At 44.3% G+C, this 57,671-nt stretch carries 56 protein-coding genes and 1 pseudogene; 34 read left to right on the top strand and 23 right to left on the bottom strand.

Annotated elements, in window-relative coordinates:
• Positions 1-34 precede the first annotated feature (34 nt).
• Positions 35-1,014 (bottom strand): annotated as a pseudogene (locus L4C34_RS17370) (IS110 family RNA-guided transposase).
• A 145-nt stretch (positions 1,015-1,159) separates the two neighbouring features.
• Between L4C34_RS17370 and L4C34_RS17365 the strand changes: the two are divergent.
• The 3 genes from L4C34_RS17365 (at position 1,160) to L4C34_RS17355 (ending at position 2,912) form a co-directional block, all read left to right on the top strand.
• Positions 1,160-1,576, top strand: a complete 417-nt coding sequence (locus L4C34_RS17365; protein WP_428790603.1) for a hypothetical protein — start codon at positions 1,160-1,162, stop codon at positions 1,574-1,576.
• 381 nt (positions 1,577-1,957) lie between these two features.
• Positions 1,958-2,374: a hypothetical protein gene (locus L4C34_RS17360; protein ID WP_428790602.1), complete on the top strand. Its 417-nt coding sequence runs from the start codon at positions 1,958-1,960 to the stop codon at positions 2,372-2,374.
• A gap of 130 nt (positions 2,375-2,504) precedes the next feature.
• A complete protein-coding gene (locus L4C34_RS17355; RefSeq protein ID WP_428790601.1) occupies positions 2,505-2,912 on the top strand; it encodes a DUF7793 family protein in 408 nt (135 codons plus the stop codon).
• Positions 2,913-3,490: 578 nt separating this feature from the next.
• Here L4C34_RS17355 and L4C34_RS17350 read toward each other — a convergent pair.
• A complete protein-coding gene (locus L4C34_RS17350; protein WP_428790600.1) occupies positions 3,491-4,609 on the bottom strand; it encodes a tetratricopeptide repeat protein in 1,119 nt (372 codons plus the stop codon).
• Between the two features lie 245 nt (positions 4,610-4,854).
• The gene (locus tag L4C34_RS17345; RefSeq protein WP_428790599.1) at positions 4,855-5,661 is read right to left on the bottom strand and encodes an SDR family NAD(P)-dependent oxidoreductase; all 807 of its coding nucleotides are present in this window, start codon (positions 5,659-5,661) and stop codon (positions 4,855-4,857) included.
• Between the two features lie 337 nt (positions 5,662-5,998).
• Here L4C34_RS17345 and L4C34_RS17340 point away from each other — a divergent pair, with 337 nt between their 5' ends.
• The gene (locus L4C34_RS17340) at positions 5,999-6,745 is read left to right on the top strand and encodes a hypothetical protein (RefSeq protein ID WP_428790598.1); all 747 of its coding nucleotides are present in this window, start codon (positions 5,999-6,001) and stop codon (positions 6,743-6,745) included.
• A gap of 24 nt (positions 6,746-6,769) precedes the next feature.
• Here L4C34_RS17340 and L4C34_RS17335 read toward each other — a convergent pair whose 3' ends face one another.
• The 3 genes from L4C34_RS17335 to L4C34_RS17325 form a co-directional block, all read right to left on the bottom strand.
• Positions 6,770-7,753: an NmrA family NAD(P)-binding protein gene (locus tag L4C34_RS17335; protein WP_428790597.1), complete on the bottom strand. Its 984-nt coding sequence runs from the start codon at positions 7,751-7,753 to the stop codon at positions 6,770-6,772.
• Between the two features lie 16 nt (positions 7,754-7,769).
• Entirely contained in the window at positions 7,770-8,018 is a 249-nt protein-coding gene (locus L4C34_RS17330) for a hypothetical protein (RefSeq protein WP_428790596.1), read from the bottom strand.
• Between the two features lie 106 nt (positions 8,019-8,124).
• Positions 8,125-8,874, bottom strand: a complete 750-nt coding sequence (locus L4C34_RS17325) for an MBL fold metallo-hydrolase (protein ID WP_428790595.1) — start codon at positions 8,872-8,874, stop codon at positions 8,125-8,127.
• 352 nt (positions 8,875-9,226) lie between these two features.
• Here L4C34_RS17325 and L4C34_RS17320 point away from each other — a divergent pair, with 352 nt between their 5' ends.
• The gene (locus tag L4C34_RS17320) at positions 9,227-10,090 is read left to right on the top strand and encodes an AEC family transporter (RefSeq protein ID WP_428790594.1); all 864 of its coding nucleotides are present in this window, start codon (positions 9,227-9,229) and stop codon (positions 10,088-10,090) included.
• A gap of 86 nt (positions 10,091-10,176) precedes the next feature.
• On the opposite strand, the gene L4C34_RS17315 is transcribed toward L4C34_RS17320, so the two are convergent.
• A protein-coding gene (locus L4C34_RS17315) for an IS1 family transposase (RefSeq protein ID WP_428790593.1) occupies positions 10,177-10,886 on the bottom strand; the annotation gives its coding sequence in 2 pieces (ribosomal slippage) (positions 10,177-10,625 and positions 10,625-10,886; 711 coding nt in all).
• A 268-nt stretch (positions 10,887-11,154) separates the two neighbouring features.
• Positions 11,155-12,402: a fibrinogen-like YCDxxxxGGGW domain-containing protein gene (locus tag L4C34_RS17310; RefSeq protein WP_428790592.1), complete on the bottom strand. Its 1,248-nt coding sequence runs from the start codon at positions 12,400-12,402 to the stop codon at positions 11,155-11,157.
• Positions 12,403-12,691: 289 nt separating this feature from the next.
• Between L4C34_RS17310 and L4C34_RS17305 the strand changes: the two genes are divergently transcribed.
• Entirely contained in the window at positions 12,692-12,868 is a 177-nt protein-coding gene (locus L4C34_RS17305) for a hypothetical protein (RefSeq protein WP_428790591.1), read from the top strand.
• Here L4C34_RS17305 and L4C34_RS17300 read toward each other — a convergent pair.
• Positions 12,849-13,889 carry an alpha/beta hydrolase family protein gene (locus L4C34_RS17300; RefSeq protein WP_428790590.1) on the bottom strand — a complete coding sequence of 347 codons (1,041 nt, stop codon included), beginning with the start codon at positions 13,887-13,889 and terminating at the stop codon, positions 12,849-12,851. The two genes, L4C34_RS17305 and L4C34_RS17300, sit on opposite strands and share 20 nt — an antisense overlap.
• Positions 13,890-13,927: 38 nt before the next feature.
• The gene (locus tag L4C34_RS17295) at positions 13,928-14,680 is read right to left on the bottom strand and encodes an SDR family oxidoreductase (protein WP_428790589.1); all 753 of its coding nucleotides are present in this window, start codon (positions 14,678-14,680) and stop codon (positions 13,928-13,930) included.
• A 206-nt stretch (positions 14,681-14,886) separates the two neighbouring features.
• Here L4C34_RS17295 and L4C34_RS17290 point away from each other — a divergent pair, with 206 nt between their 5' ends.
• The 5 genes from L4C34_RS17290 (at position 14,887) to L4C34_RS17270 (ending at position 20,540) form a co-directional block, all read left to right on the top strand.
• Positions 14,887-16,431: an alkaline phosphatase family protein gene (locus L4C34_RS17290; RefSeq protein ID WP_428790588.1), complete on the top strand. Its 1,545-nt coding sequence runs from the start codon at positions 14,887-14,889 to the stop codon at positions 16,429-16,431.
• 188 nt (positions 16,432-16,619) lie between these two features.
• On the top strand, positions 16,620-18,032 hold the full coding sequence (locus L4C34_RS17285) for a 4Fe-4S binding protein (RefSeq protein WP_428790587.1): 1,413 nt from the start codon (positions 16,620-16,622) through the stop codon (positions 18,030-18,032).
• Positions 18,033-18,062: 30 nt separating this feature from the next.
• A complete protein-coding gene (locus tag L4C34_RS17280) occupies positions 18,063-18,560 on the top strand; it encodes an iron transporter (protein WP_428790586.1) in 498 nt (165 codons plus the stop codon).
• Positions 18,557-19,078 (top strand): iron transporter, encoded by a 522-nt coding sequence (locus tag L4C34_RS17275; RefSeq protein ID WP_428790585.1) that lies wholly within the window; start codon positions 18,557-18,559, stop codon positions 19,076-19,078. Before L4C34_RS17280 ends, L4C34_RS17275 begins: the two co-directional genes overlap by 4 nt.
• Positions 19,065-20,540: an alkaline phosphatase family protein gene (locus tag L4C34_RS17270; protein WP_428790584.1), complete on the top strand. Its 1,476-nt coding sequence runs from the start codon at positions 19,065-19,067 to the stop codon at positions 20,538-20,540. The genes L4C34_RS17275 and L4C34_RS17270 overlap by 14 nt, the downstream gene beginning before the upstream one ends.
• Before the next feature lie 32 nt (positions 20,541-20,572).
• Here the strand turns inward: L4C34_RS17270 and L4C34_RS17265 are convergent, their stop codons facing one another.
• Positions 20,573-22,918 carry an ATP-binding protein gene (locus L4C34_RS17265; protein ID WP_428790583.1) on the bottom strand — a complete coding sequence of 782 codons (2,346 nt, stop codon included), beginning with the start codon at positions 22,916-22,918 and terminating at the stop codon, positions 20,573-20,575.
• Positions 22,905-23,984 (bottom strand): cytochrome-c peroxidase, encoded by a 1,080-nt coding sequence (locus tag L4C34_RS17260; protein WP_428790582.1) that lies wholly within the window; start codon positions 23,982-23,984, stop codon positions 22,905-22,907. Before L4C34_RS17260 ends, L4C34_RS17265 begins: the two co-directional genes overlap by 14 nt.
• A 452-nt stretch (positions 23,985-24,436) precedes the next feature.
• Here L4C34_RS17260 and L4C34_RS17255 point away from each other — a divergent pair, with 452 nt between their 5' ends.
• The 3 genes from L4C34_RS17255 to L4C34_RS17245 all read left to right on the top strand — a co-directional run bounded on the left by L4C34_RS17255 (position 24,437) and on the right by L4C34_RS17245 (position 27,955).
• Positions 24,437-25,615: an SGNH/GDSL hydrolase family protein gene (locus L4C34_RS17255; RefSeq protein ID WP_428790581.1), complete on the top strand. Its 1,179-nt coding sequence runs from the start codon at positions 24,437-24,439 to the stop codon at positions 25,613-25,615.
• A 485-nt stretch (positions 25,616-26,100) separates the two neighbouring features.
• Positions 26,101-27,360, top strand: coding sequence for a hypothetical protein (locus L4C34_RS17250; RefSeq protein WP_428790580.1), 1,260 nt, complete (start codon positions 26,101-26,103; stop codon positions 27,358-27,360).
• Between the two features lie 250 nt (positions 27,361-27,610).
• A complete protein-coding gene (locus tag L4C34_RS17245; protein ID WP_428790579.1) occupies positions 27,611-27,955 on the top strand; it encodes a DMT family transporter in 345 nt (114 codons plus the stop codon).
• A gap of 235 nt (positions 27,956-28,190) precedes the next feature.
• Here L4C34_RS17245 and L4C34_RS17240 read toward each other — a convergent pair whose 3' ends face one another.
• On the bottom strand, positions 28,191-29,582 hold the full coding sequence (locus L4C34_RS17240; protein ID WP_428790578.1) for a diguanylate cyclase domain-containing protein: 1,392 nt from the start codon (positions 29,580-29,582) through the stop codon (positions 28,191-28,193).
• Between the two features lie 304 nt (positions 29,583-29,886).
• A complete protein-coding gene (locus L4C34_RS17235; RefSeq protein WP_428790577.1) occupies positions 29,887-31,122 on the bottom strand; it encodes an amino acid permease in 1,236 nt (411 codons plus the stop codon).
• Positions 31,123-31,355: 233 nt separating this feature from the next.
• Between L4C34_RS17235 and L4C34_RS17230 the strand changes: the two genes are divergently transcribed.
• Positions 31,356-31,874, top strand: a complete 519-nt coding sequence (locus L4C34_RS17230) for a cell envelope integrity TolA family protein (protein ID WP_428790576.1) — start codon at positions 31,356-31,358, stop codon at positions 31,872-31,874.
• A gap of 186 nt (positions 31,875-32,060) precedes the next feature.
• Positions 32,061-32,474 carry a hypothetical protein gene (locus L4C34_RS17225; RefSeq protein WP_428790575.1) on the top strand — a complete coding sequence of 138 codons (414 nt, stop codon included), beginning with the start codon at positions 32,061-32,063 and terminating at the stop codon, positions 32,472-32,474.
• Between the two features lie 234 nt (positions 32,475-32,708).
• On the opposite strand, the gene L4C34_RS17220 is transcribed toward L4C34_RS17225, so the two are convergent.
• The 4 genes from L4C34_RS17220 to L4C34_RS17205 all read right to left on the bottom strand — a co-directional run bounded on the left by L4C34_RS17220 (position 32,709) and on the right by L4C34_RS17205 (position 36,812).
• On the bottom strand, positions 32,709-33,833 hold the full coding sequence (locus tag L4C34_RS17220) for a M14 family metallopeptidase (protein ID WP_428790574.1): 1,125 nt from the start codon (positions 33,831-33,833) through the stop codon (positions 32,709-32,711).
• Between the two features lie 224 nt (positions 33,834-34,057).
• A complete protein-coding gene (locus L4C34_RS17215) occupies positions 34,058-35,065 on the bottom strand; it encodes a substrate-binding domain-containing protein (protein WP_428790573.1) in 1,008 nt (335 codons plus the stop codon).
• 375 nt (positions 35,066-35,440) lie between these two features.
• A complete protein-coding gene (locus L4C34_RS17210) occupies positions 35,441-35,794 on the bottom strand; it encodes a DOPA 4,5-dioxygenase family protein (protein ID WP_428790572.1) in 354 nt (117 codons plus the stop codon).
• A 31-nt stretch (positions 35,795-35,825) separates the two neighbouring features.
• Positions 35,826-36,812, bottom strand: a complete 987-nt coding sequence (locus tag L4C34_RS17205) for a bile acid:sodium symporter family protein (protein WP_428790571.1) — start codon at positions 36,810-36,812, stop codon at positions 35,826-35,828.
• A 79-nt stretch (positions 36,813-36,891) separates the two neighbouring features.
• Between L4C34_RS17205 and L4C34_RS17200 the strand changes: the two genes are divergently transcribed.
• Complete coding sequence (locus L4C34_RS17200) at positions 36,892-37,698, top strand: AraC family transcriptional regulator (protein WP_428790570.1); 807 nt, start codon at positions 36,892-36,894, stop codon at positions 37,696-37,698.
• A 113-nt stretch (positions 37,699-37,811) separates the two neighbouring features.
• Here the strand turns inward: L4C34_RS17200 and L4C34_RS17195 are convergent, their stop codons facing one another.
• Positions 37,812-38,585: a class I SAM-dependent methyltransferase gene (locus L4C34_RS17195; protein ID WP_428790569.1), complete on the bottom strand. Its 774-nt coding sequence runs from the start codon at positions 38,583-38,585 to the stop codon at positions 37,812-37,814.
• Between the two features lie 148 nt (positions 38,586-38,733).
• On the opposite strand from L4C34_RS17195, the gene L4C34_RS17190 reads away from it, so the two are divergent.
• Both L4C34_RS17190 and L4C34_RS17185 read left to right on the top strand, forming a co-directional pair.
• Positions 38,734-39,144, top strand: a complete 411-nt coding sequence (locus L4C34_RS17190) for a hypothetical protein (protein WP_428790568.1) — start codon at positions 38,734-38,736, stop codon at positions 39,142-39,144.
• Positions 39,145-39,208: 64 nt separating this feature from the next.
• Entirely contained in the window at positions 39,209-39,961 is a 753-nt protein-coding gene (locus L4C34_RS17185) for a substrate-binding periplasmic protein (protein WP_428790567.1), read from the top strand.
• Positions 39,962-40,096: 135 nt separating this feature from the next.
• Here L4C34_RS17185 and L4C34_RS17180 read toward each other — a convergent pair whose 3' ends face one another.
• On the bottom strand, positions 40,097-40,243 hold the full coding sequence (locus tag L4C34_RS17180) for a hypothetical protein (protein WP_428790566.1): 147 nt from the start codon (positions 40,241-40,243) through the stop codon (positions 40,097-40,099).
• Between the two features lie 236 nt (positions 40,244-40,479).
• On the opposite strand from L4C34_RS17180, the gene L4C34_RS17175 reads away from it, so the two are divergent.
• The 6 genes from L4C34_RS17175 to pepT all read left to right on the top strand — a co-directional run bounded on the left by L4C34_RS17175 (position 40,480) and on the right by pepT (position 46,644).
• Positions 40,480-41,523: a DUF3187 family protein gene (locus tag L4C34_RS17175; protein ID WP_428790565.1), complete on the top strand. Its 1,044-nt coding sequence runs from the start codon at positions 40,480-40,482 to the stop codon at positions 41,521-41,523.
• 91 nt (positions 41,524-41,614) lie between these two features.
• A complete protein-coding gene (locus L4C34_RS17170) occupies positions 41,615-42,373 on the top strand; it encodes a PilZ domain-containing protein (protein ID WP_428790564.1) in 759 nt (252 codons plus the stop codon).
• Between the two features lie 160 nt (positions 42,374-42,533).
• Positions 42,534-42,836, top strand: coding sequence for a PTS fructose transporter subunit IIB (locus L4C34_RS17165; RefSeq protein WP_428790563.1), 303 nt, complete (start codon positions 42,534-42,536; stop codon positions 42,834-42,836).
• A complete protein-coding gene (locus L4C34_RS17160; RefSeq protein ID WP_428790562.1) occupies positions 42,758-43,612 on the top strand; it encodes a PTS sugar transporter subunit IIA in 855 nt (284 codons plus the stop codon). Before L4C34_RS17165 ends, L4C34_RS17160 begins: the two co-directional genes overlap by 79 nt.
• A 239-nt stretch (positions 43,613-43,851) precedes the next feature.
• Positions 43,852-45,402, top strand: a complete 1,551-nt coding sequence (locus L4C34_RS17155; RefSeq protein ID WP_428790561.1) for an AbgT family transporter — start codon at positions 43,852-43,854, stop codon at positions 45,400-45,402.
• A gap of 12 nt (positions 45,403-45,414) precedes the next feature.
• Positions 45,415-46,644, top strand: coding sequence for a peptidase T (pepT, locus tag L4C34_RS17150; RefSeq protein ID WP_428790560.1), 1,230 nt, complete (start codon positions 45,415-45,417; stop codon positions 46,642-46,644).
• A gap of 159 nt (positions 46,645-46,803) precedes the next feature.
• Here the strand turns inward: pepT and L4C34_RS17145 are convergent, their stop codons facing one another.
• The gene (locus tag L4C34_RS17145; protein ID WP_428790559.1) at positions 46,804-47,649 is read right to left on the bottom strand and encodes a helix-turn-helix domain-containing protein; all 846 of its coding nucleotides are present in this window, start codon (positions 47,647-47,649) and stop codon (positions 46,804-46,806) included.
• 311 nt (positions 47,650-47,960) lie between these two features.
• Here L4C34_RS17145 and L4C34_RS17140 point away from each other — a divergent pair, with 311 nt between their 5' ends.
• The 6 genes from L4C34_RS17140 (at position 47,961) to L4C34_RS17115 (ending at position 54,122) form a co-directional block, all read left to right on the top strand.
• A complete protein-coding gene (locus L4C34_RS17140) occupies positions 47,961-49,862 on the top strand; it encodes a PTS fructose transporter subunit IIABC (protein ID WP_428790558.1) in 1,902 nt (633 codons plus the stop codon).
• 173 nt (positions 49,863-50,035) lie between these two features.
• Positions 50,036-51,235 (top strand): mannose-6-phosphate isomerase, class I, encoded by a 1,200-nt coding sequence (gene manA, locus L4C34_RS17135; protein ID WP_428790557.1) that lies wholly within the window; start codon positions 50,036-50,038, stop codon positions 51,233-51,235.
• A gap of 24 nt (positions 51,236-51,259) precedes the next feature.
• Positions 51,260-52,159 (top strand): ROK family protein, encoded by a 900-nt coding sequence (locus L4C34_RS17130; RefSeq protein WP_428790556.1) that lies wholly within the window; start codon positions 51,260-51,262, stop codon positions 52,157-52,159.
• 167 nt (positions 52,160-52,326) lie between these two features.
• Complete coding sequence (locus L4C34_RS17125; protein ID WP_428790555.1) at positions 52,327-52,599, top strand: helix-turn-helix domain-containing protein; 273 nt, start codon at positions 52,327-52,329, stop codon at positions 52,597-52,599.
• Positions 52,600-52,794: 195 nt separating this feature from the next.
• Positions 52,795-53,484 carry a sulfite exporter TauE/SafE family protein gene (locus L4C34_RS17120; RefSeq protein ID WP_428790616.1) on the top strand — a complete coding sequence of 230 codons (690 nt, stop codon included), beginning with the start codon at positions 52,795-52,797 and terminating at the stop codon, positions 53,482-53,484.
• Positions 53,485-53,693: 209 nt separating this feature from the next.
• On the top strand, positions 53,694-54,122 hold the full coding sequence (locus tag L4C34_RS17115; RefSeq protein WP_428790554.1) for a YccF domain-containing protein: 429 nt from the start codon (positions 53,694-53,696) through the stop codon (positions 54,120-54,122).
• Between the two features lie 98 nt (positions 54,123-54,220).
• Here L4C34_RS17115 and L4C34_RS17110 read toward each other — a convergent pair whose 3' ends face one another.
• The gene (locus L4C34_RS17110; protein ID WP_428790553.1) at positions 54,221-54,691 is read right to left on the bottom strand and encodes a DUF1203 domain-containing protein; all 471 of its coding nucleotides are present in this window, start codon (positions 54,689-54,691) and stop codon (positions 54,221-54,223) included.
• A 158-nt stretch (positions 54,692-54,849) separates the two neighbouring features.
• Between L4C34_RS17110 and L4C34_RS17105 the strand changes: the two genes are divergently transcribed.
• On the top strand, positions 54,850-55,632 hold the full coding sequence (locus L4C34_RS17105) for a substrate-binding periplasmic protein (RefSeq protein ID WP_428790552.1): 783 nt from the start codon (positions 54,850-54,852) through the stop codon (positions 55,630-55,632).
• Positions 55,633-55,771: 139 nt separating this feature from the next.
• Here the strand turns inward: L4C34_RS17105 and L4C34_RS17100 are convergent, their stop codons facing one another.
• Entirely contained in the window at positions 55,772-56,470 is a 699-nt protein-coding gene (locus L4C34_RS17100; RefSeq protein WP_428790551.1) for a substrate-binding periplasmic protein, read from the bottom strand.
• A 460-nt stretch (positions 56,471-56,930) separates the two neighbouring features.
• Here L4C34_RS17100 and L4C34_RS17095 point away from each other — a divergent pair, with 460 nt between their 5' ends.
• Entirely contained in the window at positions 56,931-57,428 is a 498-nt protein-coding gene (locus L4C34_RS17095; protein ID WP_428790550.1) for a GNAT family N-acetyltransferase, read from the top strand.
• Between the two features lie 30 nt (positions 57,429-57,458).
• Positions 57,459-57,671, top strand: a 213-nt coding sequence (locus L4C34_RS17090; RefSeq protein ID WP_428790549.1) for a transposase, incomplete at its 3' end; no start/stop codon positions are given.

Below are 57,671 nucleotides of genomic sequence, written 5' to 3'. Positions count from 1 at the left end.
TTGTGTCATCTTTTATTCTCTTTGCAAATTCTGATTATGCTCTTACTTCAAMGCACTGTTTATTAACGARAATAKCCCACGCTATACGTGCGATCTTGTTAGCGAGAGCCACCACTGCAACGTTAAATGGTTTGCGTTTCTTAAGTTCAACAAGCCATGAACCAAAGTATTTTTCGACCGATTTATCTCGCCAGAGTATTGACCTAGCAGCATGGATAAACAGAGTTCGTAGCTCTTTATTTCCTCGCTTTGATATCCCGAGTAATGTCGTTTTACCGCCCGTAGAATATTGGACAGGAAYAAGCCCTATCCATGCTGCAAAGTGTCGTCCATTCTTGAAGTCATGCGGATCACCCACCGAAGATAGGCAAGCACTCGCGATCACTGGACCAATACCAGGGACACTTTGCAAGTGCGTCATTTGCTCATTGTCTGCAAGAATTCTTTCGACCTTTTCGGCTTGGGTGTTTATACGAACATTGAGGTACTGATAGTGCTCGTGTAGTTCACTGAGTTCAAAAATYATCAAAGGCGGAAGGTGTTGATTTTTATCCACTAACCATTGGAACAAGTTTTTCATGCTGGCGTGTCCTTTTGGCAAGCTGATCCCGAATTCTAGGAGAATAGAGCCGATTCGATTCATACAAGCAGTCCGCTCTCTAATATATCCACAGCGAATTTTTCGAATAGTACAAATCACTTGAGCTGATTCAGTTTTGGCTGATGTAAACCTCATCGTAGGTCGAGAAGCCGCTTCAGCAATAGCATCGGCATCAATGAAGTCGTTTTTATTTGTTTTAACGTAAGGTTTCACGTATTGAGGAGGGATCAACTTAGCTGTGTGACCATATTCAGCACACTTTCTAGCTAGCCAATGGGAGCCGCCACATGATTCCATTGCGATAATTACAGGCTCATGGAAAGATAAAAATTCGAGGAGCTTTGGCGAGTAAACTTCTTCTTAAACAATTGATGCCCAGACTGGTCGTGACCAAAACTAGTGGTACAGGTCATCGGGACCTTTATTGAGCGAGAGTATTACGCTTAAGTCAACGGATTGGCGCCATGACCTACATACCAGCCAAGTTCTACTCTGTAGGTTAAAGCTGTCTATACTAGTTAAATTACTACGAGAGTACTTTTCATCTAGGAGAAAAATATGACAAAGAGAAATATCCACGGACTGTGGAGTATGGACTTCGAAGATAGAATTCTTCATAGCAAACTACACGGAGCCGCAAATGAAGAAGCTTGCTTAGTCTGGCGTGAGCAATTACAAGACAAGCTGTTATCTTCACCTGAAGGAGACAAAACACCTTGGGTTAGTATAATCGATACCAGTGGTGATTGGGACGGTTTCACTGTCGAGTCTTGGCCAGTTATCAATGACACAGTCGTTTGGCAAGCTGAACATAATTGCGCCTTAATTGTTGTTGTTATCACTAAGGAGTTGCATAATTTCACGCACCAAAAGTATGTTAGTCATCATGAGATTATAACAGCTGCCAATAGCCACGAAGAAGCCTACCAAATCTGTATTGATAAACTTGCAGAAGTAACCAGTCGCAACACTTGATTGTTGATTTATATAATCATTTATCTTTCCTGTTCAAAGGCACCTCCATATATTTTCCCTAAATAGCTGAATTTCCAGTTATGACGCCAAGTGGTTGAGTTAGGTCGTGACTCCAATTAGTTGAACTGATAGTAATATTCTCGTTCTATGAAAGTCCCGATCACCTTATCGAGCATAGCTTTTGACTTAGGGAAGCCTAATGGTTTTTGGGGAGGGTTACGACAGTGATTTTGCCCCAAACGTACTTACGTTTATTTCTTGGATTTGAAGGTAGGGTGGATTTTCCCCTAATCAGATGTCATTTAAAAAGTTTCCCTTCGTGTACGGACTTCGGACGTTAGCTATACTGGTATGAGTCAGTTTTTATAGAGCGAGGCAAGAATGACAGAAAGAAACGTTCATGGCGAATGGCGATTGAGTTTTGAAAATAGAATACTTCTTACCCAAGTCTCTGGATCAACTAACTCAGAAGCAGTTAAAGCATGGTTGAAAGAAGCTATAGATCTCGTTGATTCTTCACATTTTGGATTGGAGTCAGCATGGGCTGTGTTAGTGGATGCTAGTGACTGGGGAATGTCTCCAGGGGACTCTTGGGAGGCTCATAATATAATGGTAGTTGAACTAGAAGAAAATAACTGTCAGATCTTTGCGGTCGTTTTCTCAAAGAAGATACACGAATTTTCGTTAGAACAAGGGTTTCAAGATAAAGGAATGGTGCAACTCTTTCACAATTACGATGAGGCTTATCAAGCCTGCCTAGATAAGCTATCTGAAGTTGAATACCAGATAAAGAAGTAGTTGCCCAAAGTAATCTAGCCCAATACGATCGTCGACTCTTTAGTCGCTGTATCTTAATGGTTACGCATGACGCGAGCTCTTCTATACTGTAGATATCCTCAAATTCTCTCTGACACTGAATACTTTGCCAATGAAAAGAAACGCGCACGGGACTTACAATATAAAATCGGCTCTTTTTGAAGAAAACATAATGGTCATTGAGTTTTTTGACCAATGGAATATTGAAACAGCTCGCGAGTGCGTAGAAGAATGCTTGTCTACAGCAAGAAGTCGGTTTCCTAGCCAGAAGTGGTGTAGTTTAGTTGACTATAGGCATTGGGGACTATGTACTCCTGAAGTAATGGAGTATTTTAACGAAATGGTTCCACAGTTCGCCCAATCACATCTAACCTATCAAGCAGTGCTACCCAACAATCAGATTCAAAGTATGATTGTTGATGGTTATAGTGAAATTGTTCAAGACACGGTCACAACAAAATACTTTCAGAGTGAGCAGGAAGCTTTGTCTTGGTTGAGGAAAAAAAGAGAAAATCAATAATACTGCTGAGAGCCACCAGATACCGTTTGCTCTTTTTATTTTTTGCTTCGGCTTGTAATATCAATGCAGTCCAACATTGACCTAGAAAACCTTCCAGCGCAATATGTTCTGGTCAACGCCAACTGTTCACTTTTCTAAAGGGGTTTTCAAACTCAGCGGGCGATAACATCCGTTTTGCCATATTTCTCTTAAAAACGATCAAACTTTAGCTGAAGGCATGACCAAAACAGTCATTTTTAGCGCGTGTTAGTAAAATCAAACTAGCACGCTTAGTTCATGAATAAGCATAAAAGTGATCAGACTTTTGTGTACTTTTCTGGCTCTATGGAAATGGTATTTCACCTAAAAACGATCAAACTCTAGCTGAAGGAATGGCTAAAACTACCAGTTTTAAGGGTAAAAGCGATCAAACAATAATACAGGCGAGCGGTGAGCTGACGATGGAGTGTAGTCGAAATTTAAAAGGAAAGGGATTGATTAATCAATAAACTAGAGCCTAGAGCCTAGAGCCTAGAGACAGTGGTGAGTGTAGACATAGCTTCTCCACCATCCCCATTGCAGCGTAGCTGTTATGTTCCTCAGGTGATGTCAGGTTGGTTGGAACCAAGTTCTTGATCGGGGTCTTCTGTGCTAGCCTCGGGGGATTGTCCTATTTCTTCGCCACTTTCTAAAAAGGGCACGGATCGATTATAAAGTCGGTTAAGAGCTTTGATGATTGAATGCGTGCTGATTGCTTTGGCTTCTATCTTTTTTATCATGGGCTTAGTGATTTTCTGTAAGCCGACAATGATATCGACACTAATCTCCGCAGAGACTTCATCTCTCAGTATTTTAGCGGGCTCGTTATGGAAGTGAGCTGCTATAAATAACCAAATGTAGGCAATTGCGGTACCATTTGATGTATAAAGGTTCTTCCAAGCTTCCCCGGCAGCCAGCATCGCTGTGACATCACCTTTTTCAGCTGCGCGTTCTAACCAATACACACCTTTGTCATGATTTGGCTCAGTGCCGATTCCTTTCAAATAGCACTGACCGAGTTTGATTCTGCCAGCATTGCTTTTCAGTTGGGCAGCTTGTTCATACCAATTGATAGCTTGACGGAAGTTTTTCCCGTTGTTCTTTGGTGAGGAGAACCAATCTCCCAAAAAGATAATCGCATCGATATTTTTCTCCTGTGCGGCCTCCTGGATTAGCTTGATTGCTTTGGGAATATTTTTGCTAGCGCCGCGCCCATGAAAATAAGCAAGCCCAACTTGGAATATCGATGGTACGTCCCCTTCTTTGGCCTTGATATTTAACTGCCAGAAGCGAGACGATTCTTTCGCAACCATATCATTGGGCATTCGCTTGCTTAGCCTTACAACCCCGTGCATTCCGGCAATGTTGTCGAGCTCCGCCGCCTTGAGATACCAATGTAATGCTTCTTTGATAGCTTTCCGATTGGCGTTTTTAAGGCTTGTTCTTTCTGCTTCCTTAGCGAAATATAAGATGGTTGGTAGGTCACCGTGGGAGGCTTTCTTTAGTCGGTCTTCATACTCCGTTTTTTTACTTTCTTCGAGTGCTTTGAGGTAGGCAATTTCCCGGCGTTTTTTCTCTTGCTCCTCTCGCTTTGTTCGTGCTGCCAACATCAGCATCCACATGAACGCCAAAATAAATAGTAAACCCGTTACCCCTACAGCTATCCCTAATATATTCATTTACACTTATTCGTTCATATTGTCGGCATTTCCATGCGGAGTTTTAATGTTTCGATCAATTTCTAAGTTTACTACCAAGCATAGTTTAGACTCATGGAGGGGGTAACTGTATTTGCCATAGAGCTCACAGCAGTGAGCCCTTAGGGTTGACGGTGTAGCCGGTCGTGACTCCAACCCGTTGATATATGGTACAATCACATGTTTGGGGAATAACCATGATCACACTTTAATGTCTTCCGGTTGAATCACTTTTTCATCGCTTTTTCCATCATCTTACCGCCAAACTTGACCGCTCCCAATACGCTGGAGAAATGCTTGGTCATGAAGAACATGATCTTATTTTTTTTGCTAGGGACGACCAGCGCTTTACAGCCGAGCCCTTCAAGTGCTTCTTTCGCGACAGCTTCAGGGCTGATGACGCTGAGTGGAACTTTAGATAAATCGTAATCGTTGGCGACACTGTCAATCATCGGTGTGTCAGTTGGACCTGGGGCCAAAACCATGACATCAACACCGTGTTTTTTCATCTCCCAATGCATGGCCAGCCCTAAGTTCGTGACGTAAGCTTTTGTGCCACCGTAGTTGGCAAAATAAGGAGCAGGCATAAGCCCATAGAGGCTTGAGACAAACATAATGCCGCCTTTATTTCGTTTTGCGAGCACGTTAGAAAAATGGTGACCGAGTCGAAAAACAGAGGCGACATTAATCTGAATCATATCTAATTCGTGTTTCAGATCGAGTTCAATCGCTGTGCCATGGGTTTCGACGCCAGCACAGGGTATAAAGAGTCCAATGTCTGAGTCAGAGGTTGCCGTGATGATTTTTTCACAATCTTCGGCAATAGTTAGATCGGCCGGAATGATTTTTACTTCTACGCCGTAGGCTTGTTGCAATTCATCCGCTTTTTTTTGTAACGATTGCTCACTTCTGGAGACAAGAAAAAGGTTCACCCCTTTTTCAGCCACTTGATCGGCCAGTGCAGCGCCAATACCTGAGGTCGCACCTGTAATCACACCCCAAGGCCCATACTGGGTAACGAAATGATTGTTCATTATTATATTCCTTTAGTTAACCAATTGATCTGCACATATATTTGAATACGCACACATTTGTTTCCTGTGAGGGTTATGCCTGCCTTTGTGCAGCCATAGTGACCGTCATTCGTGTTTTGAAAAAGCGACAGAATACAAGCCGCGCCGCAGTGTATTAAAGTCCATAAGTTGAATGCTCCGATTGATGGTTAAATATGAAAATGACAGTTCTATTTTAGTCAATAACTGCAGCTCTGATGCCTTTGTTGCTGGAATCACCTTTTGGTTATAGGAAAAAGCGCGGAGTCTATATCCTTCTATACTGAGAGAACCCTCATGGAATTTAGGATTATTGTCTATGTATCGAACTTTTTGGCTTCTGACTCTATCGTTGCTTTTTCCAAGTACGATATTCGCTGAGAAGCCGGAAGTGATGCGATTTGTCTACACCCGTCCACCTGAGCATGCAGTGAGCCAATGGTTAATCCTAGTTTATACCGAAGCGTTTCGACGCATGGATATTCGATTTGAGTTTATCTCTGTTCCTCCTAAACGAGCGAGTTTGTATTCAAGTTTGGGTAAAGCAGACGGGGAGCTGGGTCGAGTCTATGTATACAACGAAAAATACCCGATGATGGTGAGGGTTGAAGAACGCCACGCACTGATAGTGTTCGCCGCGTTTTCCCACAATAAAGCGCTAAAGTTAGACGGCTGGGATAGCTTGGAAGGGACGACGTATAAAGTGTGCTACCGAAGAGGGATAAAAAAAGCGGAAACTCAACTTAATCGCGTTTTAACCAACGGAAAGCTGTATCAAGCTAAAACTGTGGCTCAAGGGATAAAAATGCTTGAATCGGGTTCTAGAATCGACTTTTATATCGACATTGAGAACGCGGTGACAGGAGAGCTAGAAAGCGAGACAAGGCCCGTTCCTATCTACATGGCTGGGGTCATGGAGAAAACAACGGGACATGCTTTTTTGCATGAAAGGCATGCTGAACTCGCTCCTGAACTGTCCCAACATTTGCGTGAGATGAAACAGGCAGGATTGTTTGACGAGTATCTACGTCAAGTGAATCTCTCGCGCAGAGATATTAGCTGGTGATCCACTTTAATATCGGCCTTTATTTTATTGATTCAATTTAGTCAGCTCTAATTGCGTCGGTGCTTTAGTCAGCAGTATTTGTATAAATTGCTTTATTGCTTTCATGCGTCCGGAAAGCGATTTGTTCATCAGTCCATTCTGCTCAAAATGGCGCTTAGCCGTTACTTCAAAGTCTTCAGCCGGAGACCCTGTAAGGTTCAACACAACATCTGTTGGAGCATAATCGAAGACGCTATTTTCATAGTCATCAATGTAGAATTTTATTTGTGACAAAGAATAAGGATCGAACCCATTCTGAATAATGGATTTATTAAACATACGATCTGAAACCTGCATCTTGCTGGTCTTGCGGCCTAGCACCCTGTCAAACGTTTCCATTATATCCATAACGGATAGCGATTTAGGTCCTGTCGGCTGATAACGCTGACCTTCATGCCCGATAGGATTTTCTAAAATACTGACCGCTACCCTTGCGATGTCTTTGGCCGACACAACAGGGCATCGACCTTCTTCCACTGGGAAAGGCCAGGATCCTAACTGGGAAACCACCAAGGCGGTGCTCATTATATTATCGGCAAAGAAACCGGGAGTAACATGACAGGCACCAATATTGGCATCATCGAGTATTTTATACCCTAACTTATGGTCGCTGGTTTGCTTACTCGGGTGAGTATCTAAGTTTGAGAGGTACTGCCCTACATTCACCACTCCGTTGATCTTTTCCTGCTGCGCCAATTCAGCAAACATTTTTGTACTACTTAATAAATCTGGTCGCAATGGGTAACAGTAATAGACTCGATTGACTTGCGACAATGCGTTTTTCATATCCTCTCTTTTACTTATATCCCCTATTACCGCTTCGGCGCCGAGTGATTCTAACTCTTGGATAACTTTGCCCTTTCCTCTAGACATTATCCTCACATTTTTGCCGTTATCTAATAGCTGGCGAGCGACGTGATAACCCGTTTTACCGCTAGCAGATGTGACTAAATATTTCTCGTTACTCATCTTTCATTCCCCATCACTACCTTAACTGAACCAAGTGTGGCCTCTTAGATTCGATATGCTCAGCCGAAATATGGCGAGGCAATTTGCTAAACCAGACAGGTAGCCCACATATGAATGGCACACTTGAAAACTTAATGTAACGATTTAGGCGCAGTGGAGACAGCACCGTTTCAGACAAAGAAAGTTCGATCAGGACAGCGAGTTTTCCTGTTTCTTCGATAAAGATAAGGAATGCGTTGGGGGCGTTAGAGTGGATGGTACTCATTTTCAACTCTTAGGCTAAAACGAAGATAAACGTGAAAGCTCGCTGCGATAAGTGAATTTGCACGGTTTAATACCCCCCAGATATCTAGCTTTCCGGAGAAGGTAAATCATAAGCGTTTAAAAACTTTCGCGAGCTTTGATTTAGTCACGCGCCAAAGGGTCACTGGTACTTTTGGTGCTAAGCTCACTAAATATTCATATTCTTCATGGCTAAACGTCACCTCTCCACCGTGAGCTAGAATTATGCTTGTTGGCTTGAGGTTTTTTATTTTATTTAGTGAATCACGATATCGGTTTGGATGAAATATCGGAAAGGGTGGGATGTATTTGTTCTTCACTTTTACGGCTAAATCAGCAACGTATACTTTTCCGGTCGGCTCATGATAAAGCGAAAGATCTCTATCTGTGTGCCCCTGAGTTTCAATGACTTGCCAGTCTTCAAACCCAGGCACTTTTTCATTGTCTCTAAGTAATAAATCGGCATTTAGCCTTGGCCAATACCAGATACTTTTTCTGGGCTTCCCTAGTCGCTTAGCCACCCATTTACCGAGAAATATCTCGCTCAAGTACATAAAAGCTCCGTCAATACCGCTATACCATTCTCCTTCAGCGTAACCTGAAAATATTTTACAACCAAAGCGTCGTTTTAATGTATTGGCAGCCCCAGCGTGATCTGGGTGCATATGAGTCACTATCACCGCTTTTAGTTGCCCGATAGGACGGTTTAGCTCTTTTGTAATGTAATCAAAAATCAGATTAACATCGGCTTTACAGCAGCCATCAAGCAGCAAGATTTTATCGTCGTAGACGGCTAAATAAATTGATTGGATATACCCCGAAACTTGTTTTAGCTGCATTGATTGGCCTTGTGTATTCAGTGGGTTAAGTGGCGTTCTAAGTAAAAGTATCTAATAAGGCTTAGGGAGGCGTTACCGATAAATATTCACTCTTACATTGTGGTATCACAAACTTGTTATAATTTCCCTGAATTGCTTGGAGAGTTTGCAACTCATCACATTTTGCTTTAATCGTTACATTACAATTGGCTAGAGATATTTTTTGGGGTTTGTTGCACCTTAGTGCAGCGTTAGTTTATTTGGAGGAAAGGGTGGAACAATATCAAAATGCCGATACAAGGCAAATATGGCTGCATCAGTGGGCAGAGCGTCATATTGGTCAAGTACTAACGTCGCAAGCGGTCAGTGACTCATGATGACGATATTGCCTGTAGTTTATCTATTGTTCGGTGTGATACTAGGAAAAACAAAACTTAACATCAAAACTATTGCTTCTAAGTTGTTGACTCAATATGTTATTCCATTGGTTATTATATGGAATATCACGATCCACTTTGACCAAATGGCAGGGGTTATTTTAGTGGCGATAGGCGTGATGACAGGGATGTTTCTCTTTCAGAAGAAACGAGGAAAAGATTCTGTCAGAAGTTTGTGTTTTTGTTATCTGAATATTGGGTGGTTGGGCTTACCAATCGCTCACTCTCTTCTTGGTGATGATGCTGCTAGGTTTATGTTAGCCGCGTATATCGGCAGTTCCATATTTGGGAATTCAATTGGCGCAAGTTTCTTGACCAAAGAAGCGTACTCGTTCAAGAAAGTGTTAATAACGCCAGCTGTAGTGGCGTTATTAATCGGTGGGGCGCTCATCCCAGTTCACAGCTATGTTGAAGAATATGCGTTACCTATTTATCAGGCATGCAAATTTTTGATGAGTTTCCTAGGTATGATGATCTTAGGGATTTGGCTTTCAGAGACGAAGTTGGATCGTACAGATACTCTTGTATACGTTAAATCTTATTTCTCCCGTACGTTTATCTTGGGTCTCTTGCTGGCAATTGGAGCTTCAGCCACTTACTTGCTAGGTGGCAGTGGAGTAACCGTTCAGTTGCCTTGGTTATTTTTAATTTGCTTGTTGCCACCCGCCGCCAACATTATCGTTCTTGAGACCTCTTTTTTGGGGGCAGGGACGAGCGCGGCGAGGATATCCTTCGAAACCATCATTAGCCTTATATTCATTGCCTTGTACGGTTTGACTTTGTTTTCATTACCTTCGTAAAGTGGAATCAGATAAACGGCGTGCTCTACGCTCGTCGTTTATCTGACGGGGTGCCTATAAATTGGTCGTGACGCCAACATGTTGAACTAGCGATAATATTCTCGCTCAATAAAGGTACTAATCACTTTATCGTGCATGGATTCTGATTTTGAGAACCCGATAGTCTTCCTTACCAATCGTTTTAAACGTGTCCGCAAAGTAAGATTGGTTCGCTCAATTCGCTGAGTATATCTTTTACCAACAATATGCTTCGCCGCGGGTAAGTTCGAGGAGTACACACGGAAGTCATCCGTGCAGAAAAAGTCAATGGTAAAAGGAGGCAGCAAGCTCATCAGGTGATGAAAAGCATCCGTGTTCCGCTTTCCAAATGCATGCGCGACGATGCGTTTAAACCTTGGCTCCCATGCATACCAAAGCCAACGTTGGCTCTTTTTGTTTCCGACAAACGACCACTGCTCGTCGACTTCACAGATAAGTTCAATGTTGGCGGCGTCGAATGGGGTCGTAGTTACTTGCCTTGGTTGGAGTTTTTTAGAGTGCGCAAAACGGTATTATAGCCGACTTTGAGAACACGACCGGTATCCCGAAGCCCTGAACTATTCATTGCCATATCGACGATTTTCTCTTTGACGCCGGGCTTCCAAGCTTCATACGCATAATCGAGTTGGAAGGTGCGTTTACAGTCGAGACAACGGAAACGTTGATGCCCAGTGGAGCCAGTTCCGTGCTTCTTCACTGGCTCGGTTTGTTCACCAAACGGGCAAGCTACTTCAATGGTGCCATGGTTATTTCCCAAACATGAGATTGTACTATATATCAACGGGTTGGGGTCGCGACCAAATATTGCAAAGATGGATTTCAATCATTAGACAATACTTTCTTCGAGTATCAGAAGAAAAGCGAAATTTAACAATTGACGAGAGACTACTCCTAAGTTTATCGCTATCACTTTCTAAGACTTGCAATGAGGCTATAATATCGGCCAGTTTGAAAAATAAAAGAAACCAACCGTAAGTTGATTCCCTTTATTTTTACGCATGCTAGATCGTGTATGAAGCTCTAAGTTACAGAGCTAAGGTAAAGAACCCTGGTACACAGTTACCGTTTCTACCATTACTATATGGTGATGCTAGCGGATCCGACCAGTGGACAACGACACCATCAACATAAACATACTCACTTTGGCTTGGGGTCGAAGTACCATGCTCACCGGTATATCTTTGGGTTAAGCTGACAAAACCTAATGTCGCTGAATTTTTATGGCCAAGCACAGCCCCTATATGATCCAACATATAATTGGCCGTTGCATCATTTCCGTCACAGCGGTAATGGTAAAGGTAACCGCCATTGTCAAATAATGGAGCTCGACACGTCACTCCTATCTCACTATGAGTCAGTTCGGAACAGCTAATGTAGTGCCCGTTTTCTAACAGAACTTGATTGGTTGTAAAGTTCAGATTAGTCCAACCACCACCATCCGTATCCATGTCGCAATAAACGCTGATTGGTCCAGTTTCATCTGATGGGTCTGGGTCAATTTCATACATTCCACTTGTCGCAGAAGGGGTGGTTTCTTTAATATCTTTACAGCTCTCAAGGGTATGGTGATGTGCACTAGTTTCAACTGAAATAAGCCGCGCGTCTAAAGCGGCTACCTCGAGTGCGAGCGTCTCTAAAGCTAATGATAAAATGTCTTGAGATTCCTCTAGAGCTTCATGCCTGTTCGTTAAATCTTGAATTTGGCTATTTATTGAAGTCAATTGAGCGTTAACCGACAGAAGCTCCAGTATATTCTCTGAGATATCCAGAGCATTGTTGTCTACTTGTAACTTTAACTCCGCAAGTTTCATATTTAAGTCATCGGCCAGTGCTTGCCTTAAATTGTTAAGATTGGCGATTTCCAGTTCAATTGCGCTTAAAGACTGCAAAATAGCGGTGACGTCATTTTCGTGTCTAGTGATTAAGTCAGATAGTTCGCTATAAAGTGTGTCTACATTGGCGTTAGTGTCCGCAATCATACCCATCGCTTCTGAAATTTCAGCACTGTTAGACGCGATGGTGTTTTCTAGTGCTGCTATCGTAACGTCAGTGGCATCAAGCCTAGAAGTAATTGATGAGATAGATACGTTAAGGCCGCTTATAGATTCAGAGTTTGCTTCTATAAGAGCTGTGTTCGAATCAATTTGTGCTTGTAATTCTTTAAATGGTTTACCATTTGCTGAATGAACCATTGCTGGAGCGATGGAATATATAGCGCACGATGAGAGTAATACATATTTGAAAATCGGCCGTTCTTTTTGTGATGAGTCCATATCACATTATCTCCATTCATATTCGGATAGAAAACCAATCCGGTATCCTTAAAGTTAAAAGCCGACGTTGAATATTTATTTATTATTTTAAGCGTAAGTAAGCATAGCAGGGTTTTTGGAAACGGCCAGAATTCATGCTTGATTGGAATGATGTTTATATTCAACACCTTATGGTGGTTGATTCCGCGAGGTTTTCATTGTTGATTAAGGTAATCAGCGGCTTGAACCTGCTAGGCTACTGTGGCCTAGAATTGAAATATATTTACCTGAACTGTGGATGAGAAAGTGTATGGGAGAGGAATTATCGAGTTCGCAGTTTATTGCCAGTAAAGCCATGTGGCGGCGGAAGATACCATGGAAATTAGACCAGACGGAGACAAAGTTTGCGGATTTATCGTCCGTCTGTATCGGTTTAGGTGCGACTATGCCTGATGAGGCTATCGGCTCTAACTTAACGACTCGTTAAAGAACTTAAGCATTTCTTGGTTGAGCTTCTGGTGTATTGCTGTGCGGTCAACTCCTGCGGCGTCTTGGCAAAGGCTTGGGTGCTGTTTCGCGAAGGCCTTCGGACATGGAGTTATGAAGGTAAAGTGACCAGCGCGGGGGAGCACTTCACTCGTGGCTTGGGGGAAGCTTTTCGTTAAATATTGAGCGCTTCGTCCGTTGCCGAGTTCTTGGTCATGGCCAGCGCTAACAATTCTGACAGGAATATGAAGTTTGCTGAGTGACGAGTGAGTGAAGATGTTGCCGTAGGCGGGAGCCATCAAAAATAACGCCGCCACTTTGCTCGATGTGATGTTTGGCCAGTCTTTTTTCGCCAACTCAAAACGGCGGATGGTTTGCGGCGAGCACGTTAGCGTATCTTTCTGATTGTGCGCGCAATATTTGGCTAAAGATTGGGTTGAAGCAACGCCTCCTGCTGCGAATACTGCCGTGTAGCCGCCCATAGAAAAGCCCATAACGCCCAATGGTTTACCCGTGAGAAGTGATGCATACTGCCAATCTTTCACTGTGTGGTGGAGTACCCATTCGGTTAAGCGGGGCCGAAGCGCCAATGGATCGAGATCTGGGTTATCAGTCTTGATGCCTTTTAGATCTGGATAGGTCGGTGTGACGACTATATAGCCGTGCTGCGCGAGGTAACGGGCGCTATCGTTGTGCCCCAGAAGTGAACCTGAAAAGCCGTGAGCGATGACAATCTCACCTTTTATTTGGTCGATAGGTTTGGCGGAAGTTGCCACGTTAAGTGTCAGTGGGCCTATGTGTTCTTGCTTTTCAGTGGCATCAGTTGGGTACCAAATGCCTACTTGTGTGGTTAAAGAAGAATCCGGTATTTTAACGTGAATGATATCTAACCCAATATTGTAACTTTGCGCCAGAGCCGAGAAGCTCAACAGCATGCAGCTAAATAAACTTGACTTTAATAACCGTCGCTTTAATAGCCATCGATTTAATAACCATAACTTTGATAAATATTGCTTTCTCATGCAGAGGGTGTTCCTTTTTACTGATCTTTGCGGGTGATTTAATAGCCTCTAAAAAAGCCACCGTCTAATAGAATATTTTGCCCTGTCATATGATTCGCCATTGGGCCAAGCATGGAATGAACAGTGCTGGCAACGTCCTCCAATGATGCGTATTTATTTAACGGAATATTGCTGACTTCTTGCTGCATGAGGGCGTCGTAGCCGATCTCTTGTTGCTTGGCTTTTTGTTCCATTTTGGCAATGTAACTATCCGACATCACGCCGCCAAGAGACAAGGTGTTTACGGAGATGCCTTGCTCTCCCATTGCTAAAGCCATAGTTTTTGCTTGGCCAAGCCAAGCGCTGCGCAAACAGTTATTAGACGCATAATGAGATAGTGCGGATTTCGAGCTGAGGCCTGAAATAATCAGCAGGTTGGCACCGGTTGCAATCCGATTGTTTTCATACAGAGCTTTAATCAAGCTGAGCGGTTTAATGAAGTAATTGTCATACAGCTCGCGCCATTGCTCGGTGTCGAGGAAAATTGCGCTGGAAGCGGGAATACGTGGAATGATGAGCACCAAGTTATCGACGGGATTACACGCACTGATTTGCTCGGCGCAAGCGGCGATGCTGCCCTCATCGAAAAAGTCTAGTTGGCAGCGAGCGATTGGCATGGTGGAGGATGAGAGAATATGATTGAGGTTTTCCACGTTGCGGCCGGTTAAGATGAGCTTGCTGTCAGGGGCCATTTTCTCGGCAATGGCCTGACCAATTTGACTAGTGGCGCAGGTGATGAGTGTGTTTTTCATGGCTTTCCAATAGGTTGGGTTATTTTGAGAAGAGGCTAGTATATGGCGTGGTGTTCATATGGCAAGTAAGGTTAGAACGAGAAGAAACAAAATGTAACCGTCATCAAACAGTCATAAATCTTCCATATTTCAACCCTATGCTAGTCGCACTTATCTGGCAGCTGGATTAGCTGCTTTTGGGGACGTCAAAATAACTAGGAAATTTTATGACAAAGACATTTAAGTCGACGGCATTAGTGGCTGCATTGGGTAGTGCTATTGCTCTGACGGGCGGCTGCTCATACCTTCAACCAGCTGCGAATGATCACCAAACCACCGACTCATCGAGCCAAGCGGTAGCGACTCAAGCTCAAGATAAAACGGCGACGCCAATTGAGCATGTTGTGGTGATATTTGATGAAAATATCTCTTTTGATCACTACTTTGCGACATATCCTAACGCGACTAACCCGAAAGGCCAGCCAGCCTTCCATGCCAAACCGGGTACGCCGCCAGTTAATGGTTTAACGCATCAGCTGTTAACCAATAATCCAAATCGCGTTAATCCATTCTTGCTTGATCGTAACAAAGAACCTTGCGATCAAAACCATGGTTATGAGGCAGAGCAAGAAGCATACAATGGTGGTCTGGTGAACCAGTTCGTCGGCGCGACGGGCAACAAGAGCTCGAAGCAGTGCCAACGTGAAGTTATGGGTTACTATGATGGCAATAGTGTCACGGCTTTGTGGAACTATGCGCAACACTACTCGTTGAATGACAACTCTTATGGCACGATATTCGGCCCATCTACACCGGGCGCATTGAATTTAGTCGCGGGTTCGACAGGAACGGCACTTCCGGCATCTACACCAGAGGTGGTCAATGGCAATCTAGTGGGTGACGTTGACCCACGTTTTGATGATTGCTCTTATGTTGACCCAAGTAAGGCGAAACAAGGTGAAGCATCAGCGAAGGCGGCAAGTGGTCTGGTGTATATCCAGGGTAAGAACGTCGGTAACTTGATGAATGAAAAAGGCATCACTTGGGGTTGGTTTGAAGGTGGTTTTGACCCATCAAGCCGCACTAAAGACGGAATTGCCCGTTGTGATACCACTAGCCACAATGCCTTTGGCGGCGCGGCGAAAGATTACATCCCGCATCATGAACCGTTCCAATACTATAAGTCGACTTCTAACCCACACCACTTAGCGCCAAGCAATATCGCGATGGTGGGTAAAACGGATCAAGCGAATCACCAATACAGCCTGAAAACATTCTGGAAAGCGGCAGAAGCGGGCAATATGCCAGCAGTGACTTTCTTGAAAGCTAAAGCGGTGGAAGACGCGCATGCAGGCTATTCAAACCCATTAGATGAGCAGAAGTTCTTGGTGCGTACGATTAACCGTTTGCAGAACCTGCCACAATGGAAACACACAGCGGTTGTGATTGCTTATGATGACTCTGATGGTTATTACGACCACGTTATGCCACCGAAAAATCATTTTGCCAACGACCACGGTCGCAGCGGATACGGTCCACGTTTACCACTGTTGGTGATTTCTCCATACGCTAAGCAAAACTACGTCGATCACAGCCTAACCGACCAAGCTTCAGTGTTGAATTTCATTGAACACAACTGGCAACTTGGGAAATTGGGCAAAGATTCCATGGACGCTCACTCAGGTTCGCTCATGCATATGTTCGACTTCAACAAAAAGCAGTTGAATCCTGCGTTGATTCTGAACCCAGCGACAGGCCAAGTGGCTTCTTAATCACACCCTCACTCAACCAAGGTCGCAGGGATGTTCGCGACCTTGTTATAGCAAAATGACTTTCCCAGCGCTTAATTGGCTGAATACCCAGATTTACGATGGGTGACAGTGACAGTGACAGTGACAGTGACAAGGACGTTTCGCTATAACTTTTATCCTTTGTTTCCTCATTTTTTGAGATAATCAGCATGATCCATTCCCAAGGTTTCACCAAAACACAACGCTTGTTACAAGCGATGCTGGTGGGTATTCGCCCGATGATCCCTTACTTCCAAGGCTGTATGTTGGTCGCGCTGGCGGCGATGCTGGTTTTACCGCTCTTTGGATCTGCTCCGCGTTTTCAGTGGCAAACGCCGTGGAATAATGCTCAATTATTTAGTGAGTGGCTTTTGTGGGGATTATGGTATCCCGCGACGTTACTTTCTGTACTTGTGCTAGGTCGTTTTTGGTGTGGAGTGCTGTGCCCGCTTGGCGCAGTGAGTGAGTGGGTTGGGCGAGTTGGCGCACACTTCAACCCTCCGCGTTGGATTAAACATCCGATTGCGCCTGCTTTTAGTTTTCTACTCGTCACCATTTGGGCGCAAACGCTCGACGTACGTGACGATCTTCACGCTGCGCTGCTTCTTTTTACCCTTATCTTTGTGTTAGCAACTGCTTGTGGCTTACTATTTTCAGGAAAATCAGGGACTAACCGACGAGTTTGGTGTCGTCATCTTTGCCCTATTGGCTCAGTTCTGGGGGTCTTCTCTCGCTTAGGTATCACCAGTTTAGATCCACAGAATGCGAACCAAGCCTCTGTTACGGAAGGATATCGAGAGCATGGGCTATGTCCAACCAGTATTGACTTGCGCAGTAAACAAAGTGCTCGTCACTGCATAAAATGTGCTCGCTGTGTTAAGCCTCAATCTCGTGGCGGATTATCAATCGCTATTCGTCAGCCAGCCGAGGAAATTATTCATATAGAGAAGCGTTCGCCATGTGCTTCTGAGCTGGCGTTTATCTGGTTTGCTCCGGGTCTTGCGGTTTCAGGGTTTGTCTGGAGTTCAAGCTCATTCTATATGCTGTTTAGGCAGGCGCTAGGTGAGTGGGCTATGCAACATCAGTGGATGGGGATGTTTCAGACTGGACCAGCATGGCTAATGAATCAAAATGTCAGTATTGATCAGCACTACATGTGGCTCGATTTTGTCTCGATTAGCGTCTTTATGTTGGGGCTCTCTGTGGTCATGGCCAGTGTGCTGGCAGGGATATCAGCGTTGGGTGCATTGACCTTTCGCTCGCCTAATTTGCCTTATTTTTATCAGCGAGTGGTCGCGTTTGGTTATCAATTTGCCCCGCTGGCCATGATTTGTATCGTACTGGGGCTGGGTAGCACCATGTTTTCAACTTTGCAGCATGCACTAGGCTCGTGGGTGGTGGGAATTGAAGTGGGCTTAATTGTCGCGGCGCTGGCGTTTAACGCAAGCACTGGCACTCGTTGGCTTAACCGTCAGTCTAGCTCCAAAGTGCAGTGGTTACTTGCTCAGGGGTTGATGTTAGCGGGCGGAGCCGTGATTGCTGCGGCATCACTCTGGAGTGTTTTTCCTAGTGTTAGTTTCTAATCTACAACAGTATATGGATGGGGTTTATTTGTGAAATATCGGTCGTCAGTTATTGCAGTGTTGGCGTTGCAATTGTGGAGTGGGGTTGCGCTAGCCGCTAACATCACCTTGGACAGCAAAGATAAGGCGGGTATGCACTTATCAAACGGGGTGGATGTGCAAGGTAATCAGCATGTGCTGTGGAGCAGAATGAATGCCAACGCCATGAACCCAAACGGGTTTATAACTGATGATTTTATTCCGTACTGTGTGATTACCTACCATATTTCTAAAATAGGCAGTCATTGGACGAACAATCTTTCGGCGCCGATGCGTTTGACGATGCAAGGGCCTGAATATGGCGTGGCGGCGACGTTAGATGGGCCCGGAGATTACCAGTGGCAACTCAATTACTTGCCGCCAAGCTCAGGCGGCTTCTATCGTCATATTGATAAAGCAACAGGCGTAGAGCCGTGGTGGAAACCTTTTGAAATAACGTACAAATTTCATCTCGACGCCAAGGGCAATGTTCAGGAGATCAAACAATGAAGCGTTTAGTATGGTTGTGTGCATTATGCTGTATGAGTGGCTCCGCGTTGGCAATGAATGTGGTATTTGGCCCAGATGTTGGCATCAATGGCATGAAAGTCGGTGCCAGCTATATCCAAGGTGTGATGATGTCGCCCAAGATGAAAGGCATGGATATGCACGCCGATATTCACATGGAAACGGATGTGCATGCGCTGCCGGGGAACCCGCAAGGATTTCCTGAGACGGCGTGGATCCCAGGTCTTAAAATTCATTACGTGATTAAAAAAGTGGGCAGCGATTGGCACAAACAAGGCTATTACTTGGCGATGGTCGCTCAAGGAGGGCCACATTATGGCATCAACTTGAAACTTGATGGACCGGGACAATATACCGTGGTGAATCATTATCAGCCGCCACCCGAGAATGGTTATTTTAAAAGTGCTCAAGCGGGGCAAGGTGTTTACCCTTGGTGGAAACAGTTCACACGTCACTATTCATTTGGATTTTTTGGAGCAGGTAAACATGGCGGCTATTAATATAAAAGCTAATAAAAAAGCGGCGACATGGATGTTGGCCGGAGCGATGACCTTAGCAAGCGCTGCTTCATGGGCGGCAGACCCTGCGCCAAGCGCTGTAAAGACGCCAATTAAACATTTGGTGGTGTTGGTGCTGCAAGATCAAAGTTTTGATCGCTATTTTGGTGCTTATCCGCATGCAAAAAATGCAGCTGGTGATACTCAATTTCACGCCAAGGCCAATACACCACACGTTGATGGATTTACCCGTTATTTGCTGCGACACAACCCCAATTTGTCTAACCCTTATCGAATGGCCCCTCATGAACCAACCTGTGACTTAGGCTATGGTGTGTATGCTCAGAAGCACTCGTACAATGACGGTCGTAATAACATGTTTATTTGGAAGGACTACGATACCAGCAGCGGCATCAACGATGACGGCTGCTTCCCACAATCCGTGATGGGTTATTACGACGGTAACGCGGTAACGGGCTTGTGGAATTATGCGCAGCATTACGCCATGGCGGATCATCTATTTGCGTCGGATTACACAACACAAGCTGGCGGTATGATTGATTTAATTGCGGGGACGAGTAAAGGCGTTTTACCTAAGAAATCACCGGGTGTCAGCTTTCAGGATCTATTGATTCAAAACAATCCACCCAAGTTTGATGACGCAAGCCAAGGGCGATTTAAGGTCAGTATGCAAAGGCAAAATATTGGTGATTTGCTCAATCAACATAACGTGACTTGGGGATATTTTGCTGGCGGTTTTACCCCGTCTGCGAGAACGAAACAAGGCAAGGCCCAATTCCGTGCACGTTCAATGAACTCGCAAGGCTCTTTGGTGAGCGATTACAACCCTATTAATGAGCCGTTCCAATACTTTTCGACGACTGCAAACCCACATCATCTATCGCCATCAGCACCTGAGATGATTGGTCAATCGGACAGAGCTCATCATCAATATGGACTCACGGATTTTGCGACAGTTTTAAAAGCAGGGCGGTTGCCTGCGGTGAGTTTTATTGCGCCTAAATCGGGGCAAAGTGGCCGTGTTGGGGTGTCATCTCCGGATGATGAGCAGACGTTTATCGTAACAACGGTCAATAAAATCATGCAGTTGCCAGAGTGGAAGTCCACTGCGGTTGCCTTGGTGTGGAGTTACTCGGATGGTTGGTATGATCATGTCACGCCTCCGTCCGCGCCAAAAAGCATGGCGGGGACTGGCTATGGGCCTCGTCTCCCGTTTGTGATGATTTCACCATGGTCTAAGCGTAATTATGTCGAGCACAAAAACCTAGACCAAAGCTCACTATTGAAGTTTATCGAATACAATTGGCAGCTTGGCCATCTTGCTTCTGATAGCCCGGATAGGTTCGCCCATTCATTGCGTTCAATGTTTAACTTTCAGCAATCTCCGCATTCAGCGCCGTTGCTACTCAGCCCAAGTAACGGGAGTATCCAAGAGGAAGGGTAGTTTATAGATGCAATCCTTCCCGGAACGCGAAGTTAACCGACTCCTTTGTGGTCGGTTAACTGCTTGAGTAAACGGTGAATTTGATGATTGTTCACATGCATTAGATTGATTAGCTTTTGTACCACTTCGGCGTCGGGCAGCTGATTTTCACTAGTGACATGTAGCGCACTTTCGGCCAACTTGATGACTTCTGTTAGCTTAAATTCGGTCGCAATGTCTTTGATACCCTCTAACAGTTTATGCAGGTCTAAAGCGTTCGTTCGAGTGAAAGCGTCAATGGTAAGAATGGAGCTATCTTCAAATTCGATATATAGATTGGTTAATAACTTTACTTTTTCTTCGTTGTCCAAGCCCATATTGTTCAGCAGTGGGCTTTGTGACAGTTCCTCTTCCGTCATCGGCAGCTTTTCAAGTGGGTAGCGAACTAACGGAATAACATTATTCCCTTCATTTTCGATATATTTTGGTAAAAATAGCTGCCCTTTAAATTGTTCGATGACTTTCTCCAGATCATGTTTCTGTAGAGGTTTTGTTAAGACGAAGTCAGCTCCAGCTAGAATAAAGTCATCATGAGCATCTTTAAATACGTCTGCTGTACAACCGAATATCACGGTCTTTAGCTGTAGCTCTTGGCGGATTCTTTTGATGGTTTCAACACCGCTCATGTTCGGCATATGGTTATCCATGACAATCAGGTCAAATGAGGTCGTCTGTAGGACATCCAGCGCTTTTGCTCCATCTTCAACCCATTTTGTCTCATGGCCACAGGAGGCGAGAAATTTTTGTGCGACAATTGCATTTACCCTGTTATCTTCAACAACTAAAACGGCCAAAGGACGTAAATGCAGTTCTGTTTCAGAGTGCTCGTTTGGATCTTTTAGCCAGGGGACAGAGTCGATAGCTTGGGAACTGATCGGGATAATCAATTTGAACGTGGTGCCAACATTAGGTGCGCTCGTCACTGAAATATCACCGCCCATTAGCTCCGTAATTTGCTTGACAATCGACAGTCCTAGACCTGTCCCACCAAACTTTCTGGTAGTGGATAATTCTGCTTGCTCAAAAGGCGTGAATATAGTTTCGAGCTTGTCTTGAGTAATCCCAATGCCCGTATCAGAAACGGCAATGTTGAGTAGTGAGTTAGGGGATGAAGTATAACTTAGTTTTAATTTAACTTTTCCCTTTGGAGTGAACTTGATAGCGTTCCCAGCTAAGTTGAATAAAACTTGGCGTAAACGAGAGGAATCGCCAGTAAATGCTAATTGACTGGATATTTTATTCGAGACCTCCAACTTAAGACCTTTCTTGTCTGCCAGTGGTTTTAAAGTTTGCTCCAAGTGGGTGAGGATATCTCCTATCGTGAAGGTGGTATTTTCCAGTGCCATCTTTCCTTGCTCTATTTTGGAGAAGTCTAATATGTCATTGAGCAAGGTAACTAGGTGTTTTCCTGAGTCGACAATGATTTGCGCATATTCACTGGTTTTACTGTCACGTGAGCTATCCTTAATGATTTGTGCCATGCCTAGCACACCATTCATTGGTGTACGAAGTTCATGACTCATCGTAGCCAAAAAAACTGATTTTGCTTCATCTGCTTTTTTTACTCGATCAATAGATATTTGATAAGCGGTATTATTTCTTCGTAGCTCTTGCATGCGCTGTAAGAAAAGTAAGGAGATAAACAAGGCGGTGGAAGCACACATCAACAAGATCAGCTGCACTAGCGTACTGCTGAGCTCTTTAGATAGCTCTGCAAGTGCTGCTTCAGAATGCTCTATGAAGCCAATACTATTGGGAGCTAATAGAAAAGAAAACAAATGCTGCTCTTGTTTATTTATTTCTTGAAATGTATGAAGAATTGGTATTAATTTAGGGAATTCACTAGGGTCGATGGTAAAGGCATTTAATGCTGTGATGAGTATCTGCCTACTAGCCGTGTTTTTTGAATCAGGTGATAGGCGTATATTTTTAAGCAATGATTGTAAAACGGACTCTTTCACTATAATTAGGCCAACCACATGATCGAGCGCATCGGTTACTTCCAAAGAGGATTCTTGAAAGTTGATCAATGCCTGATATGCATCTTCTTTATAGAGACCTAAACCTTGATCCATAAACAGATGATATTTCTTGAGGATGCTTTCTATTTCGTTCTCCATATCGACCACAGAGGATGCAATGGTGTATGGGTTAGAATAACGACTGATTGCATTTTTAGTAATTGTATCTCTTAATTCAATCATCTGATGTCCGATACGCCCGACCTCTATACGAAGGGCGGATAAGCGAGAATACTCTAAATAAAGCAGTGCCGCAGAAGATATCAGCAGTATGTTCATCAATATCACGGCACTAAATAGTGTTTTATTTCTGCTCATCAGAAAACTCCTCCAAGATAGCTGGACGTTGTCCAGACAACGTTTGTAGGAACGCATACAAGTCATCGGTGGTTTGCTGGTTAAACGTTTTTCCTAACTGGCTTTCCGCCATAATTTGAATAGCTTCGTGTAGGGATTGTGTTTTACCATCATGAAAATACGGTGCGGTATCAGCAACATTTCTTAAGCTAGCGACACGGAACAAATACCGATCTTTCTCCCTTTTTGTCGTATTGTGCCTTCCCGTATCGTCTGTGCGGCGATTCCCGGTTTTGTCTTCACCAAAGTAGCCGAAACGCATCACCATCCCACCGCCAATATTGATTCCTCGGTGGCACTGGATGCATCCTTCTTCTTGAAAACTTTCCCAACCTCTTTTCTCCTGCTCATTGAGTGCTGAGCGTTTACCTAGAAGAAATTGGTCAAAGCGAGATTTTGGCGTTGTTAACCCTCTCATAAATTCAATCAGAGTTGTTTTGATGTTTGCTTCTGTGATGTCTAAACCTGCCTGTACAAATAGTTTGGAATAGCGCTGGGATTTGGAAATGTAATCCGTAATCCTTTCCCAGTTCGAGTCCATTTCCAGCACATTATGTACTGGTCCATCTAGTTGATCTTCAAGACTATTGGCTCGACCATCCCAGAAAAATCGATAGTTGTAAGAGACGTTAAAAACAGTGATCGAATTTCGTGTGCCTTTTCCCCAAACTCCGGTGGAAACTTCTGTTCGCTCAGCGCCATTGGTCGCTAGGCTATGGCAGCTTTCGCAGCTAACACGGTTATTCGAGGATAAATTGGCGTCCTTGAAAAGTAACCACCCGATTCTGGCTTTTTCTTTATCGATATCGGTTAAATCAACAATAGGCGTGATGATAGGAACGTTACGGGCGGTGCTTTGTGTCGTGCTCGAGTTTGGCGTGTTTTGATGATGAGTGTGATGGTTGAGGTGATGGGCTAGGAAATCGTGCGTACTAGGCTTCAATAACTTGCTGGCGCCAAAAGACAAAACTCCAATCACTAGAATCCCACCAGCGCCACCTAGGATTAGCCATGACTTATTTTTCATAATCGAAGTTCCACAATGTTCGCACCATCAGCCCCTTGTCAGTGATGAGCTGTGCTTTCAGAGATTATTGTTCTGAATGTAATACTAGGTGCATATCGTGTTAATTCAAATTATCAGTGGATATTCCAATGCGACTGGGCGAGGTGTTGAAGCCGAGTCAAGGGTAGAGCAAGTGGTCAGCATAAAGTGTCGAGGGGCGCTTTCAATAAAGATACTGTACGAAGGATTGATGGTTGGTCGATATTCACCTTATAAATCTTTCGAATGCATTCATAAAGAATAACTTTATGACCCTTAATGTTCGTTTTGTGATGGCATAACCGATCGTTTACACATTATTTACTTTCGAGTGAACATTGTCACATATTGACATTCGAACGCTAGCCGCACTCCAGATAGAGTGATTATTCTATCTCGCTATGCACCCCCTTGACTAAAGAGACTTGAGAAAGATGGACATAATAAAGAAGAAATGGAGTAATAAACTGACCAAAATCGGTAGTGCTGCGGCGATCGCAATGAGCTTGGCCATTGCTGCTCCAGTACAAGCGGCCATTCATCATGTGATAGTTTTTGGTGATAGTTTAAGCGACGGTGGCAACAATACTTGGATTACGACAGAAGGGCCGTATGTCGGTGCGACCATTTCCAATCCAGCGCAGGATGGCCATCGTTATAGCTGGGCTAACTACTTTGTCGAGCATTTTGACCAGCAACAGGGTTATGGCGACAATGCTGCTTTACAGATAAGCTCAAAAGCAACGCCTTCAAGCACCAATATCAACTATGCGTGGGCGAGCGCTGAAACGGGTATGCATTATCTCAACGACATGACCTCAAGCCCGTATTTTGTTTACAACGATGATCAATGTGACAAGCCCGGTGCGTTAAACCCTGAGGGTGGCGTGTATTGCGTACCAAGTGTTGGTAAGCAGATTGAACTGTTTTTGGCGAATCAGGGGCAGCGGCCAAGTTATCGTCAGGAAAGCTTATTTATCCTTTGGGCAGGCGGCAACGATATGTTTAACGACATTGCCAAGATAACCGAAAAGCTGGCTATTGAACCAGGTGTGACTGCAGATGAAGCCCAGCAGCAGGCATTTTTGAAGCAAATGACACAAATTGCCAATCAAGAACAAGGGGAAGATCAAGGTCTGTCGTACCCGATCTACAACATTGTCAAAGATATTCAAATGCTACGCAGTGCTGGTGTGCCGTATAAACATATTTTGGTGATAGGTATGCCAGACTTGTCGACGGTTCCTGCAATTAAGCAGATGATGGAAGGTAACGAATGGGCACTGCCGCTGCTAAGTGGTGTGTCTGATGTTTACAATAGTGCGCTGTGGGCCGCAGTCAAAGTGAACACGGTTGCGATGGCGAAGTTCTTTAATCCAATGCCTTTACTCAACGATATTGTAAAAGATAAGCAGTATGTAGCAAGTAACGGTGAAACCTTCCTATTCCCGAATGTCGATGAACCTTGTTACAAGGAAGCGTATAGCCCAGATCTTCCTATTCGTGATTGCAGTGGTTTCTTATTCTATAACTTGAAGCACCCAACCAACGAAACTCACCAAGCTCTCGCCGATGCTATGTGGGATTACGTTAGCGCCAACTTTAATCTTTGATGTCTCGCCTGCCGATTTTTAGAGTCGGCAGGCAACATTTTTCTCACAATTAGTATCTGAACGTAGGCGTTTGTAACTTCAATAATGTATTCGCCCGCTGCAATCAAGTATGTAAACCCACAGAGTCGTATCACTTTCGGGCGAAGAAAATAGTAGCTGTTTCATTTCTTCCAACCAAACCAAGCACTCCTGTTCATTACTCTCACTCGTGACTTTAGAAAACAACATTCTCTCTTCAAAACCTTAATGTCCATTCTCCGCGAATGTTGCGTTGTTTCATCGAGTGTCCCTTCCGGTGGCATGAGCCTATTTAATATAGCGAGTGTTTGGAGCTCATAGGTTTTTTATAAACATCTGCTGTCTATAAACTGCGGGTGATTAAGGTCGAAGATAGGTACAATATGGCCTAGTTTTTTTGCTGTCGCTATTGCTCTTATGTAGCAGCAGACTTGGTTCCTATCGCGTTTCGTAAATTGAGAGTTTTGATGAAAAAGTCTTTGGCGGGTTGGTTAGCCTTTACCGCATTAGTTTGGTATGTGCTGGCTACATTTCTTCACCTGCCGTTATTCCCTTCTGCGGCGCTGTGCTGGTTAACAGTACTGCTCATTTGGCCGTCGCTTAATCGCACCAGTCAAATTCAATCAGGAAGCTTGTTTCTCATTGGCAGTGTGCTGTTGGCGATCAGTTATTATAAGCTGGGGCACATTGATTGGTCAAGCGCCTTGCAGGTGAACTTGCCTCTGATGATGATGTTCGCGGCGGTGGCGTTTTTAACGTCTAAGCGTGGTGATTCTGCCAAGTCTCGCCCATTGCCAACGGGTAAGAAGGGCGCTTTATCGACACTCGCCACCTGTCACGTGATCGGTGGTGTGATTAATTTTTCTATTCTATTTATTGTCGCCGATAAATTATCCGAGAAAAAGCCATTGTCAGCGGCGCAAGCTGCCTTGATTGCTCGTGGCTTTAGCGGCGCTGCGTTGTGGTCACCATTTTTTATGGGCGGAGCCGTGGCCCTTAGCTATTCTCCCGGCGCTCATATTGGCCAATACATCTTGGCCGGTGTGCTCATGGTGGTTCCGCTGACATTAATTACGTTGTTTGAAACCTCAAGAAATAAACACCCCGATATAGCGGGTTACCCATTGAACCTTGATAGCTTAATTCTACCAGCGGTGTTGTCGGTAGCCGTGATTGCGGGCCATTACGCTTTTCCAAGTGTTTCGACTATTTTTATTATCACAGTGATTGCGCCTATAACGGCAATGTTGTTTACGCCGCGCGGAGGCAAGCGTGCTAAAGCGGTGGAAGTCGTGCGTGAAAAGCTGCCGAAAATGTCGGGGCAATACGCATTATTTCTGGCAGCAGGCGTGTTCTCCGTTGGGATTTCTGCCACCTTGCAACAGTTTTCTGGCCTAGATCAGCATCTACCTGCTCACTTTAACGCATTGGGATTTTTGTTGGTGGGGATTGGCATGACAATAGTCGCTCTAGTGGGCGTGCACCCGTTAATATCGATTTCGTTACTTAGTCCCTTTCTGCTTTATATGAAGGTCGACCCGAATGAAATGGTCTTTTTGTTCGTCTCTGCGTGGTCGATTTCAACGGCAATCAGCCCTCTATCTAGCGTCGGTTTAACCCTCACGGAGCACTATCAGGTGAATAAGCTTGATTACATGCGAGCGCAGTGCCGTTATGCGGTATTGATGTGGTTGAGTGCGACTTTAGTCGCGTATTTATTTTTCTGATTTTATGAGCTTATTGCTCACAAGTTTTCGTATAAGTACAAGTATGATATTTGTGACTTATTGTGCATTTATATTAGTGGCGAAACGGCTTGTTTTCGGAAATAATGGCGGTCATATTGATGAGACTACAAGAGCGAAATATCACCCGTATCTAACCCGACCCTGATGGTCTGCGACTGCAAATCATCCACAATTACCGCTGGCTTACAGTCATGAATAACCAAACACTAAAGTCTAATAGGAGAAGACTATGTTCGGTACTTTGCCTCCATTTGCGACCCTGATTGTCGCGATTACTTGTGAGGTTTTCGCCACCTCATGGTTGCCAAAAACAGATAAATTCACGCACCTTTTACCTACGCTCGCTGTGGCTACTGCCTATGCGATTGCATTTTATGCGTTATCGCTCACGATTGAGTCTATGCCGCTTGGCATTGCCTATGCAATTTGGTGTGGAACCGGAATTGTGTTAGTCGCGAGTATTAGCTGGTTGCTCTACGGGCAGGCGCTCGATGGCTATGCTTTGCTTGGTATTAGCTTAATTGTGATGGGCACAATTGTCATCAACGTATTTTCTAAGTCCGTCGGAAATTAGGGGCGAGAGCCTTCTTTCTTTTCTGCGCTAGGCTCTATGACCTAGCGCATTTTTGTGTCTTTTAGGTTTTTTAACAGGCCCGATAACGGTATTTTTGGTAATCCATATGTTTTGGTAACTGATATGATTTTGGTGGTCGATACATTCCCAGTGGCCCATATGTCATTGATGTTTAGCATATTGTTAGTTTCGAGTGTGTTGCTGGTTTCGTGCATGTAGCTGGTGCGCCAATAGATTAGTGCACGGCTTCCGACAAAATCGGTTGTTCAGGGCTTTGCTTTTTACTGGCTTTTTTGTCTCGGTACATATTTTGGTCTGCTTCCGCCAATAGCTCAGTGAGTGTTGTTTTTTGACCATCATAATGTACCCAACCAATACTGAATGTTGGCTGGATAATAGTTTGATGCCATTGCAATTGGTTATCTGTGAAGGTGTTACGCAGCTTTTGGATAATATTGGCAATCAAGTCGGCATCTGGCAGGTCTTGCAACACGACGACGAATTCATCCCCTCCAAAGCGAGCCACTCTATCGCTGGTACGCACACTCTTGACGAGCATTTTTGCCACATATTTGAGCAGAAAGTCGCCAGCTTCATGGCCAAGCGTGTCGTTCACTTCTTTAAAATCATTGATATCAATATTTAATATGGCAAATGACATGCTGCGATCAGTTTTGCTTAAGAGTTGAGATAGGTAGCCGAGAATAAAGCGTCGATTCGGCAGTTTGGTTAACTCATCGTGCATGGAATCTCGGTGTGCGTATTGATAATTTCGGACCAATAAAGCCAGTGAAATATAGATCAAGATAGCCGAAAATATGGAGATAGATCGCACTAAAAAGCTAGTGGCAGCGATTTCTGGGGTATGGTTGAGTTGATAATCGGCGGCCAGTAACCATTTCCCGCTGGGCAAGTTGATCGGGTAGATCAGATCGGGGTGCGAGAAAATAAGGGGTTCTCCATGAAACACTTTTCCTTCTTTACCATCTATTTCTCGTTTTCGCATGGCGATATTCGCCCCTTGGATACTTAACAAACCGGAGCTTCTTAAGAGTTCGTCATAATCCATAACAACGCTGACACTTCCCCAATAGTGTTTGTTGATAGGAAAATCTGAGAAAATTGGATAGCGCGCAATAATACCCTTGCCCCCCTGCACTAAGCTGATTGGCCCAGAGATGTGTACGGTTTGTAATTGCTTTGCTAGCATCAATGCCGTGTATTGCTCAGGGCGTTTGGCGAAGTTTAACCCCAGTGCCTGCTCGTTCCCTTCTCGCGGATAAACGTGAGTAATAATACTGTCTTGAATGATACTCACATTTCTTACGTAACGAGCTTTGAGCAGCAGCTTGCTTGCAATGAGTGTCCAGTTGGAAATCGTGAAATTTGGGTCGATAGTGAGCACGGTGGCGAGACTATCGCCCAAGTAGGTGTCGGTAAAGATGGCCGCTTCCATTTTTGATCGAGCGAGAGACAGTTTTCTTTGAATGCGTTCTTCACTGTTACGAATGGTTTGAGCAACGAAAAGTTCGGTTAACGTGTTGATGGCGAAAAATACCACGACCACATAAGCCAAAGAAATGGCAACAAATAGCAATTTCCTGTTGTGGTTATAAGTGGTATACATAATGCCTCAGCATGCCTGTCGCTCAACGTGGCGAGTTGCTCTTACCTTTTCGTGGTGATGAGTATGTGTCGTCGCCTTAATTCAATTCAGTTCAAACGTCGTATACCCTTAATGCCTTTGGGTAACTATGTATTTACCATTGTAGCCCAGATTACTTTTGGCAAGTCGGCATGGCGGCGGCTTCTTAATTTTGAGACCGTAAACAGGATAAATAGGGGAGTAAGGCGAGCCCAGTGATCTGAGCCCGCATTTGTTTGGTTGTGGTTATAGGTATGAAGTTATGGTTATCGGTGTGAGGTTGTAGTTATAGCGTCGGCAACATATTGAGGCTAGCCATAAAGCCCAATATGACAAGAGCCACACCAAATAAAGCCAATACAGCAAGTAATGGGTAGCCGCCAAAGACTTGATAGTTGCTTGAGCTTGCTTGCCGGCTTGTACGTCGGCGAATTGACCAAACCATGGCCACGGGGATAATCAACAGTAAGAGAGCTTGCAAACCGGCAGCATACTCCAGAGCACTTTGAAACAAAGCAGGCATAAACAGAGCGACCAATAGCGGTGGCAGGTAGGTAATAGCAATGCTGAGTTTTTTATCACGACCCGTTTGCTTCAATTTACACAAATCTCGCATGTAATCATGCAGTGCCAGTGTTAATGACAGGAATGTGGTCATTACAGCAACGTTGGTGAAGATAGCCATCATGGTGCTGCTTAGGTGCACGGTAGAGTGGTTGCCTAGCATCACGAATAAGTCGCCGACATCGTTGGCGGAATGGTTCGACAAAAAGCTGGTAAAGCTAGCCGAACCAAAGCGCGGCATGATTCCCAATATAACGACTAGCCACAGCATGTAGATGAGTAGTGGGATAAAACTACCGATGATAATGGCTTTGCGGATTTCTTTGATATCACGGCCCAAGTAATTGAACATACTTGGGACCATGATTTGTAACCCGAATGAGAAAAATAGAATGGGTACGGCAACCCATAGATATGGGATGGTGTGTGTGATGTCAAATAGATTGCTCGCGCGCACATCTGGCATCAGAAGCGCAGCCAGTACAATAAAACAGATTCCCTTGGTGGAGAGCAAGAGACGGTTACTGATATCAACGGCTCGATGTCCTTTATACACGATACTACCCAGTATGAGGGTAAAGGCACTTGCGGCTAGCCATTTAGGTAGGTGTATGCCTGTTTGAGACAAAATTGCGCTGAGTATCGATGCTCCGCCGCTGGTATACGCTGCCGCGACTGAATAAAGCAAAACGATATAAGCGAGCATACCGATAATTTGACCGGCGCGGCCTAATGTAAGCCCATACATTGAATCGAAGTTCAGCTGTTTTTCAGGGTAGGCTGCGAGTACTTCGACAATTAGCAGCGACGCAATCATCGAAACAAACCAACATAGCGAAATGACGATGGCGGTGGCGACAAAGCCTAGCCCAGCGGTAGAAAGGGGCAGCGCTAAAATGCCAGCGCCAACACAGTTGCCTGTGAATATAAGACTGCATCCGAGTGTTTTGGATTTCATTGTGGAATAACTCTGGAAAAATGGTGGTTTCTTTGCAGCGAATGATTTGAAGTATTCGACCAAAATGTTATGGGTTGTGTATTACCCAACGCAAAAATCGGTGTTTTATTGTTGCTACGGGTAAACTGACCCAAGGAAAGGTTGGGTTGGTCTGTTGTTGCTTTTCTTCATCTCGTGGAAGCAGTATATTCTAAGGCCGATCAAATGAAAACTGGCATTTTCAGGAGCCTTGAATGAAACGAGCTGATCTTGCTCATATGTGTCCTACTTGGTTAAAGAAGGGCAAGGGAGCCTTTGCACTACTGGCTGCTTTATTATTGAGTAGCTGCGCCGACCAAAGTAACGTGACACAACCCAACACGGTGCCGGCTTCAGCTCCTCGCGTAGCATCTCAACAGCCATCGGTTGCTCCTGAATTGGTCTTGCCGGAGGTCAGCGAAGTGGCGCAGCTTCTTCGGCGGCGCATTAGCGATCACCTCTATCTTCCTGAGTCCTATATTGGACTTCAGGCAATGGTGGAGATTCGCATTAATCGCGATACCCAACTTACCTTTTTTAAGATTGTGAATAGCAGTGGAAACGTAGATTTTGACAACAGGGTGAAATTGGCGGTGTTTAAAAGCTTTCCTATTCCTGCGGTAGCGCCTTTACCAAAGCTGGCTTATCAGCAGCTCAAAGAGATTCATTTGAAAATTGCCCCGGAAAAAGCACCGTCTCAAGAGGGATTGAAGCCAGTCGGCACCACCAAGTAGTTAAAGTGCGTAAGCCAACTGCAGTGTGTTCTCTTTTGATTCAATTAAACTTAGCCAAATTTATCGGAATTTTCTTGCTTCAATTCAAGTGCCGAATTTGCTACTTGGTTACAGAGTGGCCTTTTCTCAACGAGTAGAGTGGACAGTACCTATACTAGATAAATAACCAGAAGTTGAGCGTTTTTCATGACTAAGAATCGGAATATCCATGGCGCATACCTACTTGAAGTTCGCGGAAGAATGATCATTGTCACTGCTGAAGCCTCTTGGAATGAAGAGTGCACGAGAGTTTTTAGTAGTGAGCTAAAGGCCATCGTTGAAACATTTTCTGGTGAGAGGTGGGGCATGTTCATGGACTTAAGACAATGGGAGCTCATGACACCTGAATGCTGGACTCTTATCAACGAGTTGAGAGAATGGTTCTTCGAGAGAGATTACAGTGTCGAAGCGATATTAACCAAAAGGGTTACCCAATCCGGTATAGTAGACAAAGAGCGCGTGACTACATCATTACTGAAAATTAAGGCTTTTACCGATTACGACGCAGCTCTTTCGTGGATTTGCGATGAACTTGATGTACTGGGTATTCCTTATTCGTAATACCTAGGTATATAGCCTGTGGTAGAAAGAAAAAGTGTAGATCACTATCTAGCTATAACGAGTAGAGTTTTAAGTTAAATAGAATAATGTTTGATTATTTTAGGGCTTGTAGCTCATCTAATAAGAAGAGATGCTTGTCTAAAAATGAGTGAAAAAAATCCGGTGCTACGTTGCACCGGATTTTTTATTTAAGCGAGAATTAACTCGATAGCCGCTTGAGTCAAACTCAACCGCTTATAGTTCACCAACGGTTGCCCAAACTGCTGCTAGCATATCGTGGCCGAATGCAGTGCTGCGATCTGGAGACCAGCCGTAGAGCTCATCAGCATGGCTGATGTGATCTTTAAACGGCATCTCAACGGTGTAAGACAAGCACTTAAATTGCTCCCCAACCCAGTTAGAGCCGACAGTTAAGTTAGCTTTGCCCGGTTCATCTTTGTCGTAACCGATTTCATCTTGGAATTCAGGCGTAATAGTTAACAATGCTTGTTTGAAGTGATTCTCCAAATGAGCGATACGCGCATCGTATGAAGGGATACCTTCACCACCTGCAACAAAGTTATATGGGATAGCTTCATCGCCATGGATATCTAAGAACATATCGACACCTGTTGCCAACATGCGCTCTCTGACAAGATATACTTCAGGGCTGCGATCCATCGATGGTGTTTGCCATTCACGGTTTAGGTTTACGCCAATGCCATTGGTGCGAAGGTGGCCGCGAATGCTGCCGTCTGGGTTCATGTTCGGCACGACACGAATAACGACTTTGTCGAGTAATGAACGGCCAACCGTATCAGTCTCATCAAGCAAGCGTAGCAGCAAGCCTTCGATAAACCATTCGGCCATCGTTTCACCAGGGTGCTGACGCCCAATTACCCAAATATTTTTCTTTTCAGGACTTGGTTCACCAATGGTTAGTAGGCTGATGTCGTTGTTGTCGAGTGTGTGCCCTAGAGTTTCTAGTTTACACGCAGGGTGTGTTTGAGCGCTGTGCAATAGATCTTGATGGCGATCGTATGAATACGGAGCGAAATAAGCAAAGTACATTGAGTCATGCTCGGGAATGATATCAAACGTCAGCGCATTGCCATCAAACTTCGCAGGGATGCGGAACCACTCTTCGCGATCATAAGAAGCGACCACATCGTAATCCGTCCAACCTTCTGGGTAGGCCGATGTTGCCAATTCACTGATTGTGAAATGGTGTGGCTGTTGTGCTTCACTTTCTAGACGGAAATGGAACCATTGCGAAATTTTTGTTTGGTTATCCGCAGGAATAGTCAGTTGAATGTTTTGTGGTGACTCTGCTGAAACGACGTGAATGTTGCCGCTTTCGAAATTGCTGAAAATTCTCATTGTAGTTGTTATCTCGTAGTTGAGTTGCTGCAAGAGCGTTGAGTTGCCGCAAGATTAGCATATTTTTTTTCGAGAAAACCACTTACTCATATTGGAATGAACGGTTATTTCAACTGCTGATGATGCTAAAGAGGCCACTGTGGCGGAAACTCAAGGGGTTCCGCCAGATTAGTATGCCATCTCAATACTCGTTGTGTCTGATGTTAGAACATACTTTTGATCAATCATTGCCCGACACTTTTCATCACTGAATCGCGTTTAACTACAGTGGGGGAGAAGCGAAGGGTGTCGTATTCGGTTTGAGCTTCATTAGCAAGTTGTAAGGCAATATGCGTCGCTTTTTCGGCCATCATTTGAATGGGGTAGCGCACCGTGGTGAGTTTTGGGTGGACGTAGCGCGCGATTAAACTGTCATCAAAACCCACGATAGAGAGTTGTTCAGGTATTTGCAGGCCGTTTTCATTCGCAATAGAGAGTGCGCCAGCGGCCATGTTGTCGTTGTAGGCAACAACGGCGGTCATATCGACGGACTTGGTGAGCAAACTGGTCATGGCTTGCTCACCTCCTTCACAATCGGGGGAACCGAAATCGACATAGCTTTTCGGCAGCTCGATTCCGTATTTATTCAATGCTGCCAAATAACCTCGGCGGCGTTGTTCAACATCTTCAATAGTGTGGTTAGAACAGATAAAGGCAATCTTGGAGTGGCCATGGCGAATTAGAAACTCAGTGGCTAAGAACGCGCCTTTAAAATTATCTAATGACACACATCGCTCGGCGAGCGCTTCAATATGGCGATTGATAAGCACCATACTTTTCACTTCTTTGCCGTAGGCAATGAGCTCTTCATCCGTGAGCCCTTTAGAATGAATGATCAGTGCGTCACAGCGGTTGTTGATCAGTAGCTCTATCGCATCTCGTTCTTCTTTCGCGTTATGGTAGCCATTGCCAATCAGCGTATGTTTACCATTTTCATGGGCAATTTTGTCAACGGCTTTGATTAAGGTGCCGAAAAACGGGTCGGAAACATCGCCGACTAGAACTCCAACCGTATTGGTATTTTGGCTGACTAGGGCTTTAGCCGCAGCATTTGGCCGGTAGCCTAGTTTTCGCATCGCTTTACCGACGGATTCAAAAGCCGATTGACTGGCTTTAGGGGAATTATTAATGACGCGAGAGACAGTGGCGATTGATACCCCAGCTTCCTTAGCGACGTCTTTAATCGTTGACATGATTGACCTCGTAACATAAATGAGGACGTGCTTCACCACAGAGTCGGGTTGCAATAATTCACTATCTGAATTGGTAACAGTAGGAGAGGGCGAACTTGAGCTTGAAAAACACGAACTAAATTAACTCGCTAATTGTAACCGTTTTCACATAATTCGGCTGAGCGAGGATGTTTTTTTGAGATCTATCGCAATGTTATTTTTTGGGAGTACAGGTGGAGCGTATTTGCAGCTATGACATCGGAATATTTGAAAATGAATAAAATCTAGAGTTGAAAACGTTTACATTCGCCTGATGGCAATTAGCAAACGTTTTCTTATTTCACTTCGCAAAAGAAGCCAAGGCAGGATTGCCGCTGCGAGACTAGCGCAAGCCTGTTAGCTTGTTGGACGTTTGAAGTCAGCAAGATCTAATTCAATGGATTGACCTAACCAGCAGGCAAACTGTGTGTGGTCGATGTAATCATCGCCAGTTGATGCATGAATCAACACCGATAGTTCCTGGTGATGCTTGTCCAGCCAATCGGTGAAAAAATCAAAGGTTTGCCGAGTGAACAGCACCATAAAGCTCCATTTTGGATGTGGGCCGACCAATTTTTGGTGGAAACGACCGACTTCTAGATGAAGCTCTTCGGCGATTTTTGTCCTCAGAGCCCATGCCGCATCAGAAGATTGTTCGTCAAAATAGATATGGGCGTGGTAGTAGTCGTGGCTATTGGTAATAAGGCTCATAGTCTTCCTGAATTATTGTTATTGGTACAGATTACTCATTGGTTGCGGCGCGGCTTGCATATCGGTTGGCCAAAATAGCGCAGTAAAATATCTGCATCGGGTGATAGAGCATGATGGGCAGCAGTATCATCCCCAAATGAGGGTTAGTGGCAAAAATCACTTTGGCCATCGGCACACCTGCCGCGAGCGTTTTTTTCGTTCCACAGAATAACGCAGAAATTTCATCCTCGGTATTGAAATGGCACCGTTTTGCTAACCAAGGAATCAAATTAGAGACCAATATCAACACGACAGCACATACCGCGATGGCGAGAAACAGCGACGTTAAGGTAAATTCTGACCAAATATGCTGAGCAACCGAGTTGCTGAACACATTAAAGACGATCATGATGATCACCAGTTTGTCGATTTTATTGACGATGGATTTATGGCGCTCTAAGGTCGAAACCAGTAGTGGTCGACACAGCTGGCCGACTATCATTGGAATCAGCAACATTTTCGCAATAGACATAACGGTCGCCATAATATCCACGTGCGCATTTCCCGTCTCCATAAATAGCTGAACAAATAGCGGCGTTAAAAATACGCCTAAAATACTCGACAGAGAAGCATTAAATATTGCACCAGAAATATTGCCTTTGGCGACACTAGTCATCGCAACAGAGGAGGAAATGGTGCTTGGTAAAGCGAATAGATAGCAAAAGCCAAACGCCAATGCTGCGGGGAAGATGGCCAGCAGCCCATGACCAAACAACAGCCACAAAACTGGATAGAGAATAAAGGTCATCGATTGAATCAGCAGGTGTAAGCGCCAGTGGCTGATGCCACTTTTTATTGCTTTGGGCGATAAGCCTATCCCATGTAAAAAGAAGATCAGCGCGATGCCTAAACTGGTTAACGTATTGAGGTGTAAGGTTCCGTTATTTTTTCCGACATCAGGAATGAGAGTGGCGAATACAATCGCCAAAACCATACCGGCTAAAAACCATTCTTTTTGCAGTGTTTTGATGATGCGCATTAGAGATCCTACAGTTGGTTCGAACTTGGGTATAGGTTACTCTGACCAGAGTATCTCACAACCGATAAGAAGACAGTTTATGTCGAATAAAGGACAAATTCGGCCTGTTCCCCGCATTAAAGCTTTACCTAAGCCTGTCTACGCTCGGCCGGAGAGCTGGGGGAGCGAGGGCAGTATTACTGAGTGGCACACGCATACTTGGGGGCAGTTTAGCTATGTCTCGTTTGGAGTGCTGCATGTCGATACTGCACAGGTGAGTTATGTCTCTCCCCCAAGCTATGGCATTTGGATTCCGGCGAACGTTGAGCATAAAGTTAGCTCTCACGTTGCAGCAGAGATGCGCAGCTTATACATCGATACTTTGTTGCTAGACGGCGAACGATGGACGTCTCCTTTTATTTGCACTGTCACGCCTTTGTGCCGAGAATTGATTGTCCGATTTTGCCAAAACCCAGTTGATTACCAAGTGGCCTCAAAGGAGGCGAGGTTGGTTGATATTCTGCTCGATGAGCTACGTGCGCAGCCCAGTGTTGCTTTGGAACTTCCTCAGGCAAACGATCCGAGAGTTGTACAAATTTGTCGTTTGTTGCGTTCTAATCCAAATAACGGACAGGATATCAATCAATTGGGAAGTGTCGTGGGCTTATCTGGCCGCAGTGTTAGCCGCTTGTTTAAGCGACAAACCGGGCTTACCTTTCAGCAATGGCGACAACGGCTACGTTTATCTTTAGCGCTCACTTGGTTGGAAGCGGGCAAATCAGTGACAGAAGTGGCGATGGACTGCGGCTATGATTCATTGTCCGCTTTTGTTGTGGCTTTTAAGCAGCACTTTGGTCAAACGCCGGGGAACATGTTTAAACTGCAGAAAAGCAGTGCTGATTCCTAATATTGAATAGGTGCTAGCGAGCGCCTATGGAGTGTGCTTGTTGTTGAGATCTAGGGTGCATTGAGATTATCGTGCTGAGAGTATAGTTCTAAAAACGATTGGCTCGATGATAATTACATCAATTTTCCGACTCTCGTCTCTACTGGCCAGCTGACTTTATACCTAGTGTCATGGGATCCCCACATTTTCAATAGTTCACTTTTGAAGTTCGTTAGTATATTTTCCGAATTTAGCCTACGCGCCTCCGATGCAGCTGACCAAGTGTCGATATAACCCGTAAACTCTTCATAATTCCACCACAGCTCAATATCTGGAATATCAGTGGCTAATTCATGAAATGGGAAAGCGAGACTTTTATAGCCTTGTTCAACATGAGCTCTAGCAGGTGGCCAAAATTGATGTATATCTTGCCAATAAAATTGATTGAACAGAGCTTCCATTGGGCCCGCTATATTAGGTACGCCGTAAGTGATAAGAGCAATGACCCCACCCGGACGAATGACACGGGTTACCTCACCATAAAATTCATCAAGGTTGAACCAATGCGCTGCCTGAGCCACAGTGACTAGGTCAACACTTTGATTTGAGCATGAGATCTGCTCTGCTGGCTCACATTTGTAGTCTATTGAACCATATTTCACAGCGTTAGAGATCTGCGCTTGGCTCGGGTCGGTGGCAGTCACGTGATCAAAATAGTTGGCAAGGAGTACAGAGAGCTGTCCGGTTCCACACCCTACATCCAGAGCATGAGAAGTGTGGGTGCAATACTTAACTAATGTATCCATTAAAGCTGTTGGATATGTTGGCCTCCTTGCTTGGTAGTTGTCGCCACTTTCTAAAAAATAATTATCAGGGGTATCACTTGATGCATGGTTTGATTGGCTCATAGGGTGTATTTGTCCTTATGCAAAGTGTCTGAGTGAAACGAGAGTGTTCAACAGATATCATCAGACGTTTAATGATCCTGTCAGATTCCGTAAGTTGAACAACTTTACTGACTATACTGACGTAATGGAAATTTAAGTTATGTAGAGCATGATGACCCAGCGAAATATTCACGGCGAATGGACAATGAGTGTTGAGGATCGTTTAGTTCGTTCAAAGGTATCTGGATCGACGAATAAAGAATTGAGTTTAGCGTGGCTTAAAGATCTTAAAACGCATTTATCATTCTCTTCAGAACGCGAGCTAGAACCGTGGGTTTTACTATTAGATTGCCGAGAATGGGTGGGGGCATCGCAAGATGCTTGGGAAACCAATAATCGTAATACAGATTGGATGGCTGATAATCATTGTATATTTGAAGCCATAGTGTTACCCGGAAAAATGCAGCTGTTTGCTGCTGAAACTGAGCTGAACGATCAAAGTATCATTCATTATTTTTTTAGTTATGGTGATGCTCTTCAAGCTTGTCTTGATCAGCTAACAGAGCTGCATCACCAGTAATCTTAAGCGAAAGTCACACGATATGGATTGTTCGAGTGATAGGGTGCTGCTTAGGGATCGTGTAATGAGAAACAAGCTAGTATTTGGGGCTTTGCTGTTTTGTTCCTGGAGTGGCGCAGCTGAAACAATAAACGCAGTTTGCCCAGAGAAAACGGTGCCATTTTGCTATCCGCATGATGGGGAAAATATTGGATTAGTGGTGGATGTATACCAAGAGATTGGTCGTCGATTAGGGAAGGAAGTGGCGGTTCATCCTGCTCCTTTCAAGCGCATGCTGCAATATCTTCAATCTGGCAAATATAACTTGGCTGGGCCTTTTAACTACAGCGATGAACGAGCGCAGTATGCTCACTATTTGCATCAGCCTATTTTTACCATGCGGTTTATTGTCTATGGCTATAAAGGCAGTTATTTCCCAGTGAATTCCATCATGGATATTTACGGGAAAAAAGTGGGTGTTCGTCGAGGGTTTCATATCACCGATGCGTATACCAAAGCCGTGGCTGAAAATCGGCTAGATGTTGCGTTGGCAAATTCTGATGATCAGCTGCTAGCCATGCTAATAAAAGGAAGAGTCCAGTTTATTGTTACCCCTCAGTACACGGTTCTAGGCAACTCGGATCGTTTGTCCGATCAATTTGTAGAATATGGAGAATTACCGACCAAGAGAAACACCCATCTAATGATCTCGGTACGCAAAGGGAGCTCATTGGATAAAATCTATTATGAGAAGCTGAACCAAACGTTAATCGAGATGCAAAAAGATGGCACTTTGGAACGTATCTCCAAGAAATATAAAGTATGGGTCGACCATTAATAATATAGCGAAAGTCTACTTTGTGAGCGATTAGCACACACTGTTTCATGTCGATCTTTTGGGTATCAGGCTGAGAGCTTCGTGGTAAAGTTGTTGACATGTTTAAGGCCCTCCTCTGGCTCCAGTTTTCATTGGTTATGCAAAATTATCCGCCACTTTCGACATTAATTTAGCCATAACTTTGATTTCATCTTCATCCATCCCTTCAACCATTCTTTGGGCGATGACCATTTCGGGTTCTGCCGTTTTCTCCAATAGCGTCTTACCTAAGTCAGTCAGCACTAGTGACTGACTTCGTTTGTCTTGCGGAGTACCTTGCTTGCATATCAGCAGTCGCGAATGGTTTGATGAAAAAAGCGAAAAATATATTGATTTGAGTTACGAATCACAGTTGAAGCTGGTGGGGCAATTGATTTTTTGGAGTTATCGCAGAAGTCCGACCTACACTCTAAGAATATGGGAAGTAGAGAGTTTTTGCGCATAGTTGTGTTTTTGCTCATAGATGTGAAGGTTGACGGATGGCTTCAAGGACGAGTATTCAAGTTTTGTGTCGATATGCTACATGGACGTTATTTCTTACCCCAAGTACTTTATGGGCGGATATAGGGGTAAAGTGTGATGAGAGCCAAGGTGATATATCTTGTCCTGAAGATCGTGCCCACTCTTCTCCATTTCGAACCTATCCTGCTTCTCCGATGCAAGCTTTGTCGCTCACTACCCAGTTACGCTCCGCTGAGACGGTTAAACAAACGGAAGTGTTTATGGTTGCGAGCGCCGCGAGTGTTTGGGCGCGTAGTGCCGAACTGGAATTGGATTACTATCAAAACCAAGTGCTAACAGGGATCCAGTGGCAAATAGCAGATCGATTGAGCGCTGAGGTGCAGTATCAATATTCTTGGGCGGGCAATAACCACTTAGATCCAATCACAGTGGATTTTCACGATTGGGTTGGCTTAGAGCAAAATGGTCGGCTAGAAGAAGGTAACAACCAATATAATATCGACAGCAATACTTATAACCTGCATATCAATGATTTTGAAAACGATACGATGCTGAGTGCCGTTCATGGTTATTTGCAATGGCAGGTACTCGATATTGGTGCGCATGCTTTGGCGCTTGGTGGCAGTTTGTATTACAACAAAGTTAACGATTCGGCGTTTGCGGCATCAAGCTTTGAGCAAGGAATCCAGGTTAATTATTCCTACATAAGAGAGAGAAGTGTCATCTTTTCCACATTGGGCGGGACGATTCGTTCAACCAATGACGATGTATTCGGGCAATTACCGACTAAGCGCTTCACTGGTGCTTGGGCGCTAGGCTATGGTTATAAGATATTTGATAATCATGAGCTAATGCTGGAATACCACGGTTATGAGGGGACGTTGGAAGATGATAGTGAACTTTCTAAAGCATCTCAGGAAGTTGTACTAGGGTACCGATACTATTTGCAGAACTTCGCACAATTTGAGCTCTCTGCTACAGAAAACATCTATAATATGGATAATTCTACCGACATCGTGTTTAGTGCCGGACTGCGTTTATTTTTAGCCGAAAAACACTAGGGCGATGATTTTTCGTTAGCCTTCAAATCATGTGTTGGGTAACGAAATATTAAAACTAAAAAAAATCAATAACTAACTAAGGATGGCTAGAATGACTCAGTTAGCTAATAGCCAAGCTACACCCCAATCAGGGAGCGGTAATCAGACCCGCGATACGACTGACAAAGAGGTGCTTAATGAGAGTAATGTTCTCAGTGGAGAAGATGCATTTATTCAAGTAGCTCCGATGAGTGAATTGGCCTATAACATCAGCACGCCTACCGGAAAGGTGCTGCGCTGCCGTTCGAAATACATTGGGATGCACTCCAATAATTTGGTGTTGATTGAAAGCCCAGTGGTCACTCCACAAGAGTTTGCGGTGTTTTTCCAGCGCGGTTTCCCTATCAAAGCTTGCGCAATTTCACAGAAGGGTGAAGGGGCAAGGATCTATTTTAAAAGTAAAATTGAGTATGTGATTCAAGCTGGGCTCAATAGCATTGTGATTGTATCTTTACCCAGTGCAACTCAAGTTGACTATGGCTTGCGCTCAGAAGCACGATTAGAAATTTGTCTGGAAGGTATTTTAGATCCGACAGAACGCAAGCACTTATGTGAGGTGCGTGATATTTCCGCCAGTGGATGTCAAATCGTCGCCAGCCGCACCGCACAAGAATATAAAGTGGGTGATGCGGTGGAATTACAGATCCTCTCGGATAATAGCCCAGTGGTGCAAGGCGTCATCAAAAACAAAAAGCGTTCAAGCCAGTATTGGAAATATGGACTATTGTTCGATGATTTAAGTAATGAAACGGTTGCCGAGCTACTGGACAAGCTCCGCTTTGATGAAGCTCAGCATAGATTTTTGCTTTAATTCTCTTACTAATCTTACTTAGAAAGCTTTACAGAGTGTGATTCTGTGGAGCTTTCGTCGTTTTTGGCACCCGGATGCATTGGAATTGAAATTGGACAATGCATCTGGCATTTTCTGGGTATAGAATGCCGCTACTTAATGTCAGTTTACCAAAAATCATATGAAAATTATCGCGGTGACAGCTTGCCCAACGGGTATCGCACACACATATATGGCAGCCGATGCGCTGAAAAAGGAAGCACAAAAGCAACAAATGTGCGTAAAAGTAGAGACCCAAGGCGCAATGGGAATAGAGAATGCGCTGAGTGCACATGATATCGCACAAAGTGATTTGGTTTTGATTGCATCGGATGTTGAGATCGAGCAAAGAGAGCGTTTCTCTTCATGCAAAGTGATGCAAGTGTCGATAGAAGATGTGCTGACGAATGTCGGCGCAGTATTAGCGCGCTGCCAATTGGCATGATTGCTAGCCGGATTACGTTTTGCATCGGTTCACAAGGGGTGCCAGGATGGCAGCTGAATGAATTGAAAGCCTTGTCTGGGATGTTCCGTTCGGTGATTGTGCTGACGAACATTAGCCAAGGAAAGCAGGCCAATCTTGAAAATAGCTTACAAATACTAAGCTTGAAAAACTGTGTTGATGACCTCTGTCAGGTGGTCATTGAAGGTTTGGATGCCGAGCTTGCTTGCATGGTCTTAAGTGAATACTTCTCAGAAAATCATTACTTGATCTCCACCACTCATAGCAAAAAAAGGCGAGATGAAAGTGCTTTGTTTAAAAGATCGCCGCTCACGCTCAATGTACCTGTTCGCTGGGGATTTTTTTCAACGTATCAAACTCGCGGCTTACGTAAAGAGGGACTGCTCCGGCAAGCGGCTGAGTGCCTACCAGCCGATCAATCTTCAGTATTAGATGCCCTCTTGGCGCGAGAAGCCATATCTTCGACGTCAATAGGTAAACGGCTTGCCCTGCCACATGTGATGAACCCTAATATTGATAGGCTGACTTTAGTCGTGCACAGAGTCCGACACTCGTTAAAGTGGGCAGAGCACCGAGCATCCCCTCACCTTATATTAACCCTCTTACTCCCCTCAGTTCATGATAGAGAAATGCTATTAGCTTGCACTCGGCTAACGCGTTGGTTATTAATCGAAGATAACCAAAAACTATTAATAGTCAACGACGATTATCTCGTTAAAATAATCGCGACTCACGTTATGTGCCACTATCATCCATAATCTGTATTAATAAGTAGAATACAGGACTTAGGTGATATGATTTGTATGAAAAACAACCTTTAAATATGGCTGAAGTCAATCTTGGATTTGTTGTGGCGGGTCGGTTAAAAGATAAAATAATGAGCAAGATTTCTTATTTACATGATTTTGTTCACAGTCTCTATTATTATATATCACAATAATTGAATGTTTATTCCTTTGGAAGTAGTGTTTTTATTTTTCATTTAACAGGGAAGCGAATGAATAATATAGCAGTACAGCAATCGAATAATACAGGGTTTATTGTCGCAGTTGAAAGGTTAGGTAATGCCTTGCCTAATATTACTATGCTTTTTGTGTATGCATTAATCATATGCATGTTTTTAAGCCTCGGCCTTTCTTTTATCCATTTTGACTATCTTCACCCTTTGACTAAAGAGCCGATTCAAATTAATAATATGTTTGAACCACAGAGATTGATTGCGTTTATTCTTTCAATGGTGAAAAATTTCGTTAATTATCCTCCTCTTGGGATGACAATTGTTGCGACGCTAGGGATTGGTATTGCGGAAGGTGCAGGCTATGTCAATGTATTGATTAAAAAGCTACTTAAGCTAACGTCATTACGATTTTTAACACCTTCTATTGTTTTGATTGGTATTTTGTCACACGTTGTGTCAGATAGTGCATATGTTATTTTAATGCCGGTCTCTGCGATGGTTTTCTATGTATCCGGCCGTCATCCATTGGCGGGTATTGCAGCTTCGTTTGCAGGTTTAGCTGGTGGTTTTACCGCCAGTTTTACGCCATCGATTATTGATCCCATCATGCAGTCATTTACTCAAGACGCCGCGAGAATTATCGACCCAACGTATAATGTTAATGTGCTTTGCAACTATTTTGTTAGCCTTGGCGGCACGGTCGGCGTGTTACTTATGTGCTGGTTCGTGACCGATAAATTTGTCGAGCCGAGGCTTAATCAAATGTGGCCAGTCGATTGTGATGTTGATACCAATGATATCAATAGCGAAATGAGTGAAGCAGAGACAAAAGCATTTAAAAAAGCCACTTTTTCTGTGCTTGTATTTGCGGCATTAGTTGTTCTTCTGGCCTTCCCTGAGCATTCCATTCTGCGGGCCCCAGATGGGACTCTTACTTCGCCCAAAGCACCTATGATGCAAGCGATCGTTCCATTGCTGCTGGTCGTATTCTCTCTGCCTGGTTTAGTTTATGGTTATTCCGTCGGCGTTTTCAAAAATTCCAATGATGTCACCAAATCGATGGAGAAAGTCGTCACTACGCTAATCGGCTTTATTGTTTTTGCTTTCTTCTCAGCTCAGTTTTTATACGCTTTTAAAATGTCGAACCTTGGCACGTTAATCGCTGTTTCTGGGGCTGAATTCTTGAAATCTCTTGCTATGCCTGCGCAGTTAACGGTCACGGGCATCATCATTTTAACCGCCGTATTGAACTTTGTCATTACGTCAGCCTCATCAAAATGGGCCATTCTTGCGCCCATTTTTGTCCCTATGCTGATGGCGGTCGGCCTTTCCCCTGAGCTGACTCAGGCAGCATTTAGAATCTCAGATTCAGCGATTAATGTATCTACGCCAATGTTTGCCTTCTATCCCCTGATTATCATGTATTGCCAGCGTTACGTGAAGAACACTGGGGTAGGGACGTTGGTGGGGATGATGGTGCCGTACAGCATTGGCTTATTGTTGGTTTTAACTGCCACACTCTTTATATTCTGGGGATTCGATATCCCCCTAGGTTTTGATTCAGGCTATACATTTTCACCCAATATGTAATAAGGATTTAAGATGATCGCGAAACAGTTAGAGAGTCGATTTTTGCGCTATGTGGCTATCGATACGCAAAGTGATGCAAGTGTGAAAAAAGTGCCTTCAACGGAAGGGCAATGGGAGTTGGCTAGGCTTCTCTGTGATGAGTTATTATCTCTGGGTTTTGAAGACACCTTGCTCGATGAAAATGGCATTGTCACGACTAAAATTGTCGGTAATCATCCTGCAAAAGCTGCGATTGGTTTTCTAGCACACCTTGATACCGTCGATGTTGGCTTGAACTCGCAAGTGAAGGCACAGAAAATTCATTATAGCGGCCAAGAGATTGTGATGAATGAGGCGCTAGGGATTCTTTTCGATAAGCAAACCAATCCCGAAATTGAAAACTACTTGGGTGATGACATCTTTATCTCCGATGGCACCAGTGTGTTAGGTGCCGATGATAAAGCCGCGATCGCCACTATGATGACCATTGCTGAGAATATTGCTAAAGGTGATATCGAGCATGGCGATCTTTACTTCGCGTTTCTACCTGATGAAGAGATCGGCTTAAGAGGGGCGAAACTGATGGATCTTGAACGATTTTCTCCAGATTACGCGTATACATTAGATTGCTGTGAGATTGGTGAAGTGGTGTATGAAACCTTCAATGCTGGACATGCTTGTGTGCATATTAAAGGGGTAACTGCTCACCCAATGTCTGCGAAAGGAGTCTTGGTCAATCCAATCTTGATTGCAAATGACATTATTAATCAGTTTGACCCAATGCAGACACCTGAACATACCGAAGGTCGAGAGGGTTATATTTGGTTTACGGACATCATTTCGAATGCTGCTCAGGCGAAGCTTGATATTGCCATTCGTGATCACGATTTAGCGAAGTACCAAGACAAAAAAGTGCAGATAGAGTCGGTGATTGAGCAGATGAGTATTAAGTATCCGTCGGCGGATATTAAGCTGGAAATGAGCGACACTTATTCCAATATCGCGAATAGTGCAGATCGCAGCCATCCAGCGGTCGATGCAATTTATCATGCGTTTGCTCAGCTTTCTATTACGCCGAAAACGTTAGCGATGCGTGGAGGCACCGACGGTTCAGCGTTATCGGCAATGGGACTGGTTACGCCAAACTATTTTACTGGTGCTCATAATTTTCATTCAAAATATGAGTATTTACCTATGTCTTCGTTTATCGCTTCTTACAACGTGACCAAAACGCTGATAGATAACGTATTGGAAAAAGAATAACCCTATTTTTGGGTGTTGTCTGAAATCAGGACCTTTCTATTGCTTGCCTGATTTCAGATAATAACTGCGTCATCCATGAATTTCTTCAAGTAATAGAAAGCGTTTCCATAACGATTCTGGCCAGTGCTGTAGTTCGGCATAGAATTCAGACCGGCGTCTTTAGCTTACTCTCGTTCGATATTCACTTGGCGTACACCCAGTTCGAGTTTTGAACACTCGGAAGAAGTAGTTTACATCTTGGAAGCCACACCGAGTGGCCACTTCAGCTAAGCGAAATTCATAGCGTTTAAGCATAAACTTCGCTCTGTCTATTCTCACCCAGGTAATGTAATCGGCGAGGGTCATATGCCCTTGTTGCCGGAACATTCGTGATAAGTGATTGGGTGAAATATTGAAGCGGCTTGCTATATTACTGCGTGAGATATTGCGATGAAAATTTTCTTGAATATAGATACAAATACCTTGATATAAGTCTTCACCACGGTTGCGGGTAGGGTGAACTGAATCACCCAACATATTGTTGCAGTAGTTCAACAAAGCTAATAATAAGCACTCATCAACGGGGTGCCTTTGAACTTCACGCGATAGTGCATTAATGGCATCTAATATATGGTCTATCGCATGACCCGTTCGAGTCTGAATGCTGTATTTCTGTACATCAATAAATCCTTCTTGCCCCTTTTGCTTACTCACTAAACTCAGCCCCAATTGGCGGCGGCCAAACAATAGGCTGACCACTGAGCAAGACTCCTCCCAATGGGGTTTATTCCAACAGTTTGGTGGCACATACAGTGCGTCGCCGGTGAGCACCTTTACCGTGGCAATTTCACCGTCTTGATCTTCTACCTCGTTGACGTAAGTCCCACTGAGGACAAGCTCTAAACGCGGGAAGTTTACTTGATAGCTGAACGGTGGCGGCTCGCAATTATCTCCCCCATACCAAATTCGATTAAATCTATTTCTTTCGGTGAGGAGAATGTCGATGACGTTTTTGAATGTTTCCATTGAACGGGATTCTAGTTACCTATTGATACTCTAATCCAATTTTAAATTTTATTAATTGATAGTCAAAACTGTTATTGATATCTATATTACGTCAATCTTCTTTTAACTTATTGATTTTATATGGTAATTTTCGAGTATTTAACTTTTTTCTCATCTTTAAAAAAGTAAGACTAAGATCACGTTTACAGTATGATGTTACAATAATCCAGTAAATGCATGTTTACTGCACTGTTTCGATGATCGGTCTTCGGCCAAAATGCTTGGGTTTGATAACTAGCTGAAATCAATTTCCCAATAAAAAGGTGGAGCCGATGATCACCAACTTAATCAACGAGAATCTGATCAAACTTGATCTTAAAGCCTCGTCAAAAGAAGCAGTGTTTAATGAGCTGATTGATGTATTACACAATCAGGGACGCATTAGCGATAAAGCCCAGTTTTTGGCCGATGTTAAGGCCCGTGAAGAACTTGGCAATACAGGGTTTGAAGATGGTGTGGCTTTACCTCACGCGAAGAGCGCGGCGGTCATTGAGCCTGCGGTTGTCATTGGGGTAAGTAAACAAGGCATCGATTACGGCGCTGAAGATGGCCAACCGTCGAAACTGTTTTTTATGATTGCTTCTCCTGATGGGGGCGCGAATCACCACGTAGAAGTGTTGGCTGAACTCTCTTCTAAATTGATTGAAGATGGCTTCATTGAGCGATTTCTTGCGGCCAGCAATGCACAAGATGCGTTGCAACTGTTGTTGCAAAAAGGTCCTGAAGAGACGAACACGAAAGAAGCCAATAAAGGTTTTATCATTGGTGTAACAGGGTGCCCGGCAGGTGTTGCACACACTTATCTTGCGGCAGAATCTCTTGAGAAAGGCGCGGCAGAGCTAGGCTACAAAATTAAAGTAGAAACCAACGGCTCAATCGGCGTCAAGAACAGCCCGACCGCGGCTGAAATCAATTCTGCCGACGCGATTGTGGTGGCTTGTGACAAACAAGTCGATATGGATCGCTTTGCCGGAAAAAAAGTCATCGTGACAGGAGTAAAGGCACCGATTAAGGATGCTAAAGGTGTCATCAATAATGCCCTTAACGCTGGGCCTTACAAAGCCTCATCCGGTGGTTCCGATAATTCTGATCAAGAAAGAACAAGTTCAGCGCGCTCTGATTTGTATAAATATTTAATGAACGGTGTGTCGCATATGATTCCGTTCGTTGTGACAGGCGGTTTGCTTATCGCACTATCGCTCGCGATTGGTGGGCACCCGACACCACAAGGAATGAAGATCCCCGATGGGAGCACGTGGAACCAAGTGCTGAATGTCGGCGTGGTGGCGTTCCAGTTAATGATCCCAATTCTTGCGGGTTACATAGCATACGCAATTGCCGACCGTCCTGCCCTTGCACCAGGCTTGATTGGTGGTTGGATTGCGAACACGGGCTCTTTTTATCACGCTCACGCGGGTACGGGCTTTATCGGTGCAATTGTCGCAGGTCTATTAGTTGGTTACTTTGTGAAATGGGTAACGAGCATTAACTACCATAAATTCCTTCAGCCACTTGTCCCGATCATGATTGCCCCGATCACCGGTACGCTGTTTATCGCTGCGTTATTTATCTTCGGCATTGGCGCTCCAATCGCAAGCTTGATGGACCACTTAAATCATATGTTGACCGGTTTGAGCACAGGTAATGTTGTGCTGCTAGGTATCGTATTGGGTGGTATGGCTGGTTTCGATATGGGTGGTCCGTTCAATAAAGTCGCTTTCCTATTCTCAGTTGGCATGATTGCGAGTGGTCAAACTCAATTTATGGGTGCGATGGCGTGTGCGATTCCAGTTGCTCCGCTTGGTATGGCGATTGCTACAATCATTGGACGCAAACTGGACATCTTTGAAGCGGCAGAAATTGAAGCGGGTAAAGCCGCTGGCGCGATGGGTTTAGTAGGCATTTCTGAAGGTGCAATTCCATTTGCCGCCCAAGACCCTCTATCTGTGATTCCTGCCAATATGATTGGCTCTATGGTGGCGGCAGTGATGGCATTTTCCTTTGGCATTACCGATAGTGTTGCCCATGGTGGCCCTGTAGTCGCACTACTAGGCGCAATGAATAAACCTGAACTAGCTCTCCTTTGCATGTTGTCTGGTGCGATAGTGACTGCGCTTGTGTGTGTCACTCTCAAGAAGTTTCGCCAGCAGAAAGTAGCGTTAGCGACGGCCTAAGTTACAGTTTTTGTGGACGCCGAACTCGGCGTCCTAATATTTTATACAACAGCTGGAATTGGAACCTGTTAAACTCCAGCTATTTATCCTGATTGCACTTTACCCGCAAGCGCAAGCAGTTTTGTTGTACTCCCGACCGTGATCGGGAGATTTTTATTTAAAGGTAACCCTAGATGTTGACTATGCCACAAGCCAGTTTCTTTTTAATGCGTAACGTGATTCAAGATTATGCGTGGGGCAGTACAACCTCCATGACCAAACTGTTTGGTATTGAAAACGTTGAGCAACAACCTCAAGCGGAACTTTGGATGGGAGCGCACCCAAACGGCTGTTCACAGGTTGAATGGAACGAGCAGCTTATCCCTTTGTCACAGTTGATTGAGCAAGATAAAGTGGCCTGTCTCTCTCATTCAACAGCAGAGCATTTTGGTGAGTTACCATACTTGTTCAAAGTGTTGGCCGCTGAAAAGGCATTATCGATTCAAGTTCACCCAAATAAGCAAGAAGCTGAGGTCGGCTTTTCTGCGGAAGAAAACACGGGCGTGCCGTTACATGCTAAAGAACGTAATTATAAAGATGCCAATCATAAGCCTGAGCTTGTGTATGCGTTAACGCCCTATCAAGCGATGAACGGCTTTCGTCCATTTGAACAAATCGTGGCTCAATTCCAAGCCATGCAGCTACCTTCGATTGCCCCTTTGGTTACGGCACTGTCTACACAGCCAACGTCCTCTCAGTTGGAAACGTTTTTTACATCCATGCTTTCTTTGCCAGAGGATGTAAAGTGCACCGCTGTGTCTGAGCTGATTACCTATGCCACGCAGCAAGCAGATGATGAGCTAATGCAGCTCGTGTTGTCGTTGTCTGAGCAATACCCAAATGATATTGGTTTGTTCGCCCCTTTGATGTTGAATGTGCTTACTTTACAGCCTGGTGAAGCGATGTTTTTGAGCGCCCGCACTCCTCACGCATACATTAAAGGAACAGGCTTGGAAATCATGGCTAACTCTGACAATGTGTTACGAGCGGGATTAACTCCGAAGCATATGGATGTTGGGGAATTGGTACGTTGTACTCGGTTTGAAGCCACGTCGCCTGATTCACTCAAGCTGATCCCTAAGGAGCACGACGGCAGCTTGTCTTATCCAATTTCTGTTGATGATTTCAAATTTACGTTATTGCTAGCGTCAGATGATCGTCAGGTAGAGGTTGTCAGTGCTGAGATCTTATTGCCATTGGATGAGCCACTCATGTTAGAAGATGAACGTGGTGAGCAGTTACGTGTAGAAAAAGGTCAATCAGTGTTTATTCCTGCGTGTACCGCTTCTTATACAATGAACTGCGAAGGTAGAGTGGCTAGAGCGCATAATTAGTCTCATGGTTTGGAGAAAGTATATATGTTGATTGGATTCGATATTGGTGGCACCAAAATAGAAGTTTGTGTGATGGACAATACGGGGCGGGAGCTGAAAAAGCAGCGCGTCGCGACCCTTCGTAATTACACCGATTTTGTCGAACAAGTGGTTTCTCTGGTAGCTGAATGTGAGCAAGAGTTTGGTCGCATTGAGCAAGTCGGCATGGGGCTCCCCGGTGCTATTAGCCCAGCAACGGGCCTAATAAAGAATGCCAACAGTACTTTTCTCAATGGCAACGATTTAAAAGCGGATTTAGAGCAAAGTTTGAACCGTACGGTGCATATCGCTAACGATGCCAATTGTTTTGCGCTGTCGGAAGCGGTAGATGGCGCGGGCAAAGACGGATGCGTTGTGTTTGGCGTTATTATTGGAACTGGCTGCGGTGGTGGTTTCGTGTTCAATAAACAGCTGATCGTAGGGGCGAATGCATTGGCAGGCGAGTGGGGGCATAATCCCTTGCCTAATTTCTCCGAAGAAGTCGATGGGCCATCTCGTGATTGTTATTGCGGGCGGAAAAACTGCATAGAAACCTTTATTTCTGGCACTGGTTTTGGTCAAACGGGGAGCCAATTCTACGAGCAATCGGTTTCCGCACAGGATGTAATGGCAAGATATCGTGACGGTGAAGCAGCGGCGCAGGCGGCGTATAAGTTATTGGTTGATCAGATGGCGCGTAGCCTTGCGGTGATTGTTAATGTCCTCGACCCAGACGTTATCGTATTGGGGGGAGGCTTGTCCAATGTCAGTGAGCTCTACGGTGACCTGCCAAAAGCAATGCCAGCCTATATTTTTTCCGATGTGGTTGAGCTCAACATTCGCCCTGCGAAATACGGTGATAGCAGTGGCATTCGTGGCGCTGCGTGGTTGTGTGACCGCCCCTAAAGTGATCTTTGCATTTTGCAACAGCTTCGTTGCAAAATGAAGTGAGATACGATTGTACAATCAGGTGTGAATCGTAAGTTGCTGACTTTTAACTGGCTTACCCAACCGATGTTTTTGGTATGAATCCTGCTCTTTCCTATCACAACAGAAGCTGAATGGAGGGAAGCATGATTCAGAATATAATTGTAGGTTTACTGCGTAGGCGAAGGATTGTTGCTGGCGTGACTCAGCAACAGGTCGCCGATAAAGTGGGTGTTCACCTGATACATTTGCAAAGAATTGAACGTGGCGCACAAGCGATGACACTGAGCGAATACTATCGCGTTTTAAATGCGCTTGGTTTATCTGAGTCAGATATATTGTGTGATTTGTTTGATCAGCAGTGTATCTTAACTTTTAGAGATGAGACTCCCAACAATCTGGCTTACCGTACATGGTGAGCCCTTTCCAAGCATTTCTGAATTAACCGCCAATAATCTCTGTATAATTTTTTGCAACTTGGGTATTGTTAACAGCTTATATCTGTTGTTACCGCTGCTCGCTCTAGCACCTCAAGTAAAGTCTGAGTGACGGTATATTCTCGATTTAGGGTGTTTATTGTGTCTGAATGGTTCACTTCTTCAGCGCTGATCGCAATGTTGCTTATTTTTCTTGGAGCCTACGTACAAACTGCGATTGGCTTCGGGTTGGCGATTGTCTCAGCGCCTTTACTATTTCTAATTTCTCCGAGTTATGTGCCTGCCCCTATTGTATTGGTGGCGTTATTTGTGTCGATTCTTAATGCAATGAAATATCGTTCAAACATTTCTATCGGTGGCTTAAAGACCGCATTGATTGGACGTGTTCCCGGCTCCATTGCAGGAGGTGCGCTACTGGTACTTGTTTCGACTAAGGTCTTGTCACTTTGGCTCGGTGTACTCGTTTTGTTGGCGGTGGTGATGAGTCTATTGCCATTTCGTCTTGAGCCTACGCCGATGCGGATGGGCATTGCGGGCTTTTTCTCTGGTTTTTTCGGTACAAGTTCTGGCATAGGTGGGCCGCCAATGGCGCTGCTGCTTCAGCATCAAGAGGCGAGCCAATTACGAGGCAACCTTTCTGCTTTTTTTGTCTTTAGCTCGGTGATGTCTTTGTTGGTCCAAATCCCATTCGGTTATTTCACTTGGCATCACGTATGGATTAGCATTCCACTGATTCCGGCGTCTTGGCTTGGTTATTGGCTGGCGCAAAAAACAACTCACGCTTTGCCTAAAGATAAAATTCGAATAGGCGCGTTAAGTCTGTGTTTAATTAGCGGTCTGACCGCATTAATTGAAGGTTTGTCATGATAAGGTTAATGTACATTCATCTTAGGTTAACCCGTCTCTTATAAAGTAAAGGTCGAGCTTTCTATTACATAGAAAGATAAATGACATGAATCTTACGCAGGCGCAGTGAGAGTCAAGCAATATAGGTAACCCAAGAAATCGTTTTATGGGTGTCGCTGGAAAGCCAGACGACTATATAAGCATTAGTAGAGTTGAGATTAGGTACAGTGATGAGAACAATTGGTAATATTCTTTGGTTTTTGCTTGGCGGCGCAGCGATGGGTTTACTCTGGTGGGCGTTCGGCTTATTGGCGTTTATCAGCATTATTGGCATTCCATGGGGGCGTGCGTGTTTCGTCATGGGACGTTTTTCTTTCTTCCCATTTGGCTATGAAGCCGTGCCACGCAACCATGTGTTCAGAGAACAAGATATCGGAACAGGGACGCTCGGTTTTATCGGTAACGTGATTTGGTTTTTGTTCGCAGGCTTATGGTTAGCACTTGGCCATTTGGTCTCAGCGGTGGCGTGTTTTGTTACGATTATCGGTATCCCATTCGCGCTCCAGCACCTAAAACTGGCCATCATTTCACTAGCCCCAATTGGTAAAACGGTGATCTCGAAAAAAGAAGCCGCATGGATGAAATACTCAACTCGATAAGCGTGTGCGACCTTCACTCAATACTTAAAGGCAGCTTCGGCTGCCTTTGTCATAACTTGTTTATGTTAGCTAGGCACTTCCGTTGTTTAGAATACTTCCTAGACGCGAAATATATTACAACTGAAGCATCCGGGATTTGCATTGTGAACTTGTAGATATTCAGCTTCACTGTTTAAGAACTGTTTTTGGATAATCCGACGAAGTCCTAAGCCCTGAGTTGTTTCCGCAGCAATCATCTCGCTATTGAGATTGTATGCTCTTACTGATAACAATCTTTCTGCCAATATCTCTGGTATCTCGTTAGTTTTCAACTTAGCCGTTTCAGCATTTTCTCGAATAAAAATAGGTCCAGATGCCTGATATGGTGAATCTACATCATGATATTTATAAGTGACGACTAAAATGCTTTCACCGATTTCAGCTTCCTTTAGCGACACACGGCAAGGGTAGCCGGGCTTAGACTTTGCGATTGTCCAACGAGCATTACGAAATAGATTATTGTTCTTGCCGGACAGTTCAGATAGGTGTTTCTTCTCTATCGCTTTAATAATAAAGTCCGTTCTCGTCATCGGTATTGCCTCTCATTTCTTTTAAAACACTAGGATAGAGAGTTAGCCCGCATTTACTGGCCACATTCGGAACCGTCATGTTAATGCCCCCATTTTTACCTTCGATGAGCACCTATTGACTACACTTAAAGCTTAACTAGCCTTCGGTTGGGATTGTCATGTGTGATGGAGTTAAACAGTTATTCAATTCATGGGTAGCGGCGGTTATTAGTCTCTTGGCCAGCCCTTATGTTGTGAGTGGGGGGATAACGGATCTTGAGTTTTATACCGAAGTCGGCCCGCCTCAAAATTATGAAGCCAAAGGGAAAGTGACTGGTATTGCGGTTGATCTTTTACTGGCGGCATCTGAAAACGCTGGAGATAAGATAAAGGCCTCTCAAATTACTGTCCTTGCTTGGGATAAGGCCTATCAAAAGGCATTGTCGGAACCTAATGCCGTCATATTTTCAGCTATGCGTACCAAGCATCGCGAACACCTTTTTCACTGGGTTGGCCCGATACAACCATTTAAAGTCGTTTTACTGGCTCGCAAAGACACACATATCAAAGTCGCTGGTGTTCAAGACTTAGCAAATTATAAAATTGGTGTGATCAGGGATGACATAGGCGAGCAGCTCATGCTCGATATGGGAACGCCTAGGAATTCATTACATGAAGCCGCCGATGCTGTAACACTAATAAAATTACTCTATAAAAAACGCATTGATTTGATTGCTTATGGAGAAAGCCCAGCGAAGTATTGGGCGTCGACGGTAGGAATCGATCATCAAGTGTTTGAATCCGTTTATACACTGGAGCAAGGCGAGCTTTATTATGCGCTGAACAAACATATTGACCAGAGCCTTGTCGAGCAGTTACAGCAAGGGCTTGATAAAGTGAAATTAACTCCAGGCGACGGGAGTGCAAACCAATACGATAAAATTCTTAGTAAGTACCGATGAATAACATTAAATGATTTGAATAAGCTCATGAATGCGTGGGCAGTAATCTAGTGCTGATTTTTCCAGCGAGAGGCCTTGAACTGGTTGAGCAGTTTCATGGAGGAATTGGCGTTTTTTCGCAGCGCCGTAGGAATCACCTTCAATAATAAATAAGAGTTTCGCCAGTGTACTTGACAATAATTTCTTTGAGCACACCTTGCTGCTTGAGAGTATTAATTGACGATATGAGTTTATCCACTAATTTTCGGTCGTAGTTTTTTGAAGACATTTGCATCCATACAGTTTTGGTATTCAACACATATGGTTGACCAAAGGCGTCCCATTTTGTGTCCATAGTTTTTAGTTCATATGAGATGCTGCCTAATGCGCCGATGATAGCGTCGACTCTGCCGTGAAGTAGCAGACGAATACCTTGATTGTAGTTATTTACGCTCACTTTAGTGATGTTTACGTCAGAATCAAATTCGCTTGAGTAGTGTGCGTTTCTTATCGTCGCGACTTTTTTCCCGTGAAGATCGGTGAGTGAGCGAATCGTGAATTCCGGTCTCGCGACAATCACATTACTATCAGTAAATATTTTGGCGATGTTGACTACTTTTCCTTTGAGCCGCTTATTGGGATAGAGCATCGAAATGTCTGCAGTCCCTGATTCGAGTTCAAGTAAAATTCTTGGGTAGGGTTTTAAGGTATTGACGTAAGGGAGTTGGGCATTATCGGCGATGGCATTGGCAATATCATACAAAAGGCCTGATGGCTGGTTATGTTCGTTTTTAAAGCCGACAGGGACTAACTCAACCGTGGATATCTTGAGAGTTTTTGCCTGTGTGATAGTGGGCATCGTGAAAAACAGCGCTGCTATCAACAAGGAAAAAACGCTTCTAGAGCACGCCTTAAAATGGTTATTAACAATAGAAGAAAGTCCAATAATCATTACTTGATAAGCTCGATAGGTAACCAATACTTTAAGCATAGCCCGTGAAGAACTCTAATCACATCGTATCAATCCACATGACAGAGATTACTCTTAGATTTGTCATTTTTAGTGGGCTATTCCACTGATGCCACAAAATGAATGACTCATCGTTTCTTTAACTTCAGTAAAAGGGTCATAATCGAGCGTTAAAACAACGATTGAGTAGGCTCAGAAGCTTACCTCTTACTAACAGTTCAACGCTCGAGCTGTTAGTAAGTTTCCTCCCGATATTAGCTGAAATTTGCTTTGCCGCTCTATCTAAATGCGGTTGTATAGCAGCCGCTCTCGACGGACAACCGATATGCAGCCATAACTAGGAAAAGTCATGCAGTTGGAAGAAGAAAATTATTATTTACGTTCACTAGAATTGAGTGATTGCGAGCAGTTTTATGCTTGGTCTTGCGATCGAAAAGTGACAATACACAGTCTCTCCTCGTATGCATACCCACAATCAAGATCTGATATTACGACATGGCTTTTGACGATTAATTCAGATAACAATAATGTTTCATTCGGTATTTGCTCTAAAGAAAATGATCAGTTGATTGGCTATTCCGGTATTTCCTCGATTAGTACATTAAATCGAAGCGGAGAATACTTCATTCTGATTGGTAACAAGGAATTCTGGGGGCAGGGAATAGGAACTCTGGTGACCAAGTTAGTCACTCACTATGCTATTCAAACTCTAGGTTTACATCGAGTGCAATTAACCGCAAGTGTTCTTAACAAAGGTGCTATCAGAGCATATGCTAAAGCGGGTTTTAAACACGAAGGGGCGTTGTTGCCCAAATCGATTGAACCTTTTTCCATCCTTACGATCTGATCTTTTGAGAATGATTGTTGGGATACAAAAATGGGTAAGTCGAAAGCTAAAATCACGAACTGGAGAGCATACAACCAAGCACTCTGTCAGCGTGGCGGGGTTACTTTTTGGATTGACGATTCAGCGGTGAAAGCCTGGAAATGTATGACCCATCACGGCAAGAGAGGTCGAGGGTTTCAATACACCGACACGGCGATTGAAACCGCCCTAATGATAAAAGGTATCTTCTCTCTCCCGCTTCGT

The sequence above is a fragment of the Vibrio profundum genome (genome assembly GCF_050337555.1).
In the GTDB taxonomy this organism is placed as follows: domain Bacteria; phylum Pseudomonadota; class Gammaproteobacteria; order Enterobacterales; family Vibrionaceae; genus Vibrio; species Vibrio profundum.
The sequence above is the reverse complement of the archived record's forward strand: the minus strand, read 5'-3'. Positions and strand labels throughout refer to the sequence as shown.

Excerpts from the sequence above, each read along its gene's own strand:
- L4C34_RS17365 (WP_428790603.1), top strand. The coding sequence starts at position 1,160 with ATGACAAAGAGAAATATCCACGGACTGTGGAGTATGGACTTCGAAGAT.
- L4C34_RS17360 (WP_428790602.1), top strand. The coding sequence starts at position 1,958 with ATGACAGAAAGAAACGTTCATGGCGAATGGCGATTGAGTTTTGAAAAT.
- L4C34_RS17355 (WP_428790601.1), top strand. The coding sequence starts at position 2,505 with ATGAAAAGAAACGCGCACGGGACTTACAATATAAAATCGGCTCTTTTT.
- L4C34_RS17350 (WP_428790600.1), bottom strand. The coding sequence starts at position 4,609 with ATGAATATATTAGGGATAGCTGTAGGGGTAACGGGTTTACTATTTATT.
- L4C34_RS17345 (WP_428790599.1), bottom strand. The coding sequence starts at position 5,661 with ATGAACAATCATTTCGTTACCCAGTATGGGCCTTGGGGTGTGATTACA.
- L4C34_RS17340 (WP_428790598.1), top strand. The coding sequence starts at position 5,999 with ATGTATCGAACTTTTTGGCTTCTGACTCTATCGTTGCTTTTTCCAAGT.
- L4C34_RS17335 (WP_428790597.1), bottom strand. The coding sequence starts at position 7,753 with ATGAGTAACGAGAAATATTTAGTCACATCTGCTAGCGGTAAAACGGGT.
- L4C34_RS17330 (WP_428790596.1), bottom strand. The coding sequence starts at position 8,018 with ATGAGTACCATCCACTCTAACGCCCCCAACGCATTCCTTATCTTTATC.
- L4C34_RS17325 (WP_428790595.1), bottom strand. The coding sequence starts at position 8,874 with ATGCAGCTAAAACAAGTTTCGGGGTATATCCAATCAATTTATTTAGCC.
- L4C34_RS17320 (WP_428790594.1), top strand. The coding sequence starts at position 9,227 with ATGATGACGATATTGCCTGTAGTTTATCTATTGTTCGGTGTGATACTA.
- L4C34_RS17310 (WP_428790592.1), bottom strand. The coding sequence starts at position 12,402 with ATGGACTCATCACAAAAAGAACGGCCGATTTTCAAATATGTATTACTC.
- L4C34_RS17305 (WP_428790591.1), top strand. The coding sequence starts at position 12,692 with ATGGGAGAGGAATTATCGAGTTCGCAGTTTATTGCCAGTAAAGCCATG.
- L4C34_RS17300 (WP_428790590.1), bottom strand. The coding sequence starts at position 13,889 with ATGAGAAAGCAATATTTATCAAAGTTATGGTTATTAAATCGATGGCTA.
- L4C34_RS17295 (WP_428790589.1), bottom strand. The coding sequence starts at position 14,680 with ATGAAAAACACACTCATCACCTGCGCCACTAGTCAAATTGGTCAGGCC.
- L4C34_RS17290 (WP_428790588.1), top strand. The coding sequence starts at position 14,887 with ATGACAAAGACATTTAAGTCGACGGCATTAGTGGCTGCATTGGGTAGT.
- L4C34_RS17285 (WP_428790587.1), top strand. The coding sequence starts at position 16,620 with ATGATCCATTCCCAAGGTTTCACCAAAACACAACGCTTGTTACAAGCG.
- L4C34_RS17275 (WP_428790585.1), top strand. The coding sequence starts at position 18,557 with ATGAAGCGTTTAGTATGGTTGTGTGCATTATGCTGTATGAGTGGCTCC.
- L4C34_RS17270 (WP_428790584.1), top strand. The coding sequence starts at position 19,065 with ATGGCGGCTATTAATATAAAAGCTAATAAAAAAGCGGCGACATGGATG.
- L4C34_RS17265 (WP_428790583.1), bottom strand. The coding sequence starts at position 22,918 with ATGAGCAGAAATAAAACACTATTTAGTGCCGTGATATTGATGAACATA.
- L4C34_RS17260 (WP_428790582.1), bottom strand. The coding sequence starts at position 23,984 with ATGAAAAATAAGTCATGGCTAATCCTAGGTGGCGCTGGTGGGATTCTA.
- L4C34_RS17255 (WP_428790581.1), top strand. The coding sequence starts at position 24,437 with ATGGACATAATAAAGAAGAAATGGAGTAATAAACTGACCAAAATCGGT.
- L4C34_RS17250 (WP_428790580.1), top strand. The coding sequence starts at position 26,101 with ATGAAAAAGTCTTTGGCGGGTTGGTTAGCCTTTACCGCATTAGTTTGG.
- L4C34_RS17245 (WP_428790579.1), top strand. The coding sequence starts at position 27,611 with ATGTTCGGTACTTTGCCTCCATTTGCGACCCTGATTGTCGCGATTACT.
- L4C34_RS17240 (WP_428790578.1), bottom strand. The coding sequence starts at position 29,582 with ATGTATACCACTTATAACCACAACAGGAAATTGCTATTTGTTGCCATT.
- L4C34_RS17235 (WP_428790577.1), bottom strand. The coding sequence starts at position 31,122 with ATGAAATCCAAAACACTCGGATGCAGTCTTATATTCACAGGCAACTGT.
- L4C34_RS17230 (WP_428790576.1), top strand. The coding sequence starts at position 31,356 with ATGAAACGAGCTGATCTTGCTCATATGTGTCCTACTTGGTTAAAGAAG.
- L4C34_RS17225 (WP_428790575.1), top strand. The coding sequence starts at position 32,061 with ATGACTAAGAATCGGAATATCCATGGCGCATACCTACTTGAAGTTCGC.
- L4C34_RS17220 (WP_428790574.1), bottom strand. The coding sequence starts at position 33,833 with ATGAGAATTTTCAGCAATTTCGAAAGCGGCAACATTCACGTCGTTTCA.
- L4C34_RS17215 (WP_428790573.1), bottom strand. The coding sequence starts at position 35,065 with ATGTCAACGATTAAAGACGTCGCTAAGGAAGCTGGGGTATCAATCGCC.
- L4C34_RS17210 (WP_428790572.1), bottom strand. The coding sequence starts at position 35,794 with ATGAGCCTTATTACCAATAGCCACGACTACTACCACGCCCATATCTAT.
- L4C34_RS17205 (WP_428790571.1), bottom strand. The coding sequence starts at position 36,812 with ATGCGCATCATCAAAACACTGCAAAAAGAATGGTTTTTAGCCGGTATG.
- L4C34_RS17200 (WP_428790570.1), top strand. The coding sequence starts at position 36,892 with ATGTCGAATAAAGGACAAATTCGGCCTGTTCCCCGCATTAAAGCTTTA.
- L4C34_RS17195 (WP_428790569.1), bottom strand. The coding sequence starts at position 38,585 with ATGAGCCAATCAAACCATGCATCAAGTGATACCCCTGATAATTATTTT.
- L4C34_RS17190 (WP_428790568.1), top strand. The coding sequence starts at position 38,734 with ATGATGACCCAGCGAAATATTCACGGCGAATGGACAATGAGTGTTGAG.
- L4C34_RS17185 (WP_428790567.1), top strand. The coding sequence starts at position 39,209 with ATGAGAAACAAGCTAGTATTTGGGGCTTTGCTGTTTTGTTCCTGGAGT.
- L4C34_RS17175 (WP_428790565.1), top strand. The coding sequence starts at position 40,480 with ATGGCTTCAAGGACGAGTATTCAAGTTTTGTGTCGATATGCTACATGG.
- L4C34_RS17170 (WP_428790564.1), top strand. The coding sequence starts at position 41,615 with ATGACTCAGTTAGCTAATAGCCAAGCTACACCCCAATCAGGGAGCGGT.
- L4C34_RS17165 (WP_428790563.1), top strand. The coding sequence starts at position 42,534 with ATGAAAATTATCGCGGTGACAGCTTGCCCAACGGGTATCGCACACACA.
- L4C34_RS17160 (WP_428790562.1), top strand. The coding sequence starts at position 42,758 with ATGCAAAGTGATGCAAGTGTCGATAGAAGATGTGCTGACGAATGTCGG.
- L4C34_RS17155 (WP_428790561.1), top strand. The coding sequence starts at position 43,852 with ATGAATAATATAGCAGTACAGCAATCGAATAATACAGGGTTTATTGTC.
- pepT (WP_428790560.1), top strand. The coding sequence starts at position 45,415 with ATGATCGCGAAACAGTTAGAGAGTCGATTTTTGCGCTATGTGGCTATC.
- L4C34_RS17145 (WP_428790559.1), bottom strand. The coding sequence starts at position 47,649 with ATGGAAACATTCAAAAACGTCATCGACATTCTCCTCACCGAAAGAAAT.
- L4C34_RS17140 (WP_428790558.1), top strand. The coding sequence starts at position 47,961 with ATGATCACCAACTTAATCAACGAGAATCTGATCAAACTTGATCTTAAA.
- manA (WP_428790557.1), top strand. The coding sequence starts at position 50,036 with ATGTTGACTATGCCACAAGCCAGTTTCTTTTTAATGCGTAACGTGATT.
- L4C34_RS17130 (WP_428790556.1), top strand. The coding sequence starts at position 51,260 with ATGTTGATTGGATTCGATATTGGTGGCACCAAAATAGAAGTTTGTGTG.
- L4C34_RS17125 (WP_428790555.1), top strand. The coding sequence starts at position 52,327 with ATGATTCAGAATATAATTGTAGGTTTACTGCGTAGGCGAAGGATTGTT.
- L4C34_RS17120 (WP_428790616.1), top strand. The coding sequence starts at position 52,795 with ATGTTGCTTATTTTTCTTGGAGCCTACGTACAAACTGCGATTGGCTTC.
- L4C34_RS17115 (WP_428790554.1), top strand. The coding sequence starts at position 53,694 with ATGAGAACAATTGGTAATATTCTTTGGTTTTTGCTTGGCGGCGCAGCG.
- L4C34_RS17110 (WP_428790553.1), bottom strand. The coding sequence starts at position 54,691 with ATGACGAGAACGGACTTTATTATTAAAGCGATAGAGAAGAAACACCTA.
- L4C34_RS17105 (WP_428790552.1), top strand. The coding sequence starts at position 54,850 with ATGTGTGATGGAGTTAAACAGTTATTCAATTCATGGGTAGCGGCGGTT.
- L4C34_RS17100 (WP_428790551.1), bottom strand. The coding sequence starts at position 56,470 with ATGCCCACTATCACACAGGCAAAAACTCTCAAGATATCCACGGTTGAG.
- L4C34_RS17095 (WP_428790550.1), top strand. The coding sequence starts at position 56,931 with ATGCAGTTGGAAGAAGAAAATTATTATTTACGTTCACTAGAATTGAGT.